The 48567-nt window shown below is 40.1% G+C and carries 42 protein-coding genes and 1 other RNA gene; 18 read left to right on the forward strand and 25 right to left on the reverse strand.

Annotated elements, in window-relative coordinates:
* Positions 1-45: 45 nt before the first annotated feature.
* Positions 46-786 (reverse strand): response regulator transcription factor, encoded by a 741-nt coding sequence (locus PHR02_RS02790; protein ID WP_299988607.1) that lies wholly within the window; start codon positions 784-786, stop codon positions 46-48.
* Between the two features lie 76 nt (positions 787-862).
* On the reverse strand, positions 863-4360 hold the full coding sequence (gene metH, locus PHR02_RS02795; RefSeq protein WP_299988610.1) for a methionine synthase: 3498 nt from the start codon (positions 4358-4360) through the stop codon (positions 863-865).
* Between the two features lie 98 nt (positions 4361-4458).
* Between metH and PHR02_RS02800 the strand changes: the two genes are divergently transcribed.
* On the forward strand, positions 4459-7002 hold the full coding sequence (locus PHR02_RS02800; protein ID WP_299988613.1) for an ABC transporter substrate-binding protein: 2544 nt from the start codon (positions 4459-4461) through the stop codon (positions 7000-7002).
* Here the strand turns inward: PHR02_RS02800 and PHR02_RS02805 are convergent.
* Genes PHR02_RS02805 through PHR02_RS02815 form a run of 3 tightly spaced genes read right to left on the reverse strand, consistent with a single transcriptional unit; the run spans position 6977 to position 9156 of the window.
* Positions 6977-8233 carry an ArsS family sensor histidine kinase gene (locus PHR02_RS02805; RefSeq protein ID WP_299988616.1) on the reverse strand — a complete coding sequence of 419 codons (1257 nt, stop codon included), beginning with the start codon at positions 8231-8233 and terminating at the stop codon, positions 6977-6979. The two genes, PHR02_RS02800 and PHR02_RS02805, sit on opposite strands and share 26 nt — an antisense overlap.
* A 3-nt stretch (positions 8234-8236) precedes the next feature.
* A complete protein-coding gene (locus PHR02_RS02810) occupies positions 8237-8902 on the reverse strand; it encodes a response regulator transcription factor (RefSeq protein ID WP_299988620.1) in 666 nt (221 codons plus the stop codon).
* A gap of 11 nt (positions 8903-8913) precedes the next feature.
* The gene (locus tag PHR02_RS02815) at positions 8914-9156 is read right to left on the reverse strand and encodes a hypothetical protein (protein ID WP_299988623.1); all 243 of its coding nucleotides are present in this window, start codon (positions 9154-9156) and stop codon (positions 8914-8916) included.
* A 488-nt stretch (positions 9157-9644) separates the two neighbouring features.
* On the opposite strand from PHR02_RS02815, the gene msrA reads away from it, so the two are divergent.
* On the forward strand, positions 9645-10169 hold the full coding sequence (msrA, locus tag PHR02_RS02820) for a peptide-methionine (S)-S-oxide reductase MsrA (protein ID WP_299988626.1): 525 nt from the start codon (positions 9645-9647) through the stop codon (positions 10167-10169).
* 40 nt (positions 10170-10209) lie between these two features.
* Here the strand turns inward: msrA and PHR02_RS02825 are convergent, their stop codons facing one another.
* Both PHR02_RS02825 and PHR02_RS02830 read right to left on the reverse strand, forming a co-directional pair.
* Positions 10210-11331 (reverse strand): OmpA family protein, encoded by a 1122-nt coding sequence (locus PHR02_RS02825; RefSeq protein WP_299988628.1) that lies wholly within the window; start codon positions 11329-11331, stop codon positions 10210-10212.
* Between the two features lie 77 nt (positions 11332-11408).
* On the reverse strand, positions 11409-11741 hold the full coding sequence (locus PHR02_RS02830) for a hypothetical protein (RefSeq protein WP_299988630.1): 333 nt from the start codon (positions 11739-11741) through the stop codon (positions 11409-11411).
* A gap of 81 nt (positions 11742-11822) precedes the next feature.
* On the opposite strand from PHR02_RS02830, the gene PHR02_RS02835 reads away from it, so the two are divergent.
* Positions 11823-12770, forward strand: a complete 948-nt coding sequence (locus tag PHR02_RS02835; RefSeq protein ID WP_299988633.1) for an NAD(P)-binding domain-containing protein — start codon at positions 11823-11825, stop codon at positions 12768-12770.
* 1 nt (position 12771) lies between these two features.
* On the opposite strand, the gene PHR02_RS02840 is transcribed toward PHR02_RS02835, so the two are convergent.
* The 4 genes from PHR02_RS02840 to topA are packed head-to-tail and all read right to left on the reverse strand — an operon-like array spanning position 12772 to position 16756.
* Positions 12772-13125, reverse strand: a complete 354-nt coding sequence (locus tag PHR02_RS02840; protein WP_299988636.1) for an AMMECR1 domain-containing protein — start codon at positions 13123-13125, stop codon at positions 12772-12774.
* A 43-nt stretch (positions 13126-13168) separates the two neighbouring features.
* Positions 13169-14020, reverse strand: a complete 852-nt coding sequence (locus PHR02_RS02845) for a biotin synthase (RefSeq protein ID WP_299988640.1) — start codon at positions 14018-14020, stop codon at positions 13169-13171.
* Position 14021: 1 nt separating this feature from the next.
* Entirely contained in the window at positions 14022-14537 is a 516-nt protein-coding gene (locus tag PHR02_RS02850; RefSeq protein WP_299988642.1) for a YfcE family phosphodiesterase, read from the reverse strand.
* Positions 14534-16756: a type I DNA topoisomerase gene (gene topA / locus PHR02_RS02855; protein WP_299988645.1), complete on the reverse strand. Its 2223-nt coding sequence runs from the start codon at positions 16754-16756 to the stop codon at positions 14534-14536. The genes PHR02_RS02850 and topA overlap by 4 nt, the downstream gene beginning before the upstream one ends.
* Before the next feature lie 158 nt (positions 16757-16914).
* Here topA and PHR02_RS02860 point away from each other — a divergent pair, with 158 nt between their 5' ends.
* The 10 genes from PHR02_RS02860 to PHR02_RS02905 all read left to right on the forward strand — a co-directional run bounded on the left by PHR02_RS02860 (position 16915) and on the right by PHR02_RS02905 (position 30357).
* Positions 16915-18402, forward strand: coding sequence for a flagellin B (locus PHR02_RS02860; protein ID WP_299988648.1), 1488 nt, complete (start codon positions 16915-16917; stop codon positions 18400-18402).
* A 174-nt stretch (positions 18403-18576) separates the two neighbouring features.
* Complete coding sequence (locus PHR02_RS02865; protein ID WP_299988651.1) at positions 18577-20106, forward strand: flagellin B; 1530 nt, start codon at positions 18577-18579, stop codon at positions 20104-20106.
* Positions 20107-20190: 84 nt separating this feature from the next.
* Positions 20191-23040 carry a 6-hydroxymethylpterin diphosphokinase MptE-like protein gene (locus tag PHR02_RS02870; protein ID WP_299988654.1) on the forward strand — a complete coding sequence of 950 codons (2850 nt, stop codon included), beginning with the start codon at positions 20191-20193 and terminating at the stop codon, positions 23038-23040.
* A gap of 42 nt (positions 23041-23082) precedes the next feature.
* On the forward strand, positions 23083-24168 hold the full coding sequence (locus PHR02_RS02875) for an FkbM family methyltransferase (RefSeq protein WP_299988657.1): 1086 nt from the start codon (positions 23083-23085) through the stop codon (positions 24166-24168).
* Positions 24161-25234: a DegT/DnrJ/EryC1/StrS family aminotransferase gene (locus tag PHR02_RS02880; RefSeq protein ID WP_299988660.1), complete on the forward strand. Its 1074-nt coding sequence runs from the start codon at positions 24161-24163 to the stop codon at positions 25232-25234. Before PHR02_RS02875 ends, PHR02_RS02880 begins: the two co-directional genes overlap by 8 nt.
* Complete coding sequence (locus tag PHR02_RS02885; protein WP_299988662.1) at positions 25231-25920, forward strand: WbqC family protein; 690 nt, start codon at positions 25231-25233, stop codon at positions 25918-25920. Before PHR02_RS02880 ends, PHR02_RS02885 begins: the two co-directional genes overlap by 4 nt.
* Positions 25917-26879 carry a hypothetical protein gene (locus PHR02_RS02890; protein ID WP_299988665.1) on the forward strand — a complete coding sequence of 321 codons (963 nt, stop codon included), beginning with the start codon at positions 25917-25919 and terminating at the stop codon, positions 26877-26879. The genes PHR02_RS02885 and PHR02_RS02890 overlap by 4 nt, the downstream gene beginning before the upstream one ends.
* Positions 26872-27876, forward strand: coding sequence for a sulfotransferase (locus PHR02_RS02895; protein WP_299988667.1), 1005 nt, complete (start codon positions 26872-26874; stop codon positions 27874-27876). Before PHR02_RS02890 ends, PHR02_RS02895 begins: the two co-directional genes overlap by 8 nt.
* A 61-nt stretch (positions 27877-27937) precedes the next feature.
* A complete protein-coding gene (locus tag PHR02_RS02900; RefSeq protein ID WP_299988670.1) occupies positions 27938-28807 on the forward strand; it encodes a hypothetical protein in 870 nt (289 codons plus the stop codon).
* A 71-nt stretch (positions 28808-28878) separates the two neighbouring features.
* Positions 28879-30357, forward strand: a complete 1479-nt coding sequence (locus PHR02_RS02905; RefSeq protein WP_299988673.1) for a rhamnan synthesis F family protein — start codon at positions 28879-28881, stop codon at positions 30355-30357.
* Here PHR02_RS02905 and PHR02_RS02910 read toward each other — a convergent pair.
* From PHR02_RS02910 to fliD, 13 genes are all read right to left on the reverse strand, one after another.
* A complete protein-coding gene (locus PHR02_RS02910) occupies positions 30299-31108 on the reverse strand; it encodes a methyltransferase domain-containing protein (RefSeq protein ID WP_299988675.1) in 810 nt (269 codons plus the stop codon). The genes PHR02_RS02905 and PHR02_RS02910 overlap by 59 nt on opposite strands.
* 29 nt (positions 31109-31137) lie before the next feature.
* A complete protein-coding gene (locus PHR02_RS02915) occupies positions 31138-32616 on the reverse strand; it encodes a CDP-glycerol glycerophosphotransferase family protein (protein WP_299988678.1) in 1479 nt (492 codons plus the stop codon).
* On the reverse strand, positions 32616-33035 hold the full coding sequence (gene tagD, locus PHR02_RS02920) for a glycerol-3-phosphate cytidylyltransferase (protein ID WP_299988681.1): 420 nt from the start codon (positions 33033-33035) through the stop codon (positions 32616-32618). The genes PHR02_RS02915 and tagD overlap by 1 nt, the downstream gene beginning before the upstream one ends.
* Positions 33032-34369 carry a fatty acid--CoA ligase family protein gene (locus PHR02_RS02925; protein WP_299988684.1) on the reverse strand — a complete coding sequence of 446 codons (1338 nt, stop codon included), beginning with the start codon at positions 34367-34369 and terminating at the stop codon, positions 33032-33034. The genes tagD and PHR02_RS02925 overlap by 4 nt, the downstream gene beginning before the upstream one ends.
* Before the next feature lie 9 nt (positions 34370-34378).
* The gene (locus tag PHR02_RS02930) at positions 34379-35080 is read right to left on the reverse strand and encodes an SDR family oxidoreductase (protein WP_299988687.1); all 702 of its coding nucleotides are present in this window, start codon (positions 35078-35080) and stop codon (positions 34379-34381) included.
* Positions 35073-35363 carry an acyl carrier protein gene (locus tag PHR02_RS02935; RefSeq protein WP_299988690.1) on the reverse strand — a complete coding sequence of 97 codons (291 nt, stop codon included), beginning with the start codon at positions 35361-35363 and terminating at the stop codon, positions 35073-35075. The genes PHR02_RS02930 and PHR02_RS02935 overlap by 8 nt, the downstream gene beginning before the upstream one ends.
* Positions 35360-35902, reverse strand: coding sequence for a GNAT family protein (locus tag PHR02_RS02940; RefSeq protein WP_299988692.1), 543 nt, complete (start codon positions 35900-35902; stop codon positions 35360-35362). The genes PHR02_RS02935 and PHR02_RS02940 overlap by 4 nt, the downstream gene beginning before the upstream one ends.
* A complete protein-coding gene (gene pseI / locus PHR02_RS02945) occupies positions 35899-36927 on the reverse strand; it encodes a pseudaminic acid synthase (RefSeq protein ID WP_299988695.1) in 1029 nt (342 codons plus the stop codon). Before pseI ends, PHR02_RS02940 begins: the two co-directional genes overlap by 4 nt.
* Entirely contained in the window at positions 36924-37754 is an 831-nt protein-coding gene (gene pseG, locus PHR02_RS02950) for a UDP-2,4-diacetamido-2,4,6-trideoxy-beta-L-altropyranose hydrolase (protein WP_299988698.1), read from the reverse strand. The genes pseI and pseG overlap by 4 nt, the downstream gene beginning before the upstream one ends.
* A complete protein-coding gene (pseF, locus tag PHR02_RS02955; protein WP_299988702.1) occupies positions 37751-38434 on the reverse strand; it encodes a pseudaminic acid cytidylyltransferase in 684 nt (227 codons plus the stop codon). Before pseF ends, pseG begins: the two co-directional genes overlap by 4 nt.
* The gene (pseC, locus tag PHR02_RS02960) at positions 38431-39558 is read right to left on the reverse strand and encodes a UDP-4-amino-4,6-dideoxy-N-acetyl-beta-L-altrosamine transaminase (RefSeq protein WP_299988705.1); all 1128 of its coding nucleotides are present in this window, start codon (positions 39556-39558) and stop codon (positions 38431-38433) included. The genes pseF and pseC overlap by 4 nt, the downstream gene beginning before the upstream one ends.
* Before the next feature lie 2 nt (positions 39559-39560).
* Positions 39561-40568, reverse strand: a complete 1008-nt coding sequence (gene pseB / locus PHR02_RS02965) for a UDP-N-acetylglucosamine 4,6-dehydratase (inverting) (RefSeq protein WP_299988707.1) — start codon at positions 40566-40568, stop codon at positions 39561-39563.
* 66 nt (positions 40569-40634) lie between these two features.
* Positions 40635-42614 (reverse strand): flagellar filament capping protein FliD, encoded by a 1980-nt coding sequence (gene fliD, locus PHR02_RS02970; protein ID WP_299988709.1) that lies wholly within the window; start codon positions 42612-42614, stop codon positions 40635-40637.
* A 151-nt stretch (positions 42615-42765) separates the two neighbouring features.
* Here fliD and ffs point away from each other — a divergent pair.
* The 5 genes from ffs (at position 42766) to PHR02_RS02995 (ending at position 48329) form a co-directional block, all read left to right on the forward strand.
* An RNA gene (gene ffs / locus PHR02_RS02975) (signal recognition particle sRNA small type) lies at positions 42766-42863 on the forward strand.
* Positions 42864-42991: 128 nt separating this feature from the next.
* Positions 42992-43804 (forward strand): HDOD domain-containing protein, encoded by an 813-nt coding sequence (locus PHR02_RS02980; RefSeq protein ID WP_299988712.1) that lies wholly within the window; start codon positions 42992-42994, stop codon positions 43802-43804.
* A 178-nt stretch (positions 43805-43982) separates the two neighbouring features.
* Positions 43983-45695: a type I secretion system permease/ATPase gene (locus tag PHR02_RS02985; protein ID WP_299988715.1), complete on the forward strand. Its 1713-nt coding sequence runs from the start codon at positions 43983-43985 to the stop codon at positions 45693-45695.
* The gene (locus PHR02_RS02990; RefSeq protein ID WP_299988718.1) at positions 45692-47035 is read left to right on the forward strand and encodes an HlyD family type I secretion periplasmic adaptor subunit; all 1344 of its coding nucleotides are present in this window, start codon (positions 45692-45694) and stop codon (positions 47033-47035) included. Before PHR02_RS02985 ends, PHR02_RS02990 begins: the two co-directional genes overlap by 4 nt.
* A complete protein-coding gene (locus tag PHR02_RS02995) occupies positions 47025-48329 on the forward strand; it encodes a TolC family protein (RefSeq protein ID WP_299988721.1) in 1305 nt (434 codons plus the stop codon). Before PHR02_RS02990 ends, PHR02_RS02995 begins: the two co-directional genes overlap by 11 nt.
* Positions 48330-48354: 25 nt before the next feature.
* On the opposite strand, the gene PHR02_RS03000 is transcribed toward PHR02_RS02995, so the two are convergent.
* Positions 48355-48567, reverse strand: a 213-nt coding sequence (locus PHR02_RS03000; protein ID WP_299988723.1) for a hypothetical protein, incomplete at its 5' end; no start/stop codon positions are given.

Raw genomic sequence — 48567 nt, forward strand, 5'->3', positions numbered from 1 at the left:
AGCGAAGATGGGGGAGTGGATTGAAAAAGTCTGGAAAAATCGCTCTTAATGTATCGATGATAACCGATACCCCATCCCATAAATACTCGTAAGCGCTTTCTCTGGAAGCTTTTTTCGCAACCGCATCATCATACCGCGAAGATTATCGGAATTCAAATCAATGTTGTTGTGATAAAAATGATAGAGTATCTCATCGGTAGTGCATACTTGTTCAAACTTTTTAACCAAAATTTCCATTAATAAAATTTCATATTTGGTTAGGGTGATTATCTCATCACCTTGAAAAAATATTTTTTTCTCATTATCCCAAAAGAACTCATCCGAAAGATGGACAATGTGGAGTGGTTTTGTCGAAATAACAGGGGAAGTATTGATTTTGGAACATACTTTATGCAAAGTATCAAACATTTCAGGATATTGCACCGGTTTGGTGATGAATTGAGACACTCCGATGTTTATAAGTTGGAGAAGATAGTCCGTTTCCGTATGGGCTGAGAGGATGATGATCGGTTGATCTTCTCTGATTGATCGTAATTCGGCAGTGAGTTCTACTCCATCCATTCTTGGCATTTGAATGTCTGAGATGACGAGATCGTAATGCTTTTGTTTGGTATGGAAATACTCATTATACTTCTCAAGAGCATCGCGACCGTCTATCGCACTATCTACACGATAAAAGTATTCTTCAAATACCGCAACCATACGAATACGTAAAGGGTCACTGTCTTCTGCAAAAAGAAGGGACAAGCGTTTTGTTTGTTCTAAAAGATGTTGTTGATTAATCATTTGAAAAATTATAGCATAAATGAAAATGGAGATTTTAAGGGGGCTTGGAGCCCCCATGAACTCGTGTTTTTCATTTTTAAATGTTGTAGTAGGTTGCTTCTTTATGATGGACAACGAGTGCCGTCGTGCTTTGCTCAGGGTGAATTTGGAACGTTTCAGAGAGGGTAATACCAAACTCTTCGGGACGTAATAGATCAAAAATGATACGACTTTGCTCCAGATCAGGACACGCAGGGTACCCGAAACTGTAGCGTGCTCCCGCATAGCGGTTGAGGCGAACGTCTCGCAAGCTGAACCCCTCATCATCGTGTGCGATACCTAGATCCAAACGGATCTGTTTGTGCGCCACTTCGGCTAACGCTTCGGCAAGCTCCACGCCGAATCCGTGTACCAGATTGTATTCTAGATATTGGTTAGAGGCGTAAAGTTCTTTTTCGTACTCGCTAAATTTGTCCCCGACGCTAACACACGTTAGCGGCAACACATCATCGCGGGTGTGGGTGAAGAAGTCGCTCAATGCACGGTGCGGTGCTTTACGTTGGCGCGGAAATTCGAATACATATTTGGCATTTCCGATCACCTCTTCGAGGTTTTGGCGGTTAGCGTTTGCATCGATATTCCATCCGCAGCTCTCATCAAAAATTAGGAGCTCATGGTCACTGCTTCGGACGGGATAGTATCCATAAATCACGGTAGGATCAAATAATCCCCTCTTGATAATCTCCGATTTAATACGTTCATAGGCGGGGTACACTTTAGTATCAAGAAGTTTTTTATACTCTTCAACCGGCATGCCGGCACGTTTGTATCCCCAGTGCATTTTAAAGAGGCTACGTTTGTTAATCCAACCGCATACCATATCAAAATCGAGCTGCTCTTTACGCAATACTCGTCGTCCCCAAAACGGTGGAGTAGGGATTCTTACTGCACTCGGCATTTTTAGCTCATGATAGGGAGGGATAACAACGTCGATCACCTCTTTGGCGGCACGTTCAACCATATCACCGCCTAAACGGGTATCAAGCCCTACGCTCGGATCGGCGTTGTATTTCTCGATGCGGCTCATCGCGATGACCCCATCAAACGCGTCGCGGCAATAAAAGATTGCTCCGTTATAGATCGGTCGGCAAAAATCGTCCACAAAACTGCGAGTGAGTGCTGCACCGCCAAGTAAAACAGGTGTCGTAATCCCTTTGGAAGCCATGATTTCAAGATTGTCTTTCATCACTTGGGTCGATTTGACGAGTAATCCCGACATACCGATGGCGTGGATATCGTTCTCTTTCATAACATCGAGATACTCTTCGAGCTCCGTTTTGATCCCGATATTGATCACCTTGAACCCGTTGTTGGAGAGGATAATATCGACAAGATTTTTCCCTACGTCGTGAACGTCCCCTTTGACGGTGCCGATCACGAGGGTGGTATCAGTATCTTTTTCCTGTTTGGAGAGGTAGGGGTTGAGATAATCGACGGTCGTTTTCATCGTCTCGGCACTCTGCAATACAAACGGCAACTGCATTTTCCCCGATCCGAAAAGCTCACCGACGATTTTCATCGCATCGATAAGAATTTCATTAACGATAGTGTCAGGGTTGATGGTGTGACGCGCTTTTTCGACCAACGGGATCATCCGCTCTTTATCTCCGTCGAGGAGAAGTTGGGCAATTTTTTCCTCATCACTCATCGCCTCATAGGCTTCGTCGTTTTTGCCGTTATCAATAGTTTTGTCACTGAAATGGCCGATAAATTTAAAGAGGGACTGATCATCGGGATGGAACAATAGCTCTTCACAGATGCTACGATCCTCTTCGGACATTTTTGCAAGCGGTACGATGTGTTTGACGTTGATGATGACACTGGTCATTCCCGCTTCGAGACAGTGGTGTAAAAAGACGCTGTTCAAAAAGACACGGGCATTCATGCTCAGACCAAACGAGATGTTTGAAAGCCCCAATGTCGAGCCGACGTTCGGATACTTGGCGTGAAGTTGACGGATGGCTTCGAGTGTTTGGATAGCCGCGTCACGGTATTCCACATCACCGCTTCCTACCGTAAAAGTGAGCATGTCGAACATAAGATTGCGTGGGTCGATGCCGTGGCGGTTGACACACAGATCGTAGATACGATCCGCGATCCGCATTTTATCCGCCGTGGTTTTTGCCATCCCTTTTTCATCGATGACGAGACATACGAGTGCCGTTCCGAATTTTTTGGCGAGAGAACAGATCGCATCGAGCCGCTCTTCCCCGTCTTCGAGGTTGACCGAATTGATGATCGGTTTTCCGCCGATACATTTGAGTGCCTCTTCCATCGTGTTGACCCGCGTCGCATCAGGCATCAGCGGAAGGGGGATTTTTTGGTTATAGAGTCTCATAACGTGCGCCATATCGATCGCACCATCACGCCCCGCAAACTCGACGTTGACATCGAGACAATGGGCACCGTCACGCACTTGGGCTTGTCCGACGCTGAGGGTTCCCTCGTAATCACTCGCGATGATGAGCTCTCGAAACGCTTTAGACCCTGTAGAGTTAGAGCGTTCCCCGATCAAAAGGGGAGAGGGTGTTTGAATCAGCTCGACGCTATTAAAGAGCGATGCAACAGAAGCCGGCATATTCCCGGAAGGTTTTTTAGGGGCGATAGAAGAGACTTTATCAACTAATGCACGGATATGCTGAGGGGTTGTTCCGCAGCATCCGCCGAGAAAACTGACACCGTCATAGTTTAAAAAGTCACATTGGAGTTGTGCAAACTCATCAGGCCCCATCGGATAGTACGAGTAACCGCCGCGATTTTGTGGTAGTCCCGCATTGGCGTGGACGGAGATCGGTTTAGCCCACACTTCAGAGAGGGTACGTACGTGTTTACCGTATTGCTCCGGTCCCGTTCCGCAGTTGAAACCGAGGCTGATGATGTCGAAGGGTTCTAAGATGGTAGCAATCGTTTGTGCATCGGTTCCGATGAGCATACTTCCCGCAAGCTCGATGGTAACAGAGACCATAATAGGAAGCTCAGTTCCTCGCTCACGGTTTGCCGCTTCGCAGGCGTGGAGTGCCGCTTTGATCTGGAGCGGGTCTTGGCATGTTTCTAAGAGGAAGATATCGCATCCGCCGTCGATAAGACCCAAACAACACTCCAAATATCCCGTAAACATTTCATCGTAGTGAATGTGCCCTAGAGAGGGGAGTTTGGTTCCCGGCCCGATAGAACCGAGGACAAATCGGGGATGTTCGGGTGTGGAGAATTTGTCACACTCCGTTTTACATACCGCCGCACCTGCACGGGAGAGCTCGTACGAGCGATGTCCGATCCCGTATTCATCCAAAACCCAGTTAAAAGAACCGAAGGTATTGGTGGTGATAAGATCGGCTCCTGCCGTGAGGTAGGCGTGAAAAATATCGCTCATAACTTCAGGAGCGGTGACGTTGAGGAGTTCATTACACCCCTCTAGTCCTTCCCAAGCAGACTCGGGTATCTTGTCGGCACGTTCCTGAAGCTGAGTCCCCATAGCACCGTCGATGATGAGGGGGCGGCGGGAGATGGTTTCAAGAAGTGTTTGTTTGACCGACATAAATGCTCTTTGTGTAAAAATTAGTTCTTTATTTTACCCCAAAGGAGCATAAGCAGTTCTAAGTATGAAAATATAATTCTTTGGATACACTCTAACTTATGAAAAAGATACTTTTTTTATCTCTCTTTTTAGTGTCGATCGTATGGGCGAAAGAGTCGGTAACATTGCAGCTGCCATGGCTCCATCAGTTCCAGTTTGCAGGCTATTACATAGCCAAAGAAAAGGGATATTACGCTAATGCAGGATTGGATGTCACCATCCTAGATGCACATAACAAACAAGACGCTTTTGATGCCGTAATGGCGGGCAAAGCTCAATACGGTGTCGGGCGTTCTTCGCTGATAGTGGATTATATCAAAGGTGCCCCTCTTGTTCTCATGGCAGCCGTATTTCAATCTTCTCCGATGATGCTCCTAAGTCGAAAAGATGCCAATATCCGTAGTGCCAAAGATTTAAAAAACAAACGGATAATGCTAACTGCTGATACGATCGAGGGGGCTGAGATGCAGGCGATGCTTCGAAGTGTCGGATTGCAATTCAGTGATTTGGATCTACAAGAACACTCGTATGATCCGATGTCATTGGCTAGAGGAGAAACCGATGCAATGGTCTCTTATCTCTCAAATGAACCCTATATTCTCCAAAAAGCAGGGGTTGAAACACATGCTATTCATCCCAAAGAGTATGGATTTGATTTTTACAGCGATATTTTATTTACAACGACCAATGAGACCATTAAAAACCCACAAAGGGCCGAAGCCTTTTACGATGCATCGATAAAAGGGTGGCTGTGGGCCTTTGATCATATTGAAGAGACGGCAGCGTTGATTTATCGTGATTACAATCCACAGCATAAATCACTCGATGCCCTCATTTTTGAGGGACGAGCACTTAAAGAGTTGGCTTTTCGACCAAATATCGCTTTTGGTAGTATTGATCCGGTACGGCTAGAGATGATAGCACAGGGATATCGACTGATGGGGGTAGTCCAATCTATTCCTTCATTTGAGCCTTTACGTTACAAACACAGCGCATTACAACTGAGTGAAAAAGAGAAGCAATGGCTACGTGATCATCCGGTCATTCGAGTCGGAATTGATCAAAACTGGCCTCCGATAGAATCGGTGGATGAAAAAGGGAGACACGCAGGAGTCAGCGCATCGTACTTGAAACTTCTCGAAAAGCGGTTGGGCGTACATTTTGAGATTGATTACAGTCGAAGCCAATGGAGTGATTCTCTCCGTTCTGTTCAAAATAAAGAGATCGATATGCTCTCGTGTGCGGCGATCACAGATAAACGTCGTGAAAGTCTCCTTTTTAGCCGTCCCTATCTCAAACAATCAGTTGTCATTGTTGCCGATTCGGATGTAGGATATGTGAATGATTTGAACGATTTGAGTGGAAAAAAAGTTTCGGTTGTCCGTTCCTATGCCACGGAAGAGTATCTACGCACCTATTATCCAAAAATTATCCCCGTCGTTGCCGATACCTCTCTTGAAGCACTTCAAAAAGTTACTTCGGGCGAGGCGTATGCCTGTATCGAAGGGCTAGGAGTTGTTAGTCATCTTATCGAACGCCATAATCTAAAACGACTTAAGGTCGTCGGGGAAACGTCGTACCGATATGAACTCGCCTTTGCTTTCCGCAATGATTGGGGGATGTTAGCTTCTATCTCGGATAAAGTTCTCGCTTCTATCACCCCATCAGAATATGAAGAGATTCACGGACGTTGGCTTGTTATGGAGCGTAATGAACCAGTAAATTATCGCTTAGTCTGGGGTATAGTTGGTTTTATGGGGATATTATTTATTTTAATTGCCTATAAGAATCGTCGTCTTGACGTATTAGTACGTCAGCGAACAACAGAGCTTCAAACCTTTAATCAACGGCTTCAAGATGAGATTGAAAAAGCGGTTGAAAAAAACCGAAAACAGGAAAAATTGCTGATGCAGCAAGCTAAAATGGCCGAGATTGGTTCTATGCTCGAATCGATTGCGCACCAGTGGCGACAGCCGCTTAATATTTTAGGGCTCTCGATGACACGTTTGAATTTGAGTTGCGCGATAGGGGGGAATAGCGAATCTTCAAAAGTGATCGAGATCGCTGAAGCGCAGATCGAATACATGTCGCAGACGATTGATGATTTCCGCAATTTTTTCAAACAAGATAAAGATCAAATCTTAGTAAATATTAATACGTTGGTTAATGATGTTGAAGCTCTTTTAGGTCCTTTGTTAATGCGTAAAAAAATTATTATTGAGCGCGATATTGATATGACGATCGAAGTTTTAGTCTATCCAAATGAGCTAAAACAGGTTGTTATTAATCTTGTAAATAATGCACGTGAAGCGATAGAACAGCATCGGGGACGTGAGCGGGTAATCCTCATCCGTTGTGTTGAGGATGAGCAATATTGTACAATAGCTATTGAAGATACGGGAGGGGGCATATCCCCTGATATTATTGATAAAATTTTCGATCCGTACTTTACAACCAAATTTGAGTCCCAAGGGACAGGGATCGGGTTGTATATGGCGAAAATGATTGTTGAAAAACACTTTTTAGGAAAACTCAGTGTACACAATACCTCTAAAGGGGCTTGTTTTGAAATCCGTCTTAATCGAGTGATAAAAGAGGGTTGAGGCATATTACCTCAAAGCAATGCTCCCCATGGGAATAACGATAATTGAGGGTAAAATTATGGGCATCTAATATGGATTTGATAATATAGAGTCCTAGCCCGAAACTTTGTGAATTTTCATGGTGATGAAAAAACGGTTCACTTAGGGTTTGCAATGTACACCCTGAGGGCCATGGTTCAGCTTTGTTAGAAAAGAGAATAGTGGTACCGTTTTGAACGATAGAGACTTTGCCATCTGAACTGTATTTGATCCCGTTATCGATAAGATTTTTAAAGACCGTGACGAGTACTTCACAATCTGCATATATGGATGTTCCACTTAACTGCAGATTGATAGTCTCATTGTTTAGAAAAAGCAATGTTTTAGCTTTTTCGATAAGATGTTTCGGATCACACTCTTGAAGATGAGGTGACAGTGCTCCAGAGGTGATTTGCTCTACTTTAACCAGCTCCGCTATTAAGTGTTCCATTCGTGAAAATGCCCGCTCTAAAATCGATTTTTCTTCACCGTTTTTGAGGAAAGGGAGTGCTAATTTACCGACGGTAATCGGAGTCTTTAACTCATGCATGATATTACGTAAAAAAAGTCTGCGCGCTTCGAGAAGCGTTTGATTTTTATGCATTGCACTATCAAGCGCACGAGAAACCAGAGAAATCTCATCTTTTTTACCACTTTTTATAGGGGCATAAAACCCTGAATTTGCATAATGGTTGATCGAATGGATCAAGGTTTTAAGGGGGAAAAGGGTTCGGATAATCAGCCAGTACAAAAGCAAGAGCGTTAATATTAGGATGACAAATACGGCTGCTGGCCAAAAGGATTGTTTTGCGGCATCAGTTTTGATTACCAATAGCGGAGGAGTCGCTTTAGTGAGGTAAATATAGAGATGATTTTCATCTTTTAAAATCTGTATTCGTCCCTCTTTGAGGGAGTCTTTAATCGCTTCAGGATAGTTTTCAGGGATGTAGGGAAGGCCATTGCTCAGGGTGTTAATGAGATCAGGGTGCGGTTCAGCAACACTGTAACCTTGTTCTTGTAAAAACGAACGCCGTTCGTTTTGATCCAGAACGATACTTTTACGTAATACGAGGAGTAGTTTCCCTGCTTCGAGTTCCAGTTGTTTTGTATGCTCTTGGGCTAGTTTTTGGTGTAAAAAATAAAATCCAAATCCCATGACACTTAAGGTAAAGAGAAAAAACAGGGTAATACGAAGAAAGATACTATGGCGCATTACTTAGCCTGAAAACCGATAACCGCTTCCGCGAATAGAGTGGATAAAGCGGGGACTTTTTGGGTCTTTTTCAATTTTTTGACGTAAGCGACTAATGATAACATCGATGGTTCGAACCGAACTTTCCCAAGAAATAGCTTCGGAGTTGTTGGAGAGAAAATCACGGCTGAGTGTTTGGTTCGGGTGGAGGATAAAAAGGGATAACAGCTCATATTCAGCACGCGTCAAAGAGAGCTGTGCGCCGTTAAAAAAGATTGTCTGCTCATTTTCATTGAGCATAAAGGGCTTATTTTTTTTCTCTAGGGTAGGTCGATAGCGGCGTAGAACGCTTTTAATACGTGCGATTAATTCACGAGGCTCATACGGTTTTGGGAGGTAATCATCTGCTCCGTATTCCAGTCCGATTACTTTGTCGTTGATATCACTTCTGGCACTGGAGATCAGAATAGGGATATCAGTTTTTTGGCGGATCATTTTGCACAGTGCTAACCCATCCATCTGTGGGAGTGTTAAATCCAAAATGATTAGATCAAAATGGTCGGTCTCTAATAAATTAAGACCGGCAGAGGGGGTTGATACGGCATTAAGTGCTATCCCATAATTTTTGAGATAATTCACCAACAATGTTGTGATATCGGGGTCATCTTCGACCATCAGGGCTTGAAGCATCGTTACCTTTCTTAGTTGGTATTACAAAGACTCTTTTGGCGTGCGCAAAAGAGTTTCCGTTGGTACGGATTAAGCACTTCGATTTGTTTAGCATAAGTGTGCCGTTTTACCTGCTCTAGTGTTGCATCTATCCGCTGTAGTTGTTTGACCTGATTCTCTGTCAGGTTTAGATCTGACGACATTGTAATAGGGGTTGATGTGGATGCCGCTAGATAGGCACAACTTAAAGTTGATAAGACAAGTAAACGCATCATAGATTACTCCTTTAAGGTTATTACCTCGTCATTGAGGTAGACGTCTGACAGTATGACCGAGGGATGTTAACCAAGGGTAAAAGAATAATAAATGAGTATAAAGAGAATTATAACGTTGTTAGGTAAAAGTATATGAGTAGAAATGATAGATGAAGCAGATTGCCACAGAGGCAAAGTGTTATTTAGTCAACCATCCAGCTGGCGCGTTTAGATTTGCGTAATTTTTTGACCAACATTTTTTCTAACGGTGTCATTTTTTCCATTGGGTTCTCCTTTGTAAAATAGTACGTTATCGTACCGGTATTTGATTACCGTACGATAACGTGTTCTGACGAAACAGTGACATTATAAACCTATTAAGATATAAAATATTCAAATATTTGATTAAAAAACAGCCAACTTAAGTCATCAACTCAATAGATATTCTTCAAGTACCTAACAGCCCTGAAAACGGATAATCGCACACTATGATACAAAAGGATAGAGGAATGGAAAAGGCGCTTTTAGGGGGCGGATGTTTTTGGTGTATTGAGGCGGTTTATACTCGTGTGCTTGGAGTACAAAGTGCCCTTAGCGGTTATACGGGGGGAGCGCGCAAAAATCCCTCTTATGAGCAAGTATGCAGCGGTGCAACCGGACATGCAGAAGTAGTAGAAATCACCTATGATCCCTCTATCATTAGTTATGAAGAGATTTTGGATATCTTTTGGGTCATCCATAATCCGACAACTTTAAATGTTCAAGGTGCTGATCGCGGCACGCAATACCGTTCAGTTATCTATTATTATGATGAAGTTCAAAAAGAAAAAGCATTACAATCCATCTCTGAGGCTCAAAAAGGGTGGGATGCTCCGATTGTAACAGAGCTCTCACCAGCTCCTGAGTTTTATGAGGCTGAAGCATATCATCAAGATTATTATACTGAGCATCCGACACAAGGGTATTGTTATGCGGTTATTGCACCAAAAGTAGAGAAGTTTATGAAGACGTTTCGAGATAAGGTAAAAGGATAGGAAAGAAGCTTTCCCGCGTGAGCGGGAAGAGGGGTAGAACTTAGTGAGAAAGTTCTACTTCGATACGGCGGTTTTCAGCACGGCCAGCTTTTGTTTTGTTAGAAGCAACCGGTTGAGATTCACCTTTACCTGCTGTTGTTAAACGTTCAGCCGCAACACCGTTGTTAACGAGCATATCTTTAACCATTTCAGCACGTTTTTCAGAGAGTTTTTGGTTGTATTTGTCTGATGCAGTACTATCAGTATGACCTACGATACTCGCTTTGTAAGCAGTGCTATCTTTCAAGAAGCTAGAGAATGCAGCTACTTTAGCAATACCTTCAGCATCTACTTTATTTGAATCCGTTGCGAAGTTCAAGTGTAATGTTGCTTTAAGAGGGCAACCATCAGCATCCACTTTGAATCCAGCCGGAGTAGCAGGGCATTTGTCTTGAGGATCAAATACACCGTCTTTATCACTGTCGATTGGGGCAGCAACTACTACTGGTTTTGGAGCCGGAGCTGGAACTACTACCGGTTTTGGAGCCGGTTTTGGTTCAGGAGCAACAACGGCTGCAACTACAGGAGCTGCTACTGCTGCAACTACAGGAGCTGCATTTTCATCAAAGCTAAATGTCAAACCGGCAAGTGCCGCAACGTTATGAACTTCACCGTTGCTTCCATTAACACCGTTGTTGTTCATTTTGTACATATACAAACCTTCAAGTTTGAGAGCGATATGTTTTGTAATATCCGCTTTCATTCCAAGTCCAGCATCTGCAACAAGACCATCGAAGCTTTGGCGATGGGTATTGGTATACCACTCATAACCCAAACCTGCTTTTGCAAACGGGGTAATTGCAGTATTTGTATCGAGTTCATAGACACCATTGAGCATAGATGTCAATACACCTGTTTTTTCATCAGCACCTGTAACGCGATCACGTCCGTATAGAAGCATCCACTCAGGTTTGATAAAATCACAAACGTTATTCATTTGCATTTCAAAACCATATACTGCATGATTTTCTACGCCGCCCATTGGCCCACCATTTGCTTGGTTTTTTTCATCTGAAGAAGTTGAATTCCAGAGGTAACCAGCAACAGGGCTAATTTCATAATTAAAATCACTCGCACCGAGTAAAGTTGCAGCAAGAATTGCTGAAAATACTAATTTTTTCATCGTCGAAGTCTCCTTAAGACCGGGATATAAGTGAAATTATAACATACAATTGTGAGTGGAATGTTTTCTATATAAAGTTAAGTGTTATTTTTAATGGTTTCAAATTCTGATTGCATCGCGTTTAATAAAGAAGAAATTTCGTGATTTAATTGTGTTTGAGCGGCATCTATTTTTTCTAAATGAGAGTGTTTAAGTGCTTCAAGTTTTTCTAAAGTCTCTTTAAAGAGAGCTTCATTATCGGTCAGTAGAATAATTTCTTCTTTAGAAGCCCATTTTCGTTTCACGACTCCCTCATGACGGAATTCAAAAATAACATTCTGGGAATTTTCAGAACTGATACAGCGGGGGACGGTGTAAGCCAAATAGTGTTTTTTTTGATCACCATGGTGACGTTGAATTACATAGTACATCTGTAGATGATAACATAAATTGGATTTTATCCCTCTTTATGATAGAGTACATCACTTTAAAGTAGTGATAGAGGAGTTGAGATGGAGCATAGGTATCAGGTAGCGATTATCGGTGCAGGTCCTGCGGGGATAGCGACGGCGATTGAGAGTTATGTGCTAGGGATGCGTGATATCATACTTCTTGAAAAAGATGAAAATCATAATGCGACAATCCGAAAGTTTTACAAAGATAATAAACGTGTGGATAAAGATTGGAAAGGGCAAAAAGTTGAATTAGACGGTACTATCTATTTTATGGATGGAACCAAAGAGTCGACATTAGACTTTTTTGATCAATTACTCGATAATGAGGTACTAGAACTTAAAACTCATACCGAAGTACAAAAAATTGTGAAAATAGAGGGGGGATTTGAGGTTTTTATCGGCGGAGGTAGCATTAAGGCATCGTATGTTGTGGTGACAATCGGTCGGATGGGCAAACCGAATAAACCCGATTATAAAATCCCACCTTCGATTAAAAGTCAGATCCATTTTACGTTGGATGGATGTTCTCAGGGAGAAAAAGTGATGGTTGTCGGAGGGGGAGATTCGGCGATTGAGTATGCGGTTGAACTGTGCGATCGAAATGAAGTCTCTATCTGTTACCGACGCGGAACGTTTCGCCGTGCTAATCCGACCAATCAGGCCGATATTGAAAAAGCAGTGGCTGAGGGTGCGGTTCGACCACTGCTCAATACAGAAATTACCGAGTTGGAGAGTGAGAGCGGAAAAGTAAAAGTGATTTTCAGTGATGGTACTACAGAGCTGTTTGATCGGCTTGTATATGCCATCGGCGGGACAACCCCGAGCGGATTCTTGCAAAGTAGCGGTATACGTGAAGAGGATGGAAAGCCTGTTCATGATGAGAACTATCAGACCAATGTAGCCGGACTTTTTGTGGCGGGAGATATTACCCAAGAATCAGGCGGTTCGATCGCATTGGGACTTAACCACGGTTTCGCCATTGCCAACTATATACAATCGTTATAGATTAGGCTTTTAATATCGCTTCGCTTTGATGGCTTAATTCCCCATCGGCGGTAAATAGCGTGAGTTTGATTGTCGTATGGAGATATTCAGAGGTAACGAGGGGATCGAAACTTTCGTCTTGAAACGCGGCAATTTTAGAATTATGGATAATATCTTCGAGAAGTGAACGCTGGGGTGTTTCACTTTTGGCACTGCCGCGAACTTTGTTATCTAAAAAGAGGGTTATTTGTATTGCTATGGGCTCACGCAGAATGGGATAGTTTTCGAGCAGATCGTTACGATCAATCGAATTTTGGGCTTGTAACACCTCTTCGATAGAGGCTCTGGCGATGGTTAATAATACCGATTGTGACATCCGACTATCTCCTTTTCGCCTTGCTTGATGGTGTTATTATAACTTACTTATCCTCAGGTGAAGACGCAATTTCAAATCCTAACTCTTTTAGCATCATCAAATCACTATGGGCTTCACGTCCGGCGGTAGTGAGATAGTTTCCGATGACGATACTGTTCGCACCTGCTTCAAAAATCTCATTTTGGCGTTCTTTAAAGGTGATTTCGCGTCCTCCCGCAATCATAATCCGATCCGCTTTGTCTAAAATTTTCCGTGCTAACGTGATGAGGTTGAGTGATTCATCGATCGATAAAGGATTGGGACTCAGTGGCAAGGCTGGATTATGGTGATAAAAGTTTAGCGGTACCGAAACAGGGTTCAGTTCTTTAAGTGAATAGAGCATGCTGAGGCGGTCTTCGTGGGTTTCTCCCATCCCGAAGATCCCTCCGGTGATGAGTTTTAGTCCTGAACGGTTGACGTTTTCACACGTCTCGTAGCGCTCCTCCCACGGGTGAGTCGTACACACTTGGCTGTAAAATTCACGGCTCGTTTCGAGGTTGTGGTTATAGGCACTCACTCCGGAGCGTTTGAGTTCATTGAGCTGATCCAACGTAGCCGTACCGTTACACGCGATAAGACGAAGGCGCGGTACTTCACGTTTGAGCGTAGAAGCGACGTTGCAGACAAACTCGAGTGTTTTGTCATCCAACCCCTTTTGGGCTGTGACAAGACAAAAGCCGAGCGCTCCGAGTGCTTCAAGGCGGCGTGCTTCTTCTAAAATCTGATCCATAGGCTTTTGTTTATAGCGCTCTATATCGGCTTTGTATTTCACACTTTGGGAGCAAAATTTGCAATCTTCGTTGCAGGTTCCGCTGTTGATGTTACAAATAGAGCAGAGAAATATTTTTTTGGACATATTAGGATCTTTCAAAAGAGTAGTGGTGTTCATCAAACGTGTCTGTTCCAACGGCTCTCGTGTAGTGTGTTACATTAAAATAGGTATCGGTTATTTCTAACATTGCACATGATGAGAGGGCTTTATCTCTGGCACACGCTTCTCCCGGATTGAGAAACAGAGTGCGATTTTTAAAATCACATTCAAATACGTGGGTATGGCCGAAAATGATTATTTCGGCATCGGCATTCATGTAAAACGGTAAATGCATCAGTTTGAAATTCACCCCGCCGAGTTTGAAATAGTGGGGCTCTTGGACGAGATTGTATTTGGTATGGTATTCGATCAAAGCGGCATCATTGTTGCCATAGACGGCAACATAGCGCAATCCACTATTTTTGAGTTGTTCGAGGATCTCAGGTTTGACGATATCTCCGGCATGGATCAGAAACTCTGCTCCCTGAGCTTTGAGGTGGTTGATTACCTTTTGCGATCGCCCCTCTTTTTTATGGGTATCGGAAAGTAATCCGATTTTCACGCATTTTCCTCTTCTCGCGGTGTGCGGTCTTTACATTTGACACACTCATACACCTCTTTGTTACGGTAGGTTCGTGGAGCCAATGCACCTCCACACCCTTCGACTTCACATTTTTTATCACTTGGCTCGAATTTAGAGATAAATTTACATTTCGGATAGTGTTCACATCCCCAAAAAGCCCCTCTACGTGATTGACGCCATAGCAGTTTTCCGCCGCATTCAGGACACGGAACTTCAGAAAACTTGGTTTCTTGGTTAAGTGTTTTGGTATTTTTACATTTCGGATAGCCGCTGCACGCCAAAAACTTCCCATTACGGCCGTTTTTGACCACCATCGCACTGCCGCATTTGTCACATACCTCTTCACTTACTTCATCCGGAGTTGTCGGGTTCTCTTTTTGGTTCTCTTCAGTCTGCTCGGTGTATTTACACTTCGGAAAACCGCTACAGGCGATAAACTCACCGAAACGCCCTGAACGGAGCAATAGCTCACTACCGCATTGCGGACAGTTGCGTCCGAGCGGTTTTGCCATTTTTAGGCTGACGATGTTGGTTTTACCCGCTTCGATTTGTTCCAAAAACGGATAATAAAAATCGAGCAAAATTTTGTGCCACGATTTGCCGCTCTCGCTGATCTCATCGAGGGTCTCTTCCATCGTCGCGGTAAAGCTGGCATCGACAATCTCGTTAAAATGAGTCTCCAGCATCTCTGTTACGGTAAACGCTATCTCGGTCGGTTGAATTGCACGTTTCTCGATTTCGATGTAGTTACGTGCTTGCAAGGTACTGATGGTCGGTGCATAGGTTGATGGACGACCGATCCCCTCAGCTTCGAGCTTTTTAATCAAACTCGCTTCGGAGTAGCGTGATGGCGGCTCGGTAAAGTGTTGCTCGGGAGTGATACTCTGAATATCGATCGCATCCCCTGTTGTGAGCGACGGGAGGAGCTTATCTTTATCATCGCTTCCGACAACACGGTAAAAACCGTCAAACAAGAGTTTACGTCCGGTCGCTCTGAATTCTGCTTTGGCGGATGTAAAGGTGATACTTTGTTGCTCAAAACGTGCATCGTTCATTTGACAGGCGATAAAGCGGTTATAGATAAGTCGGTAGAGTTTAATCTCATCGGGTTTGAGATAGGTTGCCGCGATCTCAGGGGTAAAGGCGAGCATCGTCGGACGGATCGCTTCATGCGCCTCTTGTGCCCCTTTGGATTTTTTCGTATAGACTTTGAGCTCTTTTGGTAAATATTCTTTTCCATAACGGTTCAAAATCAGCTCACGCGCCGCTTCAACCGCTTCGGCTGCGAGGTTTAGTGAGTCGGTACGCATATAGGTGATAACCCCGCTGGTACCATCAGGAGTTTTAACCCCCTCATACAATGCTTGGGCGACCATCATCGTTTTCTTCGGAGAGAATCCGAGCGAAGAGGAGGCCGTTTGTTGGAGGGTCGAGGTCATAAACGGCGGAGGGGTAGAGCTTTTGCGCTCTTTGGTTTCAATCTCACCGACTGTGAAGCTCTCGCCTTTGAGTGTCGTTACAATTCGCGTTGCTTCATCGCCCGTTTTAATCGTGAGCTTCTCAATTTTTTCGTTTTCAAAACTCACCAACGTCGCTTCAATATCTTTTTTGAAAAGGGTATCGATACTCCAGTACTCTTCAGGGATAAAGGCGCGGATTTCACGTTCACGATCAACGACGATTTTGAGGGCTGAGGATTGAACACGTCCTGCTGAGAGCCCTTTTTGGATTTTGCTGGCTAGAAGAGGAGAGAGTTTATACCCCACCATGCGATCGAGTAAACGGCGTGCTTGCTGAGCATTAACCCGATCCATATCGATAGTGCGCGGAGATTCGAGTGCATGAATGATTGCAGTTTTCGTAATCTCATGAAATACGATTCTCGGCAACGATTCAGGGTCTTTATCAATAGCGTGAGCAATATGCCACCCGATTGCTTCTCCCTCGCGGTCTTCGTCGGTCGCGATAAAGATTTCATCACTTTTTTTGGCAAGCTCCTGAATTTGCTTGACGGTAGCGGTACTGTCTTCACTGATGCGATACTCGGCAATGATTTTTTCATCATCGATTTTAATACCGAAGCGGTTTTTAGGGAGATCTCGGATATGCCCTTTAGAGGCGATAACCTCATAATCTTTAGAGAGGAAGTTTTTAATGGTCTTGGCTTTGGCCGGAGACTCTACAATAATTAGTTTCAAAGGGGCGTATCCTATATATAATGGATGAATTTTGAAAGTGTAACAAAAAAAGTTGCAAAACCGTTAAAGTTTTTTGTTTATCTCCCGATATAGTTGTAGAAGCAAGGATGCTCAACTAACTAAAGAGCCAAAAGCGCTCTAACGATAAAGGATTTATCATGGGTTTCAGAATTAACACAAACATTGCAGCGATGAATGCGCATACAAATGCAAATGTAAACAATCGTAATTTGGACAGTTCATTGTCTAAACTCTCTTCAGGTCTACGTATCAATACTGCAGCAGATGATGCTTCAGGTATGTCGATTGCGGATTCTCTTCGTTCACAAGCTTCGACTTTGGGTCAAGCTATTGCAAACGCGAATGACGGTATCAGTATGATCCAAATCGCTGACAAAGCGATGGATGAGCAACTTAAAATTTTGGATACTATCAAAGTAAAAGCGACTCAAGCGGCACAAGATGGTCAAACGACACAATCTCGTCAAGCACTTCAATCAGATATCAAACGTTTGATGGAATCACTTGATAATATTGCAAAAACGACATCGTTTAATGGTCAATCTTTACTTTCGGGTTCTTTTACGAACAAAGAGTTCCAAGTAGGCGCTTACTCTAACCAATCAGTTGGTATATCGATCGGAGCAACTAGCTCGGATAAAATCGGTAATGCTCGTTTCGAAACAACAGGGACAGTCACAGGTTCTGGTTCGGTTCAAATGTCATTTACAAATGTAGATGGAACAAACAGTTATACATTAGAATCGGTTAAAATTTCTACTAGTGCCGGAACTGGGTTGGGTGTATTGGCTGAAGCAATCAATAAAAACTCTGATATGCTCGGTGGAGTTCAAGCAAGTTTCCAAGTTGTTGAAACTGGAAGTAGTGCAATTGCTACAGGTACAATTACCGGATTGAAAATCAACAACATCGAAATTGGCGATATCAAAATCGAAGATGCGAATGATGCAAACGGTGTATTGGTTGCAGCAATCAATAATTTTAAAGACACAACCGGTGTAGAAGCAAGTGTTGACAGTCGTGGTCATTTAACCCTTACAAGTCGTGATGGTCGCGGTATCCAAGTTTCTGGAACAGGTTTAAATACTGTTGGTGGTTTGACAAGTGCTCAAACTGAAAACTATGGTCGTTTGACATTGACTCGTGTCGGTGCTGCTGATATCATTGTTAGCTCTAGCGGTGCGTTACAAACAGCTATTGGTTCTTCTGCAGAAGCAACTACTAACCTTCGTGGTGTTGGTGGACAAATTGACCAAAATGTAGCAAGTGCTATGGGCTTTAATGCAAATGCTAATGTTCAAAATATCAGTGCAGCGTATAAAGGTGCCGGTGTTACAACACTCAAAGGTGCTATGGCAGTTATGAAAATTGCTGACTCAGCGATTCAACGTTTGGATCAAGTTCGTTCAGACCTTGGTTCGGTTCAAAATGCGTTGGTTTCAACTGTTAATAATATCTCAGTTACTCAAGTTAATATTAAAGCGGCTGAATCACAAATCCGTGATGTTGACTTCGCAGCAGAATCTGCAAACTTCTCTAAATTCAATATTCTTGCTCAGTCAGGAAGCTATGCGATGTCGCAAGCCAATGCTGTACAACAGAATGTTCTTCGATTACTACAATAGTAATCACCATTTTTCTTTTTATGGTGCCCTTTCGGGCATCATCTTCTTTGTAGTATTTTTCCTTTAAATTTTATCAATTTTTATTTTTTTAGCTCTTGATGGCAAGTTTGGTATATTTTTTGCTTTTTCTTCTGCACTATTGCATGGATGCAAAAAAATCCGAAGGAAATTATTATGGGTTTTCGAATTAACACAAACATTGCAGCGATGAATGCGCATACAAATGCAAATGTAAACAATCGTAATTTGGACAGTTCATTGTCTAAACTCTCTTCAGGTCTACGTATCAATACTGCAGCAGATGATGCTTCAGGTATGGCGATTGCAGATTCTCTTCGTTCACAAGCATCAACTTTGGGTCAAGCTATTGCAAACGCGAATGACGGTATCAGTATGATCCAAATCGCTGATAAAGCGATGGATGAACAGATTAAAATTTTGGATACTATCAAAGTAAAAGCGACTCAAGCGGCACAAGATGGTCAAACGACACAATCTCGTCAAGCACTTCAATCCGACATTAAACGTTTGATGGAATCACTTGATAATATTGCAAAAACGACATCATTCAATGGTCAATCTTTACTTTCGGGTTCTTTTACGAACAAAGAGTTCCAAATCGGTGCTTATTCTAACCAATCAGTTACTGCTTCGATTGGGGCGACTAGCTCGGATAAAATCGGTAATGCACGGTTTGAGACATCATCATCCATAACAGCGGGTGGCACGGTACAATTAACATTTAGCAATGCCGATGGTGTAAATAACTATACGCTTGAATCCGTAAAAATTTCTACCAGTGCAGGAACTGGATTAGGAGTATTGGCTGAAGTAATTAACAAAAACTCCGATATGCTCGGGGGAATTCAAGCGAGTTTTCAAGTTATTTCAACAGGATTGCAAGCTGTTGCTACTGGGACAGTTGTCGGTTTACAAATCAATAACATTAAAATCGGAGATATCCAAATTTCCGATGCAAATGATGCGAATGGCGTATTGGTTGCAGCAATCAATAATTTTAAAGACACAACCGGTGTAGAAGCTTCAACTGATAGTCGTGGACGATTGGTTCTTACTAGTCGTGACGGACGGGGTATCCGAATGTCTGGAACGAATCTCGGAACGGTTGCTGGTTTAGGAAAAGCAAATGAAGCTTTTAACAGTACAACGGTATCTGATGTCGTTGAAAATTATGGCCGTTTGACGTTGACCCGTATCGGTGCGGCAGATATTTTAGTTAGTGCGAGTGGAAGTAGCGTTGTAAATTCAGCTGTTAAAGTGAGTGCAGCTCAGGCAACCGTCAATTTACGAAGTGTTGGTGGAATCATCGATAAAGATATTGCGAGTGCTATGGGGTTCAATGCCAATGCAACAGCTCTTAATGTGAGTGCCTCTTATCGGAGTGCAGGGGTAACAACGCTTCGAGGTGCTATGTCGGTTATGAAAATCGCTGACTCTGCGATTCAGCGGCTTGATCAAATTCGTGCCGATCTAGGTTCGGTTCAAAATCAACTCACGTCAATTGTTAATAATATTTCAGTCACTCAAGTGAATGTCAAAGCAGCCGAATCACAAATTCGTGATGTTGATTTTGCAGCAGAATCAGCAAACTTCTCGAAATACAATATTCTTGCTCAGTCAGGAAGCTATGCAATGAGCCAAGCAAATGCTGTTCAGCAGAATGTTCTAAAACTACTCCAATAGTTTTAAGTTCAGAGAGCCGTAGAGGATCGGCTTTCTTTGTCGATGTATCCATCGGCTGATAAACGATACCTCTAAGGGACAATAATGAATACATTTGAACACAATATTGAATCGTTAATCATCCTCAACCCTTCTTTGGGATCACGGGTCTTCGCTATTGAGGAAAATGATCGCTATGAAGTCTTTCAAGAGCCGACCGATCCGTTGAATATTAACATTTTGGATCGGCTTACGGGGTCTCTTTTTTATGAGGGGAGACCTCAAGATGAAATTCTTGCTCAAGTAGATCGGTTCGAACAAGAGTTTAGCCGATACCCTATTCTTTTTATTTATGGGATTGCAAATGCCCTGTTCGTTAAACTTCTCCTAAAAAATACAAACCATACCCATATCATCGTGATTGAACCGGAGATTGAACTTCTCTACATCGCCTATAATTTGATCGATTTTTCGACAGAGATTGAGCAAAGACGACTCTATTTTTTTGAACATCATGAGATCGATTTTGTTCGTGCCGTCGGAATATTTAGTGATTCTCAGATCAAGGTGTTTTGCAAGACCTATCATCTTGAACCTAATATTCCGTATTACGAGAATCATTATGGAGAATCATTAGTACAGTGCAATGCCCATTTGGTTCGAGCGATTCACCATGTCGTCACAGGTTTGGGAAATGATACTACAGATGCTTTAATCGGGTTGGAGTGGCATTTGGCGAATGTGTCTAAAATGGTAGAGACCCCAACGTTATTGGAGTTGATTCAAAAGATGAAAACGACGAAAACGGCCATTATTATCTCTACTGGTCCCTCCTTAGCCAAACAGCTTCCGCTTTTAAAAACGATAAAAGACAATGTAACATTGCTAAGTGTTGACGCTAGTTTACCAATTTTGGAACAGTATGGAATTAAACCCGACATCGTCTTTTCGATCGAGCGTGTAGCCGAAACAGCAGAGTTTTATCAACGTACCTCGAGAGAGTTTCAAGAGGGGATCATTTGCGCTATGTCTTCACTGTCCCATCCGTTGCTAGTTGAAAGTGTGAATGGTGCAACGTTGCAGATGAGTATGCGCCCTTTTGGGTATACACGATATTTTAATCAACCTGAGTATGGGTATATTGGTATTGGGATGTCAGCTGCAAATATGGCGTATGAAGCCGCTTTTCATGCCAAATTTGAAAATATCATCCTTATCGGACAAGACCTAGCTTATGGCGAGGAAGGAAAATCGCATAGTGACGGTCATATTTTTGGTGCATTAAAACGACGTAAAGATGATGTGGAAGTAGAAGCCTACGGTGGAAATGGTACAGTTCTAACCAGCGTAATTTGGAATATGTTTCGTAACTTTTTTGAAAATGATATCCATATAGCATCTCAAGAGGGGGTCATGACTATCAATGCCACTGAAGGTGGAGCACGTATTCACGGTTCAAAAGAGCTCTCATTTAGTGAAGCGATCGAGTTATGTATTGATAAAAATATTGTTAAAGAAAAAATCATATTGACTCCACCTAATTCTGAGTGTATTGAAGCTAAACACAATGAAATTGAAGCAAAAATAGCTTTTATGTTGGAGTATGTTACGGAAACACAGGTAAAAGTTTCAAAACTGTTTGAACAAGTTGCCGAATGTGTGGAACGTCTTGATAAAATCAATGGACGAAAGAATTTAGAAAAAATCGATTATGATGAAATCGCAAATTTGATGGAACAAATCGATGAGGTGAAAGCACTTTTTGATGATCAGCAATTTGTTGATATTTTTATTGATGCAACACAGGCATTAATTGTTCATCATGAACTTGAAATCGCTCGCATTCAAGTACGACCAATCCAAAACGATGATGATCGTCGTCTAAAAATGATCGATTGGATTTATGCACATCACCATTGGCTGTTTGCTTTGGCTGGGATTATGGAAGCGGAATTGGTGGCGATACAACGACGTGGAGAGCAAAGTGGTTATGTACATAAAGCGAAACTGAGTGATGATGGTGATAGTATCATCGGTTATTTTTATGATTTTAGTAAACGAGATACTCATTTCGAGATTGATTTGATAATTGATAATGAGTTGATTTTTAGTAAAAAAATAAAAATAGTGTACCCACAAAAAGGGAATTTTATTTTTTTCGTTCCTGCCAATTTTTATAATGATCAAGTACATGATATCATATTAAGAGAAAAAAATACTGGCATAGTTCTTTCTGGAATGCCAGAACGAAGAATATTTTTAAGTGCAAATCGGGCAAAAGCAGAGTTTATGGCGTCGTTTGATCGCGTCTATCCTGAAAAAATTAAAAAGATATATTGTAAAAATGCGATTGGATTTTTAGCGGTTAAAGAGAATTTGGAAGATGACGATTATATTAGATATCTTAATGAAATCCTTGAATTGTTTCCGCAGGTTAAACTAAAAGCATTTTATTTCGATGATGAAATGATAGAAATGATCAATGTGGCTTTTTATAATTCTTTAGAGAGAGTAATATGGATTAAACCTCAAGATATCTATTGTATTACGAACGAAATAGAAGCATGGATACAAAATAGTGTCTCTATGTTGGATAGTTTGATCCGAACGACGATTATGGCATGGGTTCCGTTTAATTATTTCGAAGCTATAAAAATGATGGAATCTCTCGAAAAATACGAAAGAGACAACGCAGGAATGTTTGGTCTTTTTACTAAAAATTTAGAATTTTTTGGATTTGATCCATTTCTGAGTAAACAATATGGAATCTCATTTTACGAAATTTTTTATAACAGTGTTATTCAAAAAATTAGATATGGGCATAAAAAGATTGTTCCGGATATGAGCTTGCAAGAGTTGAGTTTTTTGAGACTCGAGATGATTCTTTCTTCTGAAGAGTTTAAAAAAGCAGTGATAACACTGTCGATTAATTTTCAGAAAATTTTGAATCAATGAATCTTTTATTGTGATGATAATAATGAGATGGGGGATGTCTAAATGTATAAATTTATTAAAAATATAGTTGAACAGTATAATTTAAATATAAATAGCAGGATTATCAATAATTATGATTTTCGTGCATATTCGTATGGGAAATATATTGAACCTGATATGGAACAGTTAAAAAAGGGATGTGAAAGTTATTTTTCTTTTTTTATTTTAAATGCACATAAGTTTTTTACTACCTATAATTTATTGAATAACAATGAATCTAAGAAGCTTTTTGTTAACTTGATACTCTATAGATCTTTGGGTTATTTTAGATTTAAAATAGAGGAAGATTATGATTGGACCGATGAAGTTGATATGTTTGAAAATATTAAAAAATATTACATATCAGAGTCATCAATAAACTCGCATGGATTATATGGAGAATTAGGTCATTTTGAAAACGTACCTTTTGCAGACCGACTTCTCAATCTTGAATGTTGGTCTGCCAATATTGTCTCTTTCTTGTACAGAAAGCAATATTATTATGGGATAGGTGGAGTTGAAGTAAAGCCTGAATATGGAGATATTGTCATTGATGCGGGAGCGTGCTTCGGTGATACTGCAATCAACTTTGCGGCTACAGTCGGAGACGAAGGTCATGTATACACGTTTGATCCATTAGTTGAACATATCGAGATAGCTCGGCACAATATCTTTCAAAATTCAATGAGTGAAATAATTACAGTAGTGCCTTGCGGGTTAGGAAACTACAATAATAATACAGCGTATAATAGAGGTGAAAAACAAAGTAGCAATGTGAACCCAGCTTTTAGTTTAAACCAGAATGAAAATATTGATTTATTTTCTATTAGAACGATTGATTTCGTGTGTACTGAGCAAAATATTAATAAAATAGATTTTATCAAAATGGACATTGAAGGTTTTGAACTGGAAGCGTTGAAGGGTGCTTTTAATACTATCAAAAAGAATTTACCGAAATTAGCAATTTCTTTGTACCACAAATTGGAAGATTTTTATGAAATACCTGATTGGATAAAAAGTAATTTTCCTGAGTATCAATTTTATCTGGGGCATCATACGATACATGCAGGGGAAACTATTTTGTACTGTATAGCTAAAAGCCATGATTAATGTAACAAAAACATATCTTCCTAATAAAGAGAAATATAAAAAGTATGTTGATGAAATTTATTCAAATGGATGGATAACCAATAACGGTCCATTGGTTCAAAAGCTTGAGAAGAGGCTTGCAGATTATTTGGACGTTAAACATGTGGTTCTTGTTTCTAACGGTACTATTGCTCTTGAGATAGCTTATCGGACACTTAATGTCAAAGGCTTTGCAATAACTACACCCTTTAGTTTTGTAGCTACTACTAGTTCTTTGGTAACGAACCAAATACTACCTATTTTTGCAGATATCAATCCAAATACTTTCAATATTGATCCAAAAAATATTGAAAATCTGATTACCCAGAATACTTCAGCAATTGTTCCCGTTCATGTTTTTGGTAATGCATGTGAGGTTGAGGAAATAGAAAAAATTGCCCAAAAACATAATCTAAAAGTTATATATGATGCATCTCATGCTTTTGGAGTAAAATACAAGAATAAAAGTGTCCTTAATTATGGAGATATTTCTACCCTTAGTTTTCATGCTACGAAGCTTTTTCATACTATAGAAGGTGGAGCTTTAATTATCAATGATGATGATTTGGTTCAAAAAGCAAGATATCTTATAAACTTCGGTATCAAAAATACGGAAGAGATACCAGAATTGGGCACTAATGGGAAAATGAATGAATTTGAAGCGGCAATGGGACTGTGTGTGCTTGATGATATGGAAGAGATAAAGCAAAATAGAAAAATAGTTTATGAAATCTATGCGAGAGAACTCAAAGGATTAGTCGATTCTCAACAACAAAATGAAAATGCAACAAAAAATTATAGTTATTTTTCGGTTTTATTTAAGGATGAAGCCCTTCTAAAAAAAGTTCAAAATAGATTGAATGAAAACAATATTTATCCCCGCCGCTATTTTTATCCATCTCTTGATACATTGAATTATATTGAGCCTAAACAAATTTCACTAAATTCAAGAGATGTTTCCAGAAGAATTTTGTGCTTACCAATGTATGGAGAATTATCTTTAGATGATCAAATGACGATCATTAGGATTTTGAAAGAGGCGTTATGACTCTTGGTATCATGCAACCTTATTTATTTCCTTATATCGGCTATTGGCAGTTGATAGAGGCAGTGGATACTTTTATAATTTATGATGATGTTTCTTATATTAAACAGGGATGGATAAATAGAAATCAAATTTTATTTAATAGTAAAAGATATCTTTTTACTTTGGAATTACAAGGAGCCAGTTCTTTTAAAAAAATAAATGAAGTAGAAGTTGGAAATAATCGTATTAAGCTTTTAAAAACGTTTGAACAAGCTTATAGAAAAGCTCCATTTTTTAATGATGTTTTCCCTATGCTAACCAATATTATGACCAATCAGGAACTGAATCTTGCACGCTATTTGGAGTATTCTATTAAAGAAATTGTAAGTTATTTAAATTTACAAACAAAAATTATTATTTCCACCCAAATTGAAAAAGACACTTCATTGAAAGGCCAAGACAAAATTATCAATATATGTAAAAAACTAAATGCTACACATTATATCAATACTATTGGAGGACAGGTTCTATATGACAAAGAAAGTTTTACAAAGAGAGATATTTCATTAAGTTTTATCAAAACTAATTTGATGGAATATAGACAGTTTTCAGATGAATTTATTTCTCATTTATCTATCATTGATGTTATGATGTTTAATAATATCAATGATATCAAAAATATGATGCAGGAATATGAGTTAGTATGAAAGAAATTGGTGGATATTTTGAATTAGAGCTCAAGAAAAAAAAAGAGTATCATCATGATGCTTTAAAATTAAACAGTGGTAGAAATTGTTTGAAATATATCTTATCGACCGTTCCACCTCATAAAGTATATGTTCCTTGTTATATCTGTGATAGCTTACTTGAGCCATTAGTGGAACTTGGTATTAAATATGAATTTTATAATATAGATGCTCATTTTGAAATCCTTGAAGAAATCGATATGAAAAGTAATGATCGTATTTTGTATGTAAACTATTTTGGTATGAAGAGTTGTTATATTGATGATCTTTCTAAGAAGTACGGCACAAAGCTTATTGTTGATAATACACAGGCTTTTTTTGAAAACCCAATTTTAGGTATTGATACTATATACAGCCCAAGAAAATTTTTTGGTGTTTCAGATGGTGGGTATCTTTACACGAGAAATTTTCATCCGCTTTATGGTAAGTTAGAAGTAGATTATTCTGTCGAATACGCAGAACAATTACTTGGCAGAATTGATAAAAATGCATCTTTCTATTATACTAATTATCAAAAGTCCGAAAACAGGCTTAGTCATCAACCAATAGCTTTAATGTCAAAATTGACACAACGAATTTTAAATTCTATTGATTATCATGAGATACAAAAAATTCGAAATTCAAATTTTTCTTATTTGCATGAACATCTAGTATCTTTAAATTTATATCAGGTAGAGCCTGCGTTAATAAAAGTTCCAATGATATATCCTTTTTTGACTGCTAATAACGCTTTAAGAGAAAAACTTATAGAAGCAAAAATTTATGTTGCAAGATATTGGAATGAAGTTTTACAAAGAGAAGTTGTGACAGAAATAGAAAAAAATTTTGTCGATATACTTCCTCTTCCTATTGATCAAAGATATGGGCGAAGAGAGATGAAAAAAATCGTAGCAATCATTAAAGAATCAGTATATGAATAATATTCAAATAGAAGCAAGACGTAGTGAGTTTAAACGTAATGATTCATTGGAATCTTTGCTTACAGAAGTTAATCATTTGATGAATATTGCCGAAAAAACTTTGTTAGACGATCAAACAACTGCATATCCAATAGTTTTTATTGTTGGACCGCATAGAAGTGGTTCGACACTTATAACACAATGGCTTGCCAACAGTGGATTGGTAGCTTATCCGACAAACTTGATGTCTCGTTTTTATAAAGCGCCGATTATAGGTGCAAAAATCCAACTATTGCTGACTGATGAGCGTTATAATTATCGCAATGAAATACGTGATTTTAACTCGTCTATAGATTTTTATTCGGAAAACGGTAAAACAAAAGGGGCTTTGGCTCCAAATGAGTTTTGGTATTTTTGGAGACGTTTTCTGCCATTTGAAGAGATAGATTACCTTTCGGATGATGAGCTTTTCGAAAAAGTAGATATTAAAACCCTTTTAGCTGAATTTGCTGGTTTGACAGATGTTTTTCAAAAGCCTTTCGCACTCAAAGCAATGATTCTCAACTATAATATCCCTTTTTTAAATAAAATTTTTGATAAAGCAATCTTTATTTATACCAAACGTGATCCTTTGACCAATATAGAATCTGCGTTAAAAGCTCGCGAAAAACAATATGGGACAATTAATCAATGGTATTCATTTAAAATTCCAGAATACAATCAATTGAAAGATATGAATCCTTATGCACAAGTTGCAGGGCAGATATTTTATATAAATAAAGCTGTTGAAAAAGGGTTACAGAATGTTCCTGAACATAAAAAGTTAGTTGTTGAATATGAAGAGTTCTGTGAAAATCCAAAGAAATTTTATGATCAAATAGTTGGTATGTTAAAATCATATGGTTGTGTAATAGAAAGAGCGTATGAGGGTGATGAAAAGTTTAATGTGACACGGAAAAGTGTACAAGATGAGAATATTTTAAAATCGTATAACTTTTTTTCTAAGATGGATAACTGATGATATTTATTGTTAGAAATCAAATAAAGCCCATGAAATTATTACACATGAAACAAAAAATATGAATTCTCAGCATCCTTATATGTTTGCAATTTTTGCTCCCAGTTTTGATTCATCAAGCGGTGGATGTATCGTATTGCATAAGTTATGTGATATTTTAAATCAACTAGGCTATCAAGCTTATCTATATACTTTTGGCACAAAAATAGAAAAGTATATAGTAAACCAAAAATATACTACACCTTTAATAGACAGGTCTTTTTTTCATCAAAATATTCAAAATTTTATAGTTGTATATCCAGAAATAATTTCGGGGAATCCTCTAAAAGCTCCGAATGTTGTAAGATGGCTTTTGCATAAACCAGGGTTTTTCACTCATGAAATTGATTTTGGTGAAAATGATTATATACTTGGATTTAGTCCATTCTCATATCAAAATCCAGATTTTAAGATACATGACAAGCTATTAATTCTAGAAGGAAATCTGGATATTTTTAAAAACTATCATTTTTCAAAACGGGAAGGAAGTTGTTATATAAAGCGAAAAAATCCTAATGCCATAATTGTACATGATATGGAAAATAGTATTGAAATCGTAGATACAACACCATCTTCCGCATTAGCAGAATTATTCAATAAAAAAATATTTTTTTATTGCTATGATCCATATACTTTTTTATGTATTCAGGCAGCATTGTGCGGATGTATTCCTGTGATCATCCCATGTCACAATATGAGTAAGGAAGAATGGCGAAAAAGTATAAGAAGTTATAATGGTATATCGTATGGTTTTGATGATATAGCTCATGCTACTTCTACTCAATATCTTGTTCGGCTTGAAATTGAAGAGGTTGAACAAAATAATAAGCGCTTTGTTGATGCATTTTATTGGAAGGTAAGTAAGTTTTTTATGATGGATCGCTCATCATAGTATACGGGCTATAAACTTTTTTAATAGATATCCATATGAATGACAAATTACAGATGTAAAAGTGTAGATTAATGATTAAACAAACACCAAGAATTCGTTTAAGCTCAAGTGAAAAAAGTCATATTCGTATGATCAACTTTTTTGATCATCATGATGAGGGGGATAAACTTTGTATTTATTCCCACTTTGACCCTGACGGTATCATTGATGCTTATGTCATTTTCGCATTGAGGTCAATGAAAAAAATGGGGTATGCGATTGTTTTTGTGACAACATCAGAAAAGATTGCGTATCGGGAAATAAATAAAGTAAGGCGGTACGTTAAAGTTTTAGTGGTAAAAAAGAATATAGGATACGATTTCATGTCATGGAAAGCAGGATTGTATGCGGTTGGTGATTATACGAAATATAAGCAAATAATCCATATGAATGATAGTATCTTTTATCCACTTTCTAACCCTAAAAAAATGTTTGACAGCATGAAAAAACGAAGGCTTGATTTTTGGGGGCTTGCTGATAGTTACAATATACAATATCATATACAAAGTTATTTTTGGGTCTTTGAACAAAAGATTGTTAAGAGCTATTTTTACAATCTTTTTTGGAACACTTGTAGAGTAATTGAGAATAAGCAGAAAATAATTGATTCGTATGAATTGGAATGTGCAAAAAAGGCCATAAAAGCTGGATTTACCGTTGGTGGATTTGTTGAATTTGATAAGTTGCTCGAATCCGTTTCAAAAAAATTTAATGATGTTGAAAAAAAACTTTTTGCACAGGTAAATCCGGCGTATTATCTATGGGATACGATGATCGAAATACATGATGCACCCTTCTTGAAAAAAAATATTCTTTTAAGAACCCATTCCGATTATAATCCTGAATCATCTATGTGGCATCTGTTTGTAAATCAGTATACGTACAATCCTTCTTTGATTGAACGTTATATTGAAAGAATTGATAAAAAAGGGACGATTTTATATTTTGCAGAAGAGGTATTTAACTATTTTTTAGAACAAATTGAGAGTCTTAAACAATACAATTGCGTTGTCATTTATGGTTATGGGCAGGTTGGCCGTTTCGTGCATTGTCTGACAACGAATATTGTCGGAGCGGTAGATGGTAATGAAAAAAATTCAAATATATTGAATCGTTTTTATGGAGTTGATATTGAGGTTAAGCCGAAGGAAAGTATAGTGAATATGGATTATGATAAAATTGTAATCTGCTCTATTGGATATGAAAAGGAAGCGATTAAGTCACTTGATTCTTTGGGTATTACGGAAGAAAAATTAATACTATTGTCACAAAAGCATAAAGATCTTATACCGTTCGTACATATTTTACGGACTATTATTCGTCTCCACTTTATTGAGCTGAAAAGTGAGAGAGAAATCTATGTAACGTCAAGTAATGATGTATTTATAACTTATGTACGAGCATTTCTAAACTTTATCGGGCTTTATCCAAAATTTATTCTTCCTGATAATGTTAGGATAGAGTGCCCTGGGCAACTTTTTCAGTTTGAAATTTTTTCAAAACACAAATAAATTCAATACCATTGGGAACAATTTCAAGAAGAGTTGCATTGATAAACCCATCATTAATAGCATTTTTTATATGTTTTTCAAAGGTTGAACTTTCCCAAACATGAAAATGGGTATCCTTGTGTTCTTGAAGAAGTTTTTCTGTTTTGATTAAAAGCTCTTCATCATCATAATGAGCAGTATGTTTTAAAAAGTCTATATAGTGTTCTTTTCGATTTTTTTCAGATCCATTAAGGTATTCATCTTTAAGATGTTCATACGTCGTGAGCTCTCTTGTTGCGTCAAAAGTGTACCGTTTATCAGGAACTGCATACAGAATGTAGCCATCTGGTTTAATGACGCGGAGATGATTCTGAATGGTTGTAATCACATCTTCTACGTGCTCAATCATATGATTTGCGATTAAAAAAGCGTAATATTCAGAGGGAACCTTAGAAAGTTTTTGTCCATCGTCAAGTGTAAGAGAGTAAACACAATTTAGATCATTGATTTCTGGAAAACGATTTTTTAAATCATCAATAGACGCTTGATCGATATAGTCGGCTTGACATCCTAATGGAAGGTGATTAGGAGCATGGAAGCCACCTAGTTCAACTCCTCTTGTTGCTCCGGAGAGATATTTTTCTGATAAAATATAGCGTTGATTTGCTGGTCTTGGATTTGCAAGATTTCTGACAAAGAAATTATAATCATCTCGTAATGCTTCTGAAGAAAGAAGAAGATGTTCACTTGGGAGATATTTAGCTTTACGCATTATGTTCCTTTAGTTTATGTCTATATTAATTATAATATGACACTGCTTTTGATTAAATTTTTAACGATTCGTTCGGATGAATACATATCTTGATAGGCGAAAAAAAGATCTTTTATATTTGTACGTTGAGAAGCAAAACTTTCTTTGTCTTGAACAATGGACTGCAGTATGACTATTAAATCATTTTGCGTTTTAATTTTCCCCCCTGGAGCATTTTTTTCATAGTCATACACAAATCCCCCCATGTTGCCGCTGTACTCTTCGTAATCGTAGTCAAAAAATATAATAGGACGATTTAATAACAGAAAGTCAAAATAGACTGAAGAATAATCGGTGATTAAAATATCGGCATATTTGAGGATCGGATAGACATCTCCCTGGGATGAATGAAAGTGGATATGTTCGTACCCTCCTTCTGGAGCAAAACTCTGGTAAAACTGCATGATAAAAGGATGCAATTTGACAATCAAAATAGCATTCAGAATTTTAAGAGAATGGTCTAATAGGTTAAAGTCCAGAGGGATGAGAGGTGTTTTTGGATTTTCCAACTCTGTTGAGGCTTCGCGATGGGTTGGCATGTAAACGATTACTTTGGTTTGTGTGCCGAAGGTTGATTTAGCCAATTTGTATAGATTGTGGTCACATAAAAGCAGATCATACTCACTATGCTCTTTCAGTAAAAGATCATTTCTAGGATAGCCGTAATCTTTGTACTCTTTGGCGACAATGACATGAGAAAGAGAAGTTTCGTTAACGTAATCAGACGTACTCACTAGATAATCGTAGGTAATATCGGTAAGTCTGTTCATCCGTTTGAGGGGAATGCCATGCCACATTTGGATGGTTTTTTGGTGTGGGCTGAGATGTTTAAGGGGTTCGGTGTAGTTCCCCTGATCCATAATGAGATTTTTCCCCCATGCAATATTCCAAATTGCTTTCAAGCTTAAAAGAGGAGCGACAGGGAAACCATGAATTTTGAATTGGCTCAGTTGATGCTGATTGTCTGTGAGGAGAACTGTATTCGTATAACGAGTCGCAGTATGAAGATAGAGCATTTTTGTGTTGGTTCCGACAAATGATTTGGCGATAAAAACATTTTTTGAACGTTTGAATCCGAATGCATCGATGAAGCGGGTCAGTAAAGAGAGAAATTTCATCCGTAGCTTTTGCGGTATTGCCGCATATTTTTGGCGACTAATATCACGCTCATCAAAAAAGTGGTATCGGTTGTCGATGATATCGATTTTGATTAGTTTGGATTTTGGGATGTGAACGGTATAGTCATCATAAATACTGGAAAAGTGGTTTTGAGAGAGGATGAGAATGGCATCAAAAGGGGTCTCTATTATCGTATCCAATTTGAATATTTCATCTCCCTCTTTGGTTTTATCGATAAATCCTAAACATTCGGCATTAGGATAGTATTCACAAAAACTTTTCTGAAACATAGTTGTGCGAGGTGTGTGTGGGGCGATATAGACCCGTTTGCCGTTAAAATCAAACGCCATCAGAGCTGTACCTCGTTTTCGAGTAAAAAGAGATCGAGAGATTTTTTGATTTCTGTAGTAGATATATCTTCAGTACGAGGAAGATAGACCACTTTGCAGTAAGGGGATAGAAAATCAAATTTTCCCTCCCAATCATTTCCCATCGCAAAGATATCGACATTGTGATTGCGGATATCATCGATTTTTTGTTCCCAATTCTCTTCGGGAATAACGAGATCGACCCCTTTGATTGCACTCACGATTTGGGCACGCTGTTCGTAAGGAATCAGCGTTTTCTTCCCTTTGACTGTATTAAACTCATCGGTAGAAACAGCGACGATGAGTTTTTCACCGAGTGCACTGAGACGCTGGAGGAGATTGAGATGACCGATATGGAACATATCGAATGTTCCGTAGGTTAAAACGATCTTTGGCTTCATCGGTTGATCCTCATTTTCTTAAATCGTTCACTGAAGTTAGTATGATCGACCACTTTGACATGGGTTGGAATTTTATAGGGGTCAAGTTTATTTTTGCAAAATTGTCGGATTGTTTTTTTGATCCCCTCGGTATCAGAGGGATCATGTAAAACAACTTCTACTGCGACACTTTGCCCCGTAATTGCATTGGGGATTGCATAGACGAGGGCATCATCGATTTGACTCATCTGCATCAAAACCGATTCCACTTCGATGGGGAGGACTTTTTCTCCTCCGACGTTGATAACCTCTTTGCTCCGCCCGATAATCCGAAGATAGCCGTTCTCCCCCTCTTCGACCAGATCGCCTGTTTTAAACCAACCATCTTCTGTGAAACTCTCCATAGATGCATTGAGGTAGCCGAGGATTTGGGTATGGCTGCGCAGCCACAGTTCACCGGATTCAATTCGGTAATCCAGATCAGGATCGTCGATTTTCATAAAAGTGGAGTTGGATGAGAGGGAGCTAGTAGTGGCGATGCCTGTCTCACTGGTTCCGAAGGTTTGTAAAAATTTGACACGGGGAAAAGCAGTTTTTAAACGCTCCAGAAGTGTATCACTCATCGCTTCGGTTCCATAGGTAATCATCCGCAAAGAGGAGAGATTGAATCGATTTTGGGCATCGGCTATCATCATCAGATTTAAAAAAGTGGGTGAAGAGGGGAGTACCGCAATGGCATATTTTTCAATCAAGTGGCAAATTTCCTCGACATTGCGCGAAGCGGGGATAATCATAGTCGCACCCATGGAGAGAATGTTAAGGAGTGTATTGAGTCCACCGATGTGATCGAACATTAAAAAAAGCAATAGATTCATTGATTTGGGTTTTTTACCGCTATAGCTTTGGGCGAGGGTATCAAGATCGTGGATCATCGCTTTTGGTTTTCCGGTACTGCCACTGCTGAAAAGTACCAGACCGCTATGTCCTCTCAAACGGAGAGTTTCGATGATCGGATGGTTTTTTTCCTGATGAAGTTCTTGAACGAAGTACTTCCCATCACGGATTCGAATTGCTTTGTTGGTATACGATTCACTCAGTTTATCTTCAATCTCGCTCTCTAGCGTGGCAGTGATCGGGACAATGATGTTATGGTTTTTCATTAATGCCAAAAATAGAGCAACCGATTCAAACGAATAATCCGAGAGGATGGCGATTACCTCTCCAGGAACTATGCCAGAAATAACGCTATCTTGAAGCATTTGGATGGTGTGTGAGAGATGAGTATAGGTATAGGTTCCCTCATTGCTGATAACGCAGTTTTTATTACTAAAAGCGCTAAAATCCATCCACTCCATGATCTCTCCCTATCGACTGACTCCGCCCAGATAGAGAATCTGGCCGGTGAGAAAGTCGCTTTTTTCATCGACAAAGAAATCGACTACATGGGTAATATCGTCAAATGTTCCCATACGTTTGAGAGTTTGTTTTTCGATCAGAGCATCGATTTTTTCTTTTGGAACCGCTTTGATCAGATCAGTTTGGATAGGGGTCGGGCCAATGGCATTGACCGTGATCTTGTAGTTAGAGAGCTCTTTGGAAGTGGTCTGGGTGAGGTTTTCGATAGCGGCTTTGGCACTGGCATAAATCGCCTCCCCCTCAAGATGAAGAGGAGTGGCGATAGTGGTAAAATTGATAATCCTTCCCCGTTCTTGTTTCATCATCACTTTCGCACACTCGCGCATCATGAGCGCCGTTCCTAAAACATTGACACGGAATAGTTTTTCCATCGTTGAGAGGGGGGTGGTGATAAAATGGTTCATTGAGGCGATACCGGCGTTGTTGATCAGGACATCGAGTCGTCCAAACTCTTTTTTGAGACTGCGTATCATAGATATAACGGCGGATTCATCGGTAATATCGAGGCAAAAATGACGATAGGAATTATGTGTAATACTTCCCTCTTCTCTTGAACACCCAATGACGGTATTTCCAAGCATGAGATAATGGCGTGCTAATGCTTCTCCTATCCCTTTGCGGGTTCCGGTAATCAGGATCACTTTAGTCATTGAGTAGTTTTTCGACGTAATTGCAGAGTGAGCCGACATCACGAAACGGTGAGGTGCGCTGACTCATGGCACGCTCATCGGCTAGCACGATAGCGCGCTCAAATGTATCGTATATTTTTTCTTCGACATCGGCGATTAAGGAGACGAGGGCGAGGCTATCGAGTGCTCCGCCGTTTCCGAAAAGCTTGGTCTCTTCGCTCACGTGTTGTAATGTCTCATTTTCTAGCTCTTCACCCATGTCACGAACGGCAGAGGAGATAATTTCAAAAATGTGCTCTTTCATAAGCTCTCCAGATTGATGGGATAGTGTGTGGCGTATTGTAGAATATTTTTGAGGATTTTTTTCTCTTTTTGAGCGCTCCAGAGCATTTCATCCAATTGCATAAGGGTAAAATCGTCGCTTTCACAGAATGGTTTAAATCCTAATTGTCGGTTGAAAGCGATTGCTGGGATATTATTGGTCCGGATATGCGACTGGAGTGTTGTTACACCCAAATGATTAAAACAGCGATCGATAAAATAGAGAGTTACCGAAGCAATAACCCAAACAGAGGTGTTGGGATCGAAAAAGATTCCCCATGTAGCCGTTTCATCATTGTTTTGGATGAGGTGGATCCCGCCGCAGAGGGTATTGGTTTCAAACACAGCGTAATAGATTTTTCCGCTACAGGTTTTGAGTGATTCAATCCATCGGATATGATCGGTAAAATCGATCTCCTCTATATTCGTCGAAGCGTTGCGGATGGTTGTGAGATTACGGATATTTAAAAGATCCTGATGTTCTTGAGCCGTTAAATCGGTGTAATTTTTGAGATGTATCATATCAGCTTTACGGAGACCATTGTTTTATCCAGAGGGGTACCGCGTTTAATGCAAGTAATTGCATGGGTATGCAGTAGTGTGTTTAAATGACGGGGATGAAGCCCCTCTCCTGGACGAATACTTCGGGTATTTTCAGCAGTAAATTTCTCTCCTTCAGCGATATCACGAATCGCAAAAAGACTACGTGCATACTTTTTATCGCCCCCTTTGTAATCGGGATAACCAATCATTTTTTCAACACTGCGAATACTTTTAACTAAAGCAGTGAGCTCATCGGGGCTTAGAGAGAAAGCTTGATCGGCAGAGGGGACGGAGGGGTCTGGGGTGAAATGTTTTTCAATGATTTTCGCTCCCAGGGCTACACCCGCGATACAGGCTTCAAGTCCTAGCGTATGATCGGAAAGACCGACAGTGACACCGAATTTTTGAGCCATATCGGGAATCGTAGAGAGATTCATCGATTCGGGTGGAGCGGGATAGGAGCTAGTACATTTGAGTAATGCGATCTGATTGTTTCCGACACTTCGACATGCTTCGATAGCGCGGAGAATATCCTCTTCGTTGGCAATTCCGGTGGAGATAAGGATCGGTTTTCTTTTGGCAGCGACATGTTGGATAAGGGGTATATCGGTAATCTCGAAACTGGCAATTTTATATGCAGGAACATTGAGTGATTCGAGTAGATCGGCTCCAGATATATCAAATGCTGAAGAGAAGAGGATAATCCCTAACTCATCTGCATAGGCTTTGAGCGGTTCATGCCATGACATCGGCATATGTGCACGTTCATAGAGATCATAGAGATATTCACTGCTCCACAGATGCCCAGCTTTGAAACGCTCCTCTTTGACATCAATCGTGAGAGAATCAGCAGTATAAGTCTGAAGTTTGATGGCATCGGCACCTGCTTCGTAGGCGAGTTTGACAGCTTTTTTTGCGAGATTAAAATCTTGATTATGATTGGCGGAGAGTTCGGCGATGATAAAGGTTTTTCCCTCATTAAAATCAAAATGGGCTATTTTCATGTTATATCCTCCATAACGCAATAACCGTTTATTTTTAAATACTCTACCATATCGTCCTGATTGGGTGCACTTTGAAGTGCACTGAAGGGGAGTCCCATGTAAATCGCCTCATGAGCGATGGTGCTAGGGGTGAGGATCGCTTTTTTACTTTGGTTCATGATGCGTGCGACATCGTTGGAATTAATAAACAGATGAACTTTTGGATGAGCTTTAGCGTAAGTTTGCAGTGCATCTAAATGGTGGTTTGCAGTGGTGGTCAAAATCGCGATTTGGATATTTTCAGAAACACTTTGCATAATCTTACCAATCTGATCGGTCGTATCTGCTCCCCCCATCGCAATGAGAAGATCGTAGACTTTTTCTCTAACGATTTTTTGTTCGGCAATAAACTCTTCACGGATCAGAGTGTGCTCACTGCCGCACCACAGGATACATTCGATTGGCACCAAGGAGGTGTATTTTTTAGGGTCTGCGTAGATATTATGGTTGAGAAGAATATCACAATGGTGCTTTTGGTAGGTGTCATCAAGAGCAATAATTTCTACGGCAGTTTGCTCTTTGATCTGTTTTTCGAAGTGTGCATTGATTCCGTAATGGTCGAATATAACACGTTCAAACCCCTCCGTTTGGATAAGTGTTATGAGCTCCTCAGGGGTGTTTGTAGTGAGTGTATATAAAGGATAGGATATCTGCTCGATAATATTCCCTTCCAATTCCATACAAGCGAAAAAGATCTTCCCTCCCAGCCGTTTGGCAAGAACGAGATCACGCATGATATGTCCTACTCCGATCGATGAGGAGCTGTCGGAACGGATAAGGGTTTTCATAAATGGAGAGCTTTGTACATCAGTTCTGCTCGAATCCAGTCTTCGGGGGTGTCTATATCTTGCACGAGATGGCGAGGGAGAATGATAGGAATGCTATCTGAACCGAACATCGGCTGATTGGATTTATGTGCGAGTTTACTCCAGTAAAATTGTCCCGCATCTTGATACGCCTCTTCGAGATCTTGACTCCGTTTTAAAGCATTTTCAGGCCAGAACATTTCACATCGATTTTGCGGAGTAATTTTGAAAGTTCGTTGAATTGGAAAAGGCATAGAAGTGCATGAAAAAGCATGAACAGCATCTGATTTTTTTAATTTTTCAAAACCTTCACTAAGATAGGGTGCTTGCAATAAAGGTGCAGTTGCATAGATAGTACAAACATAATCAAATTTTTCACCCTGATCTTTCAACCATGAGAGCGTATGATGGATAACTGCACCTGTTCCCGTCAAATCGTCGCTAAGCTCTTTCGGACGTAAAAAAGGGACTTCAGCCCCATAGCTGAGGGCTATCTTAGCGATCTCTTCATCGTCAGTGCTTACAATAATTTTATCAAAAAGTGTGGATGTTTTAGCCGCCTCAATACTGTAAACGATCATCGGTTTTCCGCAAAAATCTTTAATATTCTTTCGTGGAATACGTTTACTGCCGCCACGGGCAGGGATTATGGCGATATTCAAAATGAACACCCTCGATAGGAATATTTTTCGATCACTTCTAGAACGGTATCGACCACGACTTTGGCATCCTCCATAGACATCTTCTGATGGCAGGGGATAGAGAGCTCCGAGCGGTAAAAGTGCTCGGTAGTCATTAAACGTATTTCACCGAAACGTTCTTTGTAAAAGCTGTTTTTGTAAATAGGTTTATAATGAACCTGCACTCCAAGAGCACGTGATTGAAGTTCTTCAAAAATTTCCTCTTTGACACAATGGAGCTCAGGATTCAGTAGTAGGGGATAAAGGTGGCGCCCGCTTTGTTCATTATTAGGAATTGTAATTGTGGAGAAGAGTGGATGTTTGTCGAATTTTTCATCATAATAACGGGCAATATGTTCACGTATATTGATGAAACGATCGAGTTTGTGCAGTTGTGAAAGCCCAAGTGCGGCGGCAAATTCGGTGAGACGATAGTTATGCCCAAGACTCACCATATCTGAATTCCAAAGATGCTTTTTGATGATACCGTGAGAGCGAAAGAGTCTAAGCCGCGACGCAAATTCCTCATTGTTGGTTACGATAGCTCCTCCCTCGCCGGTAGTGATCGGTTTGATCGCATGGAAGCTAAAGACAGTCATATCTGAAAATGAGCCGATTTTACGGTGATTAATATCGCTTCCCAATGCATGAGAAGCATCTTCGATCACAAGAAGATTGTGTTTTTTGGCGATGGTTTTGATCGTTTCGATAGCGACTGGTTTACCGGCAAAATCGACAGGAACGATGGCACGGGTTCGGGAAGTGATAAGTGATTCGATGAGGTTTTCATCAATGTTACCGTCCATTTTCACATCACAGAAAATAGGTTTTGCTCCCAGTGCAACTGCCATATTCGAGGTCGCAACAAAACTGATAGGGGTGGTGATGATCTCATCGTTTTCTTTGAGTTCTGCAACTGCATATGCCCCTAAAAGAGCAGATGTAGCAGAGTTGAATGTAACACAGTAGCGTGCGCCGACATACTCGGCAATTGCTTCTTCAAACTCCTCGACTTTGGAGCCTTGAGTGAGGTGAGAACTGCGTAAGACCTCAACAACAGCGGCAATATCATCCTCTTCGATGAACTGGGTCGAATAGGGCAACACGACTATTTTTCCTCGTTACGGGTAAGCTCGATTTTGGCAAGTAATTCTTCAGAGGTAAGCCATTGGCTATTGTTATCTGAGCGATAGGCAAAACCGTATGGGACACTTTTTCCGCTTTCTCCTAATTGGTTCAGGTGATAATTCGGTTTATGGGAAAACTGTATCGTGGGTTGAATAACGAAATGATCATCAAACTCGATGGTGAGATGTGAATCATCCTCCGGACACATCACTTCGTGCATTTTCTCACCCGGTCTGATACCGACAACGGTATGTTTGAGGGTTGGAGCGATGGTTCGAGCAACATCAATAACACTCATTGAGGGGATTTTGGGGACAAAAATCTCCCCTCCGTGCATTCTCTCAAAGTTTTTAAGGACAAAATTAACCCCTTCTTGGAGAGTGATCCAAAATCGGGTCATTCGTTCATCAGTGATAGGAAGCTCTGTTGAACCTTCACGGATCAATTTTTCAAAAAAAGGGATAACTGAACCGCGAGATCCCATAACATTGCCGTAGCGGACAACCGAAAAAGAGATAGGTTTGTCTCCTGTGATATTGTTGGCAGCAACGAAGAGTTTATCAGATGCCAACTTGGTCGCTCCGTAGAGATTGATGGGGTTTGCCGCTTTGTCGGTGGAGAGGGCGATGACTTTGTGAATACCGTTCGCTATGGCGGCATCGATAACGTTTTGAGCCCCGTTGATGTTGGTTTTGATACACTCCATCGGATTGTATTCAGCGATAGGTACATGTTTAAGGGCAGCTGCATGGACGATATAATCGACACCGTTCATTGCTTTGATAAGGCGGTCTTTATCACGTACATCCCCAATAAAATAGCGCATGCATTTATCACTAAAACGTTGCGCCATTTCATATTGTTTAAGTTCATCACGTGAGTAAATAATAATTTTATTGGGTTTGTAACGTGCTAAAATGGTTTTTGTAAATTGTTTTCCAAAACTTCCGGTACCACCGGTGATTAGAATATTTTTCCCATCTAACATTCAAACCCTTTTATTTAAAATAATTCTTCAAAAGTGTAGCTGAGTTCACTTGAAAAGCTTCTTGTCTTAGCCGTTGACTGCCATACTGATCTGTTGGCTGAGTGAGGAGAATTGATTGTTGAGTTTGCTGATAATGGCATCATATTCAATAAAGCGTGATGTCATTGATTCATAGCGTGCATCGAGTAGGGCTTGACTTCGTGTTTTATTTGCAGTTAACGTTTTTGTCTCTTCTTTTGATGCATCGGTCAACATTGTCATAATTCCGCTGTAACCAGTGTAACGATCTAGCCAACTATTGAGTTGAGTAAATATACCATCTTCCCTTGAAGACTCATTTCCATTTGTGTCGTAGGTGATTAATCCGCTGAAAAATTTTTCTGATTCAGCTGCGTCTTCTTTGAATTTATTAGCAAAGGTTGTTGCGTTGAAACTCATAGTACCCGTTTCGTTAAGATCGATTCCGAACTGCGATAGTGAATAGCCATTGCTGTTTAATGATGTCAATAGTTTGGTGATTTCGCGGCGGATTCCCGTGATGGTACTATCACCATTGAAAATGCCTACTTTGCCATTTTCAACATCAGCTAAAGTCATAGAATTAAGTTGATCCATGAGCGTGTTATAGCTTGAAACCATGTTACTCATTTCATTACCGATTACATCGACATCTTGGGTTATATCAATATTGGTGCTGTCGCCATTTTGGAGTAGATTGATCGTGACTCCGGTAATAAGATCGGCAATTTCGTTGCTGCTGCGGGTGATCGTAATACCGTTGTATTTAAAACTGGCATCCGATGCCTGTTGTATCACTTCTGCTGGCGCATAGTCTATCATGCCGGTTGTCAGTTTTGTATCGAGAAATCCTCCGGTATCGGAAATGCTAAACGTAGCATCATTACCCGTAGCCGTTGATTGGAGGATGAGTTGGTACGAGCTTCCTACTTGTTTTATTGACGCAACGCTGCTTCCTACTGCGGTATTGATATTATCTGATAATTGTTGCAGGGTTGTCGTTCCATCATAAGCAATATTGTAAGTCGTTCCATTCATGGTAATGTTATAGGTTCCTGCAACACTTGGGGTCATATCGGTCGTTGATGCAAGAGCAGTGGAATCTACGGTAGTAAATGGGGTTGTGATGGTGTAGGGGGTTCCCGCAGTGTTGGCACTAATCGTGACATCATTACCGTTTATGGTTGCAGTATAGAGACCACTTGCATCGATTGCATTTTTGAAATTTGTTAGTGTTGTTGTATGATCGGTATCAAAATCAGCATTGTAAAGAACACCTCCGATCTCGACCGATATTCCCCCATCCGTTAGGGGTTGTGAGAGCGAAAATTTGGTTGATTGTGTCACTGAACTGGATGTAACCAAAGAACTGGTAGCAGTAAACGACCCGCTCCCTTTGATATCTTTTTGTTGATAGAGTGCATAGTCTAAAGATCCGCCGGTTGAATCGGATAAGGTGATATTTTGAGACGTCCCTGTTGCATTGGAAGTTAAAACCATTCGATAATCATCAGTTCCTACTTGGAGAATTGATGCTTTGATTTTATCTCCCGCTTTGTTATTAATAGCACTTGCCAAATCTTCGAGCGTTGTAGAGGATGTATAATCGATACTATAAGTTTTTCCATCGATTGCAAGAGACATGGCCCCTGTTCCATTGGCAACAAGACTGGTTTTAGAAGCAAATCTACCCGATTGACTAACGTATTGTTTAGCGAGTTCAGTATCACTGATAGAGAACGATTGAACCGAAACCCCAGCATCTGCAGTCACTTTTACTCCATCTGTTGTACCATTGACACTCCGTTTTTGAAACGTTATATCTTCATCCAATGCGCTAACACTGCTTTTGAACGTAGAGAGGAGAGATTTTAGTAAATCTAATGCACTGCTTTTTTGCTCAGCAAGGGTGATTTTATTCGTGATAGGGGTAATGCTTAATGCTTCATCATTTGCTTTTAGTTTATCAATAACATCTGATGTCAAAACACCAGACCCGATCCCGAGTGAATTAATGGTTCCAGCCATAGCAAATCCTTTTGCTTTTTATTGTTAGGTAAATCGGCCAAAAGGGTAAAAACTTTAGGTTGAAAAGATAAAGCAAAAAAAGTTCCGTATCGTTTTCCTAAAATCATACTATCTTGCATTTATAAAGCGAAACCGCTATAATTCCACCTCTCCTCTAGACCTGTGCAAGGGTGCGTTTAGACATCGTGTCAGGGTAGGAATACAGCAGCACACCTAGACGTGTTTTGTGCCGCAGGTATCTGGGGGAGTCTCTTTTCTACCCTTTTAATCACACTCCTATCAAAATCTCATAAAAAAGCAACCCTTAAAGAATAAATTTAATCTATAATGATCTATAATCCTTTCAGAACTATAAGAAATTATTTTGGAGAATTGCGATGAGAATTGAATTAATGGAACAGATTGAGCACGTTCCGATGCTACCAGAAACCGTTCAAAAAGTAGAAGCGGTTTTTAATGATTCGAACGCTACGGTGTCCGATATGGCAAACGCAATTAAAGATGATCCGATTATTACGGCATACATTCTAAAAACTGCGAATTCCCCGTTATATGGTTTGAGCCGAACGGTCAACGATATCGCTACTGCAGTTTCATTATTAGGTAGAGAAGCCGTTCGTACTTTTACGATCGCCTCAGCCGCAAATTCGTGTATGGAGCTTGATCTTTCACCTTATGGGATGAGTAAAGATACCTATTTGGCACGTTCACAGCTTCAAAATGCTCTTGTCAGTCGTTGGGTATCTAAAGTAGACCGTTCACTTCTCGCTCATTTATCATTGGCATCATTTTTGTTGGAATTGGGTAAAGTAGTCATCAGTCGCTATTTAATTGAATCAAATCAGAGTGCTTTATTGAGCAGCAATTTAGAAAAAGGGATTTCAATTAAGCAAGCGGAAATTGTCGCCTGTGGTTCAAAATCTGAGGACGTTACAGCAACCCTCTTTTTCCGCTGGAATTTTGATCCTGATTTGGTTCATTTGATCCGTTTTGCCAATGAACCCGAAGATGCGTCCGATCCCGAAACCCAAGAGATGGCAAAATTTTTGAAAGTAGCGAAAGAAGCGATTAGCCTGGATGGTAAAATCACCGATGATACCCTCAAAAATGCCCATGAGCTTATCGAAGAGTATGGAATGAACCAAAATCTTTTTGATGAAGCGGTTGAGAAAGTTTTAGCAGCTGCTTAATCTCTCTAATTCCAGCTTTTTCGTATTTATTCTCCTTTCTTTGCCCTTGCTTGGGCTAGTAATTAGTTAGGGGAGAGAACCTCAATTCCTTTTGACTTATCTTATTCACTGTAAAGATTATTATGCTAAAATCCATCGTACTTAATTTTAACTTTTTTAACCAAGGTTCCTATATTTTATGAATAAACACCCTTCATCTAAAGAAAGTTCCGAACTGCTTGGTGTCATCAAACTCTCGAAACACGCTTTTTATTTTGCTGCATTTATAAGTCTTTTCATTAATCTTTTAATGTTAGTTCCACCTCTATACATGCTTCAACTCTATGATCGGGTTTTGGCAAGTAGGAGCGAAGAAACATTGCTGATGCTTACGCTCATTGTTATTGTAATGTTTGGGGTCATGGGGATTTTGGAGTTTGTGCGTTCGCGGATATTGATCCGTGTTGGAAATGCGATTGATGCGAAAATGTCAACCCGACTTTTTAATGCTATGTTTGCTCTCTCTAACAAAAATCCGGGTAAATCTACCTCTCAACCACTGGGTGATTTGACGCAGATACGGCAATTTTTGACGGGAACTCCGTTATTTGCTTTTTTCGATGCGCCGTGGATTCCGATTTACATTGGTATTATGTTTTTATTTCATCCATGGTTAGGGTGGTTTGCTATTTTTGCAGCAATTGTTGCGTTTACATTAACGATTATCAATGAAAAACGGACAAAGAAAAGCCTTGAAGAATCCAATCGTTACTTCCAGCAGTCTCAAAGTTTTATTCAAACCAGTTTACGTAACTCAGAGATCATCGAAGCGATGGGGATGCACGAGAATGTTCGAAAACGCTGGTATGCGCGTTACATCGCATTTTTAAATGAGCAATCTCGCGCCAGTGATGAGGCAGGGTTATGGTCAAACCTCTCTAAAACGCTTCGCATGCTGATGCAGTCGCTTGTTTTAGGACTCGGGGGGTATTTAGCGATAGTGGGTGAAGTAACACCGGGGATGATGATTGCGGGATCGATCATTATGGGGAGAGCACTCGCTCCGATCGATTTGATGACTAATACTTGGAAACAATTCAGCGGGGCACGCGGAGCATATGAGAGACTTGGGAAACTGCTCCAAGATTTTCCGGAAGCTTTGTCTCCAACCGCTCTTCCTCAGCCAAAAGGATTTATCGATTTGGAATCGATTGTAGTTGTTCCGCCAGAGGCACAAGCCCCATCACTTAAAGGGGTGTCTCTTTCGATTAAAGCGGGTGAGATTGTTGGGATTATTGGACCGAGTGCAGCAGGGAAATCCTCTTTGGCACGTGCGATGCTAGGGGTCTGGCCTCTGCATTCTGGGAAAGTTCGAATCGATGGCGCTGAGATAAGCCATTATGATAGAAGTGTTTTGGGCTCATTCATCGGTTATCTCCCGCAGGATATTGAATTGTTTGATGGAACCATTAGTGAAAACATTGCCCGCTATGCTGAACCAAAGCCTGAAATGGTCGTGGAAGCGGCAATAGTTGCAGGGGTCCATGAGATGATTTTGCAGTTACCGAAAGGGTACGATACCCCTATCGGACCAGGGGGAATTGCACTTTCTGGAGGGCAGCGTCAGCGTATTGGATTGGCTCGGGCTCTTTATGAATATCCTAAAATTATTGTCCTTGATGAGCCGAATTCTAATCTTGATGACGCCGGGGAGCGAGCATTGGTACAAGCCGTGCTGCAGATGAAGCAACGTCAATCTACTGTTATTTTAATCACCCATCGACCATCAATCTTGGGAAATGCCGATAAAATTGCATTTTTACGTGATGGACAGCTTCAAATGTTCGGTCCAAGAGATGAAGTGATTGCTGCTCTCGCACCAAAAACAGCTATGCCAGGAGTTCAAGGATGAGTATCGATACAACAGAATTGATAAAAGCTCCATCTGCTCCGACGCCAGAAACGGATGATCGACGTTATCGACGATTGGGATGGATTGTATTAGGATTGTTGATTGGAATCTTCGGAATTTGGGGATCATTGGCCCCTTTAAGCAGTGCCGTTCCCGCTCCTGGGAAAGTAATTGTAGCTTCTAATAATCGTGTTATTCAACACTTAGAAGGTGGAATTGTCAAAGCAATTTTAGTGCGTGATGGTGATATTGTCCATTTAAATCAGCCATTAATAGAACTCGATACGACTCAAGCAAAAGCTCAATTAGAAATTGCACAAGGAAAGTTTTTTGAAAACCTCGCTTTTGAATCTCGTTTGATTGCGGAGAGGGATGGATTAAATACCATTGCCTTTAGTGATGAGTTGGCTCAGATGGAAGAGTCCATTGCAAAAACTACTTTGATCGAGGGGCAACGACAAGAATTCCAAGTACGTCGTCAAGATTTATCCGATCAGAAAATGATAGTACTTCAGCGAATTGAACAATTGAAAAATCAAATACAGGGATTGGAAGCAATTATTACTGCCAAAAACAGCCTTTCTACCTCTTACGGTGAGGAAATTAAAGAGTGGGAAATTCTTTACAAAGAGCAGTTGATCGATAAAATAAAATTACGCGAAATTAAGCGTGAAAAAGTACGTATCGAGGGTGAAATTGCGAATGCAAAAACAGAAATCTCACGCGCAAGAGCACAAATTTCAGAGATGAATGCACAAATAACCGCCCAAAGACAAACACTGATGACTCAGATCGCAAGTGACCTACGTCAGGTACACATGGAGCTTTCAGATTTGCGAAGCCGTATCAGTGCTTTAAAAGATACGCTGAAACGTACAGTAATTTTAGCTCCGGTAGAGGGTGTAGTGACAAATTTGAAGATACATACAATTGGTGGGATTATCCCCTCAGGTCAGCCCATTTTAGAGATTGTTCCACGTGGAGAGCCTTTGATTATAGAGGGGAAAGTAGCTGCTAATGAAGTGACAAATATCCGTGTTGGACTCGAAACAGAGATCCGTTTTCCCAATTTTGCTCATGTTAAATCTTTAGATGTTGTGGAAGGAAAAGTAATTTTTGTTGCACCGGATGCAGTGCTAGAAGAACAAACACAGAGCCTTTATTATCCGGTTAAAATTCAAATAACACCTGAAGGTGAAGAAGAACTACAAAAAAATCAGCTCTCACTACAATCAGGGATGCCTGTGGAGACAATGATTGTGGTTGGCAGTCGTACCTTTATGGATTATATGATTAAACCTTTGACACAAATGTTTACAAAGGCATTTAATGAAGAGTAATCCTCTTTTATCTGTCATTACGTTAGCAGTTTTTGCGTTGCTTTCAAATGCGCAAGAGCCTTTAACATTAGGGACTGCCTATGAATTGGCATTGAAGCATGAGCCGAAGCTCCAGTCGTTGTATTTAAAAACCGCAGCAAACGGTGAATCGATCGAGCAAGTTCGTTCTAGATTATTTCCGCAAATTCAAGGAACGGTATCGGTTGGTAGGTATGAATATGCTTATCAAGCCTCTTCTAAAGCGACAAAAGAGAACTATACCGATTATTCGATTTCAGCAGTCCAGCCCATATTCCGACCTGAATATTGGCGTGGTTTAGATCAAGCAAAAAGTAAGTACGAATCTGCATTGGAACAACTAAAAGCACAACAACAACAAGTAGGGCTGGATGTGTCAAAAGCGTATTTTAGTGTTTTACATAGTGAAAAAAGTGCAGAATTAGCGAGCGCTCAAAAACTCTATTATGAGCAAAAATATGTACAGCTTGAAGAGATGTTAAAGATCGGATTGACCAATAAAATCGATTTTCTTGAGACAAAGATAGCTCGCGACAAAGCTCGTTCACTCTATGCAATTGAGCAAAAAAGGGCTGGAATTGCGAAACTTCGTTTACAAAATATGATCGGTAAGCCGATTGAAGCACTTCATGAACTTAATTTTGAAATGATCGATGTTTCTCATTGGATTATAAATAAAAGTGAACTCAATCAAAAGCTAGACGAAAATCCACTCTATAAATCAGCTAAGTACACTGTCAAAGCAGCTGAAGACGAAGTTGCAATTCGAAATTATGAACACTATCCTAAAGTCGATTTGAGCTTAACTCGAAAAGAGACGAATTCTGCTGATCCAATAACACATATCTATGACAATCAGGCAATTGTACGGATGAGTATCCCAATTTATGCTGGTGGATATGTCCAATCGCGTGTACGAGAGGGGATACTTCTTTTAGATGCTGCACAGCAAGAGCGTGAATACTATTCTCAAGAGACAAACGCAAAATTCGAAGAGGCATGGGAAGAGTCTCACTACAGTGTAGAAAATTATAATAATTTAAAAGATTCGGAACGCTCCGCACATCTTTATGTTGAATCGGTTGAAAAAGCACATGCTGCGGGATTAAAAAGTATTATTGATCTTTTAGAAGCCCGTGCAAAACTCTTTGAAATCAAAAGGGATTTAATCAATGCAGGGTATGAAGTATTAAACAACCGTCTTTTATTACTTGATATTACCGGAGAGCTTAATGCTCAATCGATTGCACTTCTGGAAAAAGATTTAAACCAGTAAAATATAATCTAGCAGATAGAAATGTCTACTTTTCTTCTCGATAACTTCCAGCTTTGCAACCCCCTGGGCTGCTTGGCGGATTATCTCTCAAGTAACACAAATCTTCATACGTCTGTTTTAACACTTTACTCTCTCGTAATAACGGCAACATCTTTTCATCTTTATCACTTAGGGAGAGAGATTGGTTATACAATAGTGCTTTGACTTCGGCATCGACGGCGGCAAGTGCCGCTTCTAT

It is taken from the genome of Sulfuricurvum sp., assembly GCF_028688295.1.
GTDB lineage: Bacteria > Campylobacterota > Campylobacteria > Campylobacterales > Sulfurimonadaceae > Sulfuricurvum.

Excerpts from the sequence above, each read along its gene's own strand:
- PHR02_RS02790 (WP_299988607.1), bottom strand. The coding sequence starts at position 786 with ATGATTAATCAACAACATCTTTTAGAACAAACAAAACGCTTGTCCCTT.
- metH (WP_299988610.1), bottom strand. The coding sequence starts at position 4,360 with ATGTCGGTCAAACAAACACTTCTTGAAACCATCTCCCGCCGCCCCCTC.
- PHR02_RS02800 (WP_299988613.1), top strand. The coding sequence starts at position 4,459 with ATGAAAAAGATACTTTTTTTATCTCTCTTTTTAGTGTCGATCGTATGG.
- PHR02_RS02805 (WP_299988616.1), bottom strand. The coding sequence starts at position 8,233 with ATGCGCCATAGTATCTTTCTTCGTATTACCCTGTTTTTTCTCTTTACC.
- PHR02_RS02810 (WP_299988620.1), bottom strand. The coding sequence starts at position 8,902 with ATGCTTCAAGCCCTGATGGTCGAAGATGACCCCGATATCACAACATTG.
- PHR02_RS02815 (WP_299988623.1), bottom strand. The coding sequence starts at position 9,156 with ATGATGCGTTTACTTGTCTTATCAACTTTAAGTTGTGCCTATCTAGCG.
- msrA (WP_299988626.1), top strand. The coding sequence starts at position 9,645 with ATGGAAAAGGCGCTTTTAGGGGGCGGATGTTTTTGGTGTATTGAGGCG.
- PHR02_RS02825 (WP_299988628.1), bottom strand. The coding sequence starts at position 11,331 with ATGAAAAAATTAGTATTTTCAGCAATTCTTGCTGCAACTTTACTCGGT.
- PHR02_RS02830 (WP_299988630.1), bottom strand. The coding sequence starts at position 11,741 with ATGTACTATGTAATTCAACGTCACCATGGTGATCAAAAAAAACACTAT.
- PHR02_RS02835 (WP_299988633.1), top strand. The coding sequence starts at position 11,823 with ATGGAGCATAGGTATCAGGTAGCGATTATCGGTGCAGGTCCTGCGGGG.
- PHR02_RS02840 (WP_299988636.1), bottom strand. The coding sequence starts at position 13,125 with ATGTCACAATCGGTATTATTAACCATCGCCAGAGCCTCTATCGAAGAG.
- PHR02_RS02845 (WP_299988640.1), bottom strand. The coding sequence starts at position 14,020 with ATGTCCAAAAAAATATTTCTCTGCTCTATTTGTAACATCAACAGCGGA.
- PHR02_RS02860 (WP_299988648.1), top strand. The coding sequence starts at position 16,915 with ATGGGTTTCAGAATTAACACAAACATTGCAGCGATGAATGCGCATACA.
- PHR02_RS02865 (WP_299988651.1), top strand. The coding sequence starts at position 18,577 with ATGGGTTTTCGAATTAACACAAACATTGCAGCGATGAATGCGCATACA.
- PHR02_RS02870 (WP_299988654.1), top strand. The coding sequence starts at position 20,191 with ATGAATACATTTGAACACAATATTGAATCGTTAATCATCCTCAACCCT.
- PHR02_RS02875 (WP_299988657.1), top strand. The coding sequence starts at position 23,083 with ATGTATAAATTTATTAAAAATATAGTTGAACAGTATAATTTAAATATA.
- PHR02_RS02880 (WP_299988660.1), top strand. The coding sequence starts at position 24,161 with ATGATTAATGTAACAAAAACATATCTTCCTAATAAAGAGAAATATAAA.
- PHR02_RS02885 (WP_299988662.1), top strand. The coding sequence starts at position 25,231 with ATGACTCTTGGTATCATGCAACCTTATTTATTTCCTTATATCGGCTAT.
- PHR02_RS02890 (WP_299988665.1), top strand. The coding sequence starts at position 25,917 with ATGAAAGAAATTGGTGGATATTTTGAATTAGAGCTCAAGAAAAAAAAA.
- PHR02_RS02895 (WP_299988667.1), top strand. The coding sequence starts at position 26,872 with ATGAATAATATTCAAATAGAAGCAAGACGTAGTGAGTTTAAACGTAAT.
- PHR02_RS02900 (WP_299988670.1), top strand. The coding sequence starts at position 27,938 with ATGAATTCTCAGCATCCTTATATGTTTGCAATTTTTGCTCCCAGTTTT.
- PHR02_RS02905 (WP_299988673.1), top strand. The coding sequence starts at position 28,879 with ATGATTAAACAAACACCAAGAATTCGTTTAAGCTCAAGTGAAAAAAGT.
- PHR02_RS02910 (WP_299988675.1), bottom strand. The coding sequence starts at position 31,108 with ATGCGTAAAGCTAAATATCTCCCAAGTGAACATCTTCTTCTTTCTTCA.
- PHR02_RS02915 (WP_299988678.1), bottom strand. The coding sequence starts at position 32,616 with ATGGCGTTTGATTTTAACGGCAAACGGGTCTATATCGCCCCACACACA.
- tagD (WP_299988681.1), bottom strand. The coding sequence starts at position 33,035 with ATGAAGCCAAAGATCGTTTTAACCTACGGAACATTCGATATGTTCCAT.
- PHR02_RS02925 (WP_299988684.1), bottom strand. The coding sequence starts at position 34,369 with ATGGAGTGGATGGATTTTAGCGCTTTTAGTAATAAAAACTGCGTTATC.
- PHR02_RS02930 (WP_299988687.1), bottom strand. The coding sequence starts at position 35,080 with ATGACTAAAGTGATCCTGATTACCGGAACCCGCAAAGGGATAGGAGAA.
- PHR02_RS02935 (WP_299988690.1), bottom strand. The coding sequence starts at position 35,363 with ATGAAAGAGCACATTTTTGAAATTATCTCCTCTGCCGTTCGTGACATG.
- PHR02_RS02940 (WP_299988692.1), bottom strand. The coding sequence starts at position 35,902 with ATGATACATCTCAAAAATTACACCGATTTAACGGCTCAAGAACATCAG.
- pseI (WP_299988695.1), bottom strand. The coding sequence starts at position 36,927 with ATGAAAATAGCCCATTTTGATTTTAATGAGGGAAAAACCTTTATCATC.
- pseG (WP_299988698.1), bottom strand. The coding sequence starts at position 37,754 with ATGAAAACCCTTATCCGTTCCGACAGCTCCTCATCGATCGGAGTAGGA.
- pseB (WP_299988707.1), bottom strand. The coding sequence starts at position 40,568 with ATGTTAGATGGGAAAAATATTCTAATCACCGGTGGTACCGGAAGTTTT.
- fliD (WP_299988709.1), bottom strand. The coding sequence starts at position 42,614 with ATGGCTGGAACCATTAATTCACTCGGGATCGGGTCTGGTGTTTTGACA.
- PHR02_RS02980 (WP_299988712.1), top strand. The coding sequence starts at position 42,992 with ATGAGAATTGAATTAATGGAACAGATTGAGCACGTTCCGATGCTACCA.
- PHR02_RS02985 (WP_299988715.1), top strand. The coding sequence starts at position 43,983 with ATGAATAAACACCCTTCATCTAAAGAAAGTTCCGAACTGCTTGGTGTC.
- PHR02_RS02990 (WP_299988718.1), top strand. The coding sequence starts at position 45,692 with ATGAGTATCGATACAACAGAATTGATAAAAGCTCCATCTGCTCCGACG.
- PHR02_RS02995 (WP_299988721.1), top strand. The coding sequence starts at position 47,025 with ATGAAGAGTAATCCTCTTTTATCTGTCATTACGTTAGCAGTTTTTGCG.